The organism is Amycolatopsis sp. TRM77291 (assembly GCF_054166285.1).
In genome coordinates, this window is record NZ_JBSZHF010000001.1 from 3068378 (window position 1) to 3125817 (window position 57440).

General features: G+C 70.7%; 49 protein-coding genes (2 of these 49 running past the window's edge). 20 read left to right on the forward strand and 29 right to left on the reverse strand.

The genetic code is table 11. The features are described 5' to 3' along the window. From ACXIZN_RS14510 to ACXIZN_RS14575, 14 genes are all read right to left on the reverse strand, one after another. Window positions 1–5073, reverse strand: the 5' portion of a protein-coding gene (locus ACXIZN_RS14510) for an amino acid adenylation domain-containing protein (protein WP_457954981.1). It extends 4881 nt beyond the left edge of the window; only the first 5073 of its 9954 coding nucleotides appear in the window; it begins with the start codon at window positions 5071–5073; its stop codon lies off the left edge, out of view. Beyond that, complete coding sequence (locus ACXIZN_RS14515; RefSeq protein ID WP_457954982.1) at window positions 5067–5843, reverse strand: ABC transporter ATP-binding protein; 777 nt, start codon at window positions 5841–5843, stop codon at window positions 5067–5069. The genes ACXIZN_RS14510 and ACXIZN_RS14515 overlap by 7 nt, the downstream gene beginning before the upstream one ends. Continuing rightward, window positions 5840–6871: a FecCD family ABC transporter permease gene (locus tag ACXIZN_RS14520; protein ID WP_457954983.1), complete on the reverse strand. Its 1032-nt coding sequence runs from the start codon at window positions 6869–6871 to the stop codon at window positions 5840–5842. Before ACXIZN_RS14520 ends, ACXIZN_RS14515 begins: the two co-directional genes overlap by 4 nt. Further along, complete coding sequence (locus tag ACXIZN_RS14525; protein ID WP_457954984.1) at window positions 6868–7851, reverse strand: FecCD family ABC transporter permease; 984 nt, start codon at window positions 7849–7851, stop codon at window positions 6868–6870. Before ACXIZN_RS14525 ends, ACXIZN_RS14520 begins: the two co-directional genes overlap by 4 nt. After that, window positions 7848–8849, reverse strand: a complete 1002-nt coding sequence (locus tag ACXIZN_RS14530; protein ID WP_457954985.1) for an ABC transporter substrate-binding protein — start codon at window positions 8847–8849, stop codon at window positions 7848–7850. Before ACXIZN_RS14530 ends, ACXIZN_RS14525 begins: the two co-directional genes overlap by 4 nt. A 29-nt stretch (window positions 8850–8878) precedes the next feature. After that, window positions 8879–9733, reverse strand: coding sequence for a siderophore-interacting protein (locus ACXIZN_RS14535; RefSeq protein ID WP_457954987.1), 855 nt, complete (start codon window positions 9731–9733; stop codon window positions 8879–8881). Beyond that, entirely contained in the window at window positions 9730–9963 is a 234-nt protein-coding gene (locus ACXIZN_RS14540) for a phosphopantetheine-binding protein (protein ID WP_034306095.1), read from the reverse strand. The genes ACXIZN_RS14535 and ACXIZN_RS14540 overlap by 4 nt, the downstream gene beginning before the upstream one ends. Beyond that, on the reverse strand, window positions 9960–10631 hold the full coding sequence (locus ACXIZN_RS14545) for an isochorismatase family protein (protein WP_457954988.1): 672 nt from the start codon (window positions 10629–10631) through the stop codon (window positions 9960–9962). The genes ACXIZN_RS14540 and ACXIZN_RS14545 overlap by 4 nt, the downstream gene beginning before the upstream one ends. After that, window positions 10628–12250, reverse strand: coding sequence for a (2,3-dihydroxybenzoyl)adenylate synthase (locus tag ACXIZN_RS14550; protein WP_457954989.1), 1623 nt, complete (start codon window positions 12248–12250; stop codon window positions 10628–10630). The genes ACXIZN_RS14545 and ACXIZN_RS14550 overlap by 4 nt, the downstream gene beginning before the upstream one ends. Beyond that, on the reverse strand, window positions 12247–13443 hold the full coding sequence (locus ACXIZN_RS14555; RefSeq protein WP_457954990.1) for an isochorismate synthase: 1197 nt from the start codon (window positions 13441–13443) through the stop codon (window positions 12247–12249). Before ACXIZN_RS14555 ends, ACXIZN_RS14550 begins: the two co-directional genes overlap by 4 nt. A 136-nt stretch (window positions 13444–13579) precedes the next feature. Beyond that, complete coding sequence (gene dhbA, locus ACXIZN_RS14560) at window positions 13580–14329, reverse strand: 2,3-dihydro-2,3-dihydroxybenzoate dehydrogenase (protein ID WP_457954991.1); 750 nt, start codon at window positions 14327–14329, stop codon at window positions 13580–13582. A 269-nt stretch (window positions 14330–14598) separates the two neighbouring features. Further along, entirely contained in the window at window positions 14599–15060 is a 462-nt protein-coding gene (locus tag ACXIZN_RS14565) for a GerMN domain-containing protein (RefSeq protein WP_457954992.1), read from the reverse strand. Beyond that, window positions 15057–16463, reverse strand: coding sequence for an ATP-binding protein (locus ACXIZN_RS14570; protein ID WP_457954993.1), 1407 nt, complete (start codon window positions 16461–16463; stop codon window positions 15057–15059). Before ACXIZN_RS14570 ends, ACXIZN_RS14565 begins: the two co-directional genes overlap by 4 nt. After that, window positions 16460–17194 carry a response regulator transcription factor gene (locus tag ACXIZN_RS14575; protein WP_126732224.1) on the reverse strand — a complete coding sequence of 245 codons (735 nt, stop codon included), beginning with the start codon at window positions 17192–17194 and terminating at the stop codon, window positions 16460–16462. Before ACXIZN_RS14575 ends, ACXIZN_RS14570 begins: the two co-directional genes overlap by 4 nt. Before the next feature lie 154 nt (window positions 17195–17348). Here ACXIZN_RS14575 and ACXIZN_RS14580 point away from each other — a divergent pair, with 154 nt between their 5' ends. Further along, complete coding sequence (locus ACXIZN_RS14580; RefSeq protein WP_457954994.1) at window positions 17349–17849, forward strand: D-alanyl-D-alanine carboxypeptidase; 501 nt, start codon at window positions 17349–17351, stop codon at window positions 17847–17849. Here ACXIZN_RS14580 and ACXIZN_RS14585 read toward each other — a convergent pair. Then, window positions 17839–18840 carry a saccharopine dehydrogenase family protein gene (locus ACXIZN_RS14585; protein ID WP_457954995.1) on the reverse strand — a complete coding sequence of 334 codons (1002 nt, stop codon included), beginning with the start codon at window positions 18838–18840 and terminating at the stop codon, window positions 17839–17841. The two genes, ACXIZN_RS14580 and ACXIZN_RS14585, sit on opposite strands and share 11 nt — an antisense overlap. A gap of 99 nt (window positions 18841–18939) precedes the next feature. On the opposite strand from ACXIZN_RS14585, the gene ACXIZN_RS14590 reads away from it, so the two are divergent. Next, the gene (locus tag ACXIZN_RS14590) at window positions 18940–19866 is read left to right on the forward strand and encodes a helix-turn-helix domain-containing protein (RefSeq protein WP_457954996.1); all 927 of its coding nucleotides are present in this window, start codon (window positions 18940–18942) and stop codon (window positions 19864–19866) included. A 255-nt stretch (window positions 19867–20121) separates the two neighbouring features. Here the strand turns inward: ACXIZN_RS14590 and ACXIZN_RS14595 are convergent, their stop codons facing one another. From ACXIZN_RS14595 to ACXIZN_RS14610, 4 genes are read right to left on the reverse strand one after another with little or no spacing between them, the layout of a single operon-like run. Further along, entirely contained in the window at window positions 20122–20946 is an 825-nt protein-coding gene (locus ACXIZN_RS14595; protein WP_457954997.1) for an SGNH/GDSL hydrolase family protein, read from the reverse strand. Between the two features lie 10 nt (window positions 20947–20956). Beyond that, window positions 20957–22213, reverse strand: a complete 1257-nt coding sequence (locus ACXIZN_RS14600) for a carboxyl transferase domain-containing protein (protein WP_457954999.1) — start codon at window positions 22211–22213, stop codon at window positions 20957–20959. Further along, on the reverse strand, window positions 22206–23621 hold the full coding sequence (locus ACXIZN_RS14605) for an acyl-CoA synthetase (protein WP_457955000.1): 1416 nt from the start codon (window positions 23619–23621) through the stop codon (window positions 22206–22208). The genes ACXIZN_RS14600 and ACXIZN_RS14605 overlap by 8 nt, the downstream gene beginning before the upstream one ends. Before the next feature lie 11 nt (window positions 23622–23632). Beyond that, the gene (locus ACXIZN_RS14610; RefSeq protein WP_457955001.1) at window positions 23633–24910 is read right to left on the reverse strand and encodes an SLC13 family permease; all 1278 of its coding nucleotides are present in this window, start codon (window positions 24908–24910) and stop codon (window positions 23633–23635) included. Window positions 24911–25055: 145 nt separating this feature from the next. Here ACXIZN_RS14610 and ACXIZN_RS14615 point away from each other — a divergent pair, with 145 nt between their 5' ends. Then, the gene (locus ACXIZN_RS14615; protein WP_457955002.1) at window positions 25056–25760 is read left to right on the forward strand and encodes a FadR/GntR family transcriptional regulator; all 705 of its coding nucleotides are present in this window, start codon (window positions 25056–25058) and stop codon (window positions 25758–25760) included. On the opposite strand, the gene ACXIZN_RS14620 is transcribed toward ACXIZN_RS14615, so the two are convergent. Continuing rightward, window positions 25757–26365, reverse strand: coding sequence for a TetR/AcrR family transcriptional regulator (locus tag ACXIZN_RS14620; RefSeq protein ID WP_457955004.1), 609 nt, complete (start codon window positions 26363–26365; stop codon window positions 25757–25759). The genes ACXIZN_RS14615 and ACXIZN_RS14620 overlap by 4 nt on opposite strands. 93 nt (window positions 26366–26458) lie before the next feature. On the opposite strand from ACXIZN_RS14620, the gene ACXIZN_RS14625 reads away from it, so the two are divergent. Beyond that, on the forward strand, window positions 26459–27349 hold the full coding sequence (locus tag ACXIZN_RS14625; RefSeq protein WP_457955006.1) for an alpha/beta fold hydrolase: 891 nt from the start codon (window positions 26459–26461) through the stop codon (window positions 27347–27349). A 187-nt stretch (window positions 27350–27536) separates the two neighbouring features. Here the strand turns inward: ACXIZN_RS14625 and ACXIZN_RS14630 are convergent, their stop codons facing one another. Next, window positions 27537–28706 (reverse strand): aminotransferase-like domain-containing protein, encoded by a 1170-nt coding sequence (locus ACXIZN_RS14630; protein WP_457955008.1) that lies wholly within the window; start codon window positions 28704–28706, stop codon window positions 27537–27539. 111 nt (window positions 28707–28817) lie between these two features. Here ACXIZN_RS14630 and ACXIZN_RS14635 point away from each other — a divergent pair, with 111 nt between their 5' ends. Beyond that, window positions 28818–29168, forward strand: coding sequence for a hypothetical protein (locus tag ACXIZN_RS14635; RefSeq protein WP_457955010.1), 351 nt, complete (start codon window positions 28818–28820; stop codon window positions 29166–29168). Here ACXIZN_RS14635 and ACXIZN_RS14640 read toward each other — a convergent pair. Next, complete coding sequence (locus tag ACXIZN_RS14640) at window positions 29165–30388, reverse strand: FAD-binding protein (protein WP_457955011.1); 1224 nt, start codon at window positions 30386–30388, stop codon at window positions 29165–29167. The genes ACXIZN_RS14635 and ACXIZN_RS14640 overlap by 4 nt on opposite strands. 71 nt (window positions 30389–30459) lie before the next feature. Between ACXIZN_RS14640 and ACXIZN_RS14645 the strand changes: the two genes are divergently transcribed. The 3 genes from ACXIZN_RS14645 to ACXIZN_RS14655 are packed head-to-tail and all read left to right on the forward strand — an operon-like array spanning window position 30460 to window position 33689. Beyond that, window positions 30460–31698, forward strand: coding sequence for an ArsB/NhaD family transporter (locus ACXIZN_RS14645; RefSeq protein ID WP_457955012.1), 1239 nt, complete (start codon window positions 30460–30462; stop codon window positions 31696–31698). Between the two features lie 12 nt (window positions 31699–31710). Further along, window positions 31711–32481 carry an IclR family transcriptional regulator gene (locus tag ACXIZN_RS14650; RefSeq protein ID WP_457955014.1) on the forward strand — a complete coding sequence of 257 codons (771 nt, stop codon included), beginning with the start codon at window positions 31711–31713 and terminating at the stop codon, window positions 32479–32481. A gap of 32 nt (window positions 32482–32513) precedes the next feature. Continuing rightward, entirely contained in the window at window positions 32514–33689 is a 1176-nt protein-coding gene (locus tag ACXIZN_RS14655; protein ID WP_457955015.1) for a 4-hydroxybenzoate 3-monooxygenase, read from the forward strand. Window positions 33690–33715: 26 nt separating this feature from the next. Here the strand turns inward: ACXIZN_RS14655 and ACXIZN_RS14660 are convergent, their stop codons facing one another. Further along, the gene (locus tag ACXIZN_RS14660; RefSeq protein ID WP_457955016.1) at window positions 33716–34285 is read right to left on the reverse strand and encodes a TetR/AcrR family transcriptional regulator; all 570 of its coding nucleotides are present in this window, start codon (window positions 34283–34285) and stop codon (window positions 33716–33718) included. A 103-nt stretch (window positions 34286–34388) separates the two neighbouring features. Here ACXIZN_RS14660 and ACXIZN_RS14665 point away from each other — a divergent pair, with 103 nt between their 5' ends. Next, complete coding sequence (locus ACXIZN_RS14665) at window positions 34389–34934, forward strand: hypothetical protein (protein WP_126732239.1); 546 nt, start codon at window positions 34389–34391, stop codon at window positions 34932–34934. On the opposite strand, the gene ACXIZN_RS14670 is transcribed toward ACXIZN_RS14665, so the two are convergent. Both ACXIZN_RS14670 and ACXIZN_RS14675 read right to left on the reverse strand, forming a co-directional pair. Next, window positions 34918–36681 (reverse strand): bifunctional sugar phosphate isomerase/epimerase/4-hydroxyphenylpyruvate dioxygenase family protein, encoded by a 1764-nt coding sequence (locus ACXIZN_RS14670; RefSeq protein WP_457955018.1) that lies wholly within the window; start codon window positions 36679–36681, stop codon window positions 34918–34920. The two genes, ACXIZN_RS14665 and ACXIZN_RS14670, sit on opposite strands and share 17 nt — an antisense overlap. Further along, entirely contained in the window at window positions 36671–37519 is an 849-nt protein-coding gene (locus ACXIZN_RS14675) for a shikimate dehydrogenase (RefSeq protein WP_457955019.1), read from the reverse strand. Before ACXIZN_RS14675 ends, ACXIZN_RS14670 begins: the two co-directional genes overlap by 11 nt. A 111-nt stretch (window positions 37520–37630) precedes the next feature. Here ACXIZN_RS14675 and ACXIZN_RS14680 point away from each other — a divergent pair, with 111 nt between their 5' ends. Both ACXIZN_RS14680 and ACXIZN_RS14685 read left to right on the forward strand, forming a co-directional pair. Beyond that, on the forward strand, window positions 37631–38272 hold the full coding sequence (locus tag ACXIZN_RS14680) for a TetR/AcrR family transcriptional regulator (RefSeq protein WP_126732242.1): 642 nt from the start codon (window positions 37631–37633) through the stop codon (window positions 38270–38272). 121 nt (window positions 38273–38393) lie between these two features. After that, on the forward strand, window positions 38394–39701 hold the full coding sequence (locus tag ACXIZN_RS14685) for an MFS transporter (protein WP_457960519.1): 1308 nt from the start codon (window positions 38394–38396) through the stop codon (window positions 39699–39701). Window positions 39702–39760: 59 nt separating this feature from the next. Here the strand turns inward: ACXIZN_RS14685 and ACXIZN_RS14690 are convergent, their stop codons facing one another. After that, window positions 39761–41146 (reverse strand): PepSY-associated TM helix domain-containing protein, encoded by a 1386-nt coding sequence (locus ACXIZN_RS14690; protein WP_457955021.1) that lies wholly within the window; start codon window positions 41144–41146, stop codon window positions 39761–39763. A 115-nt stretch (window positions 41147–41261) separates the two neighbouring features. Then, the gene (locus ACXIZN_RS14695; protein ID WP_457955022.1) at window positions 41262–41807 is read right to left on the reverse strand and encodes a hypothetical protein; all 546 of its coding nucleotides are present in this window, start codon (window positions 41805–41807) and stop codon (window positions 41262–41264) included. Window positions 41808–41864: 57 nt separating this feature from the next. Between ACXIZN_RS14695 and ACXIZN_RS14700 the strand changes: the two genes are divergently transcribed. From ACXIZN_RS14700 to ACXIZN_RS14725, 6 genes are all read left to right on the forward strand, one after another. Beyond that, on the forward strand, window positions 41865–43061 hold the full coding sequence (locus tag ACXIZN_RS14700; protein WP_457955024.1) for an MFS transporter: 1197 nt from the start codon (window positions 41865–41867) through the stop codon (window positions 43059–43061). 32 nt (window positions 43062–43093) lie between these two features. Next, window positions 43094–44098 carry a LacI family DNA-binding transcriptional regulator gene (locus ACXIZN_RS14705; protein WP_126732246.1) on the forward strand — a complete coding sequence of 335 codons (1005 nt, stop codon included), beginning with the start codon at window positions 43094–43096 and terminating at the stop codon, window positions 44096–44098. A 210-nt stretch (window positions 44099–44308) separates the two neighbouring features. Beyond that, a complete protein-coding gene (locus tag ACXIZN_RS14710; RefSeq protein WP_457955025.1) occupies window positions 44309–45682 on the forward strand; it encodes an ABC transporter substrate-binding protein in 1374 nt (457 codons plus the stop codon). After that, window positions 45660–46634: a carbohydrate ABC transporter permease gene (locus tag ACXIZN_RS14715; RefSeq protein WP_457955026.1), complete on the forward strand. Its 975-nt coding sequence runs from the start codon at window positions 45660–45662 to the stop codon at window positions 46632–46634. Before ACXIZN_RS14710 ends, ACXIZN_RS14715 begins: the two co-directional genes overlap by 23 nt. After that, window positions 46631–47500 carry a carbohydrate ABC transporter permease gene (locus tag ACXIZN_RS14720; protein WP_457955027.1) on the forward strand — a complete coding sequence of 290 codons (870 nt, stop codon included), beginning with the start codon at window positions 46631–46633 and terminating at the stop codon, window positions 47498–47500. The genes ACXIZN_RS14715 and ACXIZN_RS14720 overlap by 4 nt, the downstream gene beginning before the upstream one ends. Window positions 47501–47551: 51 nt before the next feature. Next, the gene (locus ACXIZN_RS14725) at window positions 47552–49150 is read left to right on the forward strand and encodes a glycoside hydrolase family 13 protein (RefSeq protein ID WP_457955029.1); all 1599 of its coding nucleotides are present in this window, start codon (window positions 47552–47554) and stop codon (window positions 49148–49150) included. Here ACXIZN_RS14725 and ACXIZN_RS14730 read toward each other — a convergent pair whose 3' ends face one another. Next, window positions 49151–50716 carry a BTAD domain-containing putative transcriptional regulator gene (locus tag ACXIZN_RS14730; RefSeq protein WP_457955030.1) on the reverse strand — a complete coding sequence of 522 codons (1566 nt, stop codon included), beginning with the start codon at window positions 50714–50716 and terminating at the stop codon, window positions 49151–49153. It lies immediately after the preceding gene. Between the two features lie 139 nt (window positions 50717–50855). Between ACXIZN_RS14730 and ACXIZN_RS14735 the strand changes: the two genes are divergently transcribed. Continuing rightward, window positions 50856–51287 (forward strand): organic hydroperoxide resistance protein, encoded by a 432-nt coding sequence (locus ACXIZN_RS14735; RefSeq protein ID WP_034316469.1) that lies wholly within the window; start codon window positions 50856–50858, stop codon window positions 51285–51287. 365 nt (window positions 51288–51652) lie between these two features. Here the strand turns inward: ACXIZN_RS14735 and ACXIZN_RS14740 are convergent, their stop codons facing one another. Continuing rightward, entirely contained in the window at window positions 51653–54364 is a 2712-nt protein-coding gene (locus tag ACXIZN_RS14740; RefSeq protein ID WP_457955031.1) for a helix-turn-helix transcriptional regulator, read from the reverse strand. A gap of 135 nt (window positions 54365–54499) precedes the next feature. On the opposite strand from ACXIZN_RS14740, the gene ACXIZN_RS14745 reads away from it, so the two are divergent. Both ACXIZN_RS14745 and ACXIZN_RS14750 read left to right on the forward strand, forming a co-directional pair. Next, window positions 54500–56077 (forward strand): tannase/feruloyl esterase family alpha/beta hydrolase, encoded by a 1578-nt coding sequence (locus ACXIZN_RS14745; protein WP_457955032.1) that lies wholly within the window; start codon window positions 54500–54502, stop codon window positions 56075–56077. A gap of 342 nt (window positions 56078–56419) precedes the next feature. Further along, on the forward strand, window positions 56420–57440 hold the 5' portion of the coding sequence (locus ACXIZN_RS14750; RefSeq protein WP_457955034.1) for an alpha-lytic protease prodomain-containing protein. Its footprint extends 326 nt past the window's final position; only the first 1021 of its 1347 coding nucleotides appear in the window; the start codon lies at window positions 56420–56422; its stop codon lies off the right edge, out of view.

Below are 57440 nucleotides of genomic sequence, written 5' to 3' on the forward strand. Positions count from 1 at the left end.
CACAGTGGACTCGACACTCGCCGGGGCGAGCCGTGTGCCCTCGTCGAGCCCGGCCAGCGCCTCACGCCACGCCTCCAGCGCGGCGTCCGGGTCGCGTTCGCCGAGCACGCGGTGGTACTCCGAAAGCGGGGGCGCGACCGGGGCCGCCGGACCACCGCCGAGTTCGGCGTAGGTGGCCAGCAGGGTGCGGCCGACCAGCGGCATCGACCAGCCGTCGAGCAACGCGTGGTGGTTCGTGAGCACCAGGCGGTGCTCGTCCGGGCCGAGGGTCAGCAGCAGGAACCGGATCAGCGGCGGGGTCGCCGGATCGAAGGGCCGGGCCAGTTCGGCGCGGCACTCGGCCTCGACCTGCTCCGGTGGGACCTGCGCGAACCGCCAGTTCAGCGTGACCCCGGCGGGGACCACCTGGACGACCTCACCCGCGTCGGTGGTGTGCAGGTGGACACGCAGCGCGGGATGCCGCCGCAGGACCTCCTCCGCTGCTTCGCGCATGCGGTCCGCGTCGAGCGCGCCGCTGAGCAGCGTGACGGCCTGCACCACGTAGACGTCGGTGTCCTCGGTACCGCGTGCCAGGGTGTGGAACGAAAGCCCGGTCTGCAACGGGGTCGCGGGCAGGACGTCCTCGACACGGCCGAGGCGTTCGAGCGTGTCGATATCGGCCTGGTCGAGGCCGACCAGCGGCAGGTCCGACGGCGTGAGCCCGCCGCCGTCCGGTCCGATCCTGGTGGCGTGGGCGGCCATCGCTTCGAGGGCGAGTGACCACGCTTCCTGGAGCGCCTCGACGCTTTCCGGCGGCAGGACCTCGCCCGCCGCGGTCCACTCGACGGCGAGCCGGGGATGGCCGTCCTCGCGGACGAAGCAGTTCAGCGCCAGCACCTGTTCCAGTGACTTGGCATCCGGTTCGGTGACCGCGAACGGGTCTTCCTCCGGCAGTCGCCAGCCGGTGCCCGGCAGTGCCGCGAAGCGACCGAGGTAGTTCAGGACGACGTCCGGCGGTGGGACGGCGGCGAGTTCGTCCCTGGTCAGCGGATCGAGGTACCGCAGGACGCCGAAGCCGACGCCGTTGTCCGGGACCGCGCGTTTCGCTTCTTTCGCAGCCCGCAGGAGCTTTCCGGCCGCGTCACCGCCGGTGAGCGCGCTGTCGAAGTCCGTCGTCGCCGCCACCGCGCCGGCGGGCACCCGCAGCGGGTGCTCGGCGGTGAACCAGCCGACGGTGCGCGAGAGATCCAGGCCGTCTCGATCCCGGCCGTGTCCTTCGAGGGACACGGTTTCGGCCTCGGCCGGGGCACCACGCCACGACCGCAGGGCGAGCACGAGCGCGGCGAGCAGCACGTCGTCCGGCCCGGCGCGGTAGGCCGCGGGCAACGCGGTGAGCACCGCGTCGGTCTGCTCCGGGGTGGCGAGGGTGACCGAACGCCGCGCGGTCGCGACCGTGTCGGCGGTCCGGTCGAGCGGACGGTGGCCGAGGCGCGGGCCGTCGAGCGCGGCGCGCCAGTGGTCGAGTTCAACGCGCCTAGCGCCCGAAGTGCCTTGCTCCGCCAGGAGAAGCGCGTGCCGCCGCCAGGAGGTGCCGACCGGTTCGAGCGGCTCACCGGCGCACGCGGCGCGCAGATCCGGCAGGAGCACCCGCCACGAAACCCCGTCGATCGCCAAATGGTGAATGACGATGACGAGGTGGTCCGGCAGCAACGCGACCTTGAGCACCCCGGTCCGGAGATCCAGGGACTCCGCGAGTTCCGCCGCGACCTCGGCCGGTTCCCCGGTCGTCTCGACCACGACGTCGGACGCCTTCACCGTGCCGCGTTCCCGTACCCGCATTTCGTCCTCTGAATGCAGACGGAGGACGTCGTGGTGGTCCAGGAGCGTTTGGACGCCCTCGATCAGCAGGGTGGGCGGAAGATCCTCGTCGAGCCGGAGCGCGGTCCACTGCGTGTACCCGGCGATCGTCGCGACGTCCGGGTGCGGGTCGAGCAGGGCGCGGACGATCGGCGGCGCGGGCACCACGCCGACCGGCTCGTCCGGCGGAGCGGCCGGGGCGCCGATCTCCGCGCTCGCCGCGGCCAGCGCCTCGAAGCTTCGGCGGGCGAGCAGGTCACGCGGGCGCAGGTCGAGGCCGTGCGCGCGCAGCCTGCTGCTGACGCTGATCGCGGTGATGCTGTCGCCGCCCAGCGCGAAGAAGTCGTCGTCGACCGCGACTTCTTCGACGCCGATCACCTCGGCGATGGTCGCGCACAGCAGCCGTTCGCGTTCGGTGGCGGCGGTCCTTCCGGCCGCCGCGCGCGGGGCGGGCAGCGCGGGACGATCGATCTTTCCGTTGGAGGTCAACGGAAGTGCGTCGAGAACGACGACCGCGGCTGGCACGAGATGCTCCGGCACGCGCGCGGCGAGCTCCGCACGGACCTCGTCCGGCACGACCTCGCCGACGACATAGCCGATGAGCCGGGGCCCACGCACCGCGGCGGCGGCCGCCCGCACGCCGGGAACGGCTGCCAGCGCGGCCTCGACCTCGCCGAGTTCGACACGATGGCCGCGCACCTTCACCTGGCCGTCGCGGCGGCCCAGATACTCCAGACCACGACCGGGCACCCAGCGGGCCAGGTCGCCGGTGCAGTACATCCGGTCGCCGGGCGCGCCGAACGGGTCGGCGACAAACCGTTCTGCGGTCGCGCCAGGGCGCCCGAGGTAGCCGCGCGCGAGATGCGGCCCCGCGAGGTAAAGCTCACCCGGTGTTCCCACCGGCGCGGGACGCAGCGCGGCGTCGAGCACCCGGACCGCCGTCCCCGGCACCGCGGTGCCGATCGTCGGCTCGCCGTCGTCCAGCCAGGATCCGGCACCGTCCACAGTGGCCTCGGTCGGGCCGTACATGTTGCGGGCGCGGACACCCGACTCCGCGACCTTGCGCCACAGCGCCGGCGGAGTGGCCTCGCCGCCGAGGACGAGCAGCGCGGGCGGGTTCGGGCCGTCGAGCAGTCCGGCGTCGACGAGCGGCGCGGCCATCGACGGCGTGGTGTCGACGACGTCGATCCGGTCGCGGGCGAACGCGGCCAGCAGTTCGTCGGCGTCCCGGGCGACGTCGGTGCCGTAGACGTGGAGTTCGTGCCCGAACAGCAGCCACATCAGCTGGTCGAGCGCGGAGTCGAAGGCGAACGAGTAGGTGTGCGCGACGCGCAGCCGCCTGCCCGCGGCGCGTTCGGTCTCGGCGACCGTGGTCGCGCGGTGGTGGCGCAGCAGCGTCGCGAGTCCGCCGACCCGGCCCAGCACGCCCTTGGGGCGGCCGGTGGAGCCGGAGGTGAAGATGACGTACGCGAGATCTTCCGGATGGCGGGGAATGTCCAGCGACGAAGAGTCCAGTGTGGACAGATTGGTCTCGCCGAGCACCAGCTGAGGCCCCGGCACGATCTCCGGCTCGTGGGTCACGGTGAGCACCGCGCCGGCCTCGGCGGCGAGTTCCCGCAGCCGTTCGACGGGATGGGCGAGATCCAGCGGCAGGAAGGCGGCCCCGGCGTCGAGCACCGCCAGCAGGGTGACGACGAGATCCGCGGACCGTGGCAGGGCCAGCGCGACGACGTCGTCGGTTCCGACACCGCGTGCGCGCAAGGCCCGGGCGAGACGGTGGACCCGCGTGACGAGTTCGCCCGCGGTCAGCCGTTCTTCACCGAAGACCAGGGCGGTCTGCTCGGGATCGAGGCGGTCGAGAAGTTCAGGTACGCCAAGGAGTTCGGTGTCAGGCGCGGGCGTCGTCCACGCTTCGAGGAGCGTGTCCCGCTCCCCCGGCGGCACCAGGTCGGCGGCCGCGATGGCCGGGCCGTCGGGTTCGGTCAGCGCGGTGATCAGGCAGCGCAACGCGGTCAGCTTGGCGGCGACGGCGGCCTGGTCGTGGGTCCGCGCGTCGACCTCGAAACCGAGCAGCAGCCCGCCGTCCGACGTCGGGAGCACGGACAGGCCCATGTCCTCCGGCGGCCCACCCGCGACGTTGCGCATCGTGCCGTGCGAGCCCGCGAAGTCGAGCTTCAGGTCGAACGCCTTGAGGTTGATACCCCGGCCGTGCAGCAGCGCCCCGGCGCCGGGCACCGCGAGATCCTGGGGCAGGTCCTCACCGCGATACCGCTGGTGCGTGCGCATCTCCTTCAGCGCGCCCGCGACCCGTGCGGTCAGCTCGGTTCCCGTGTCCTGCGGCAGCACGCCGACCCGCAGCGGCAGCACGTTGACCGCCATCGCCGGAGTCCGCAACGCGGCTCCTTCGCGGCACATCAACGGCATCGCGAACACGACGTCGGTCCAGCCGAGCACGCGGTGCAGGAAAGCGGCGTAGCAGGCGATCAGCGCGTCGCCCCAGGTCGTCCCGGCACGTTTTCCCAGCTCGCGCAGCCGGGCCACGTCCGTAGCGGGCAGGACCGCGCGTGCGGTCACGGTGTGGTCGGGCGGACCCGACGCGCTTCCGGCGTCGTCGAGCTCCGGCAACGGCGTGAGCCGCTCCCGCCAGTACTCGCGGTCCTGGGCGAACCGTTCGCTCTCGCGGTAGGCGCGATCGGCCTCGACGAGATCGGCGAACCGGCCGAACGTCGAAGCCGGGACGTCCTTTCCCTGGACCGAAGCGGTGTAACGCGCGGCGGTCCGGCGCGCGAGCATCGCCGCGGTGTAGCCGTCGAATACGAGGTGGTGCCCGAGCTGGGTGAACCACACTTGCGAGTCGGACAGCCGCAGCACGAGGTGGGCGAACAACGGCCGCTCGACCATGCCGCGGCAAGCCTCGGCGACGCGGCGGCGTTCGGCGTCCACCCGCGTGTGCGCGGCGGCCACCGGATCGGCCTCACCGCGCAGATCCACGATCTCCGGCAGCGGCATCTCGTCGTCCGACACCACCTGACGTGGCCCGTCCGGCGTCTCGAAGACGCGCAACCGCAGGCTGTCCGCCTCTTCGGCGGTCGCACGGATCGCCTCGGTCAGGACGGCGACGTCGACCGGCTTTTCGCCGGCGATCTCGATCACGTCACCGACGACGTAGTAGGGCGAGTCGGGTTCGAGGCGTTGCGCGGTCCAGATGCCCAGCTGGGCACCGGTGAGATTCAGCATGTGGGTACCACCATCGGGGTTCCGGTCACCGGGTCGGGCACGACGACGCTGGGGAGATCGAAGACCTCCTTCATCAGCTCGGCGTCGACGATGTCGGCGGGCGCTCCTTCGGCGACGATCCGGCCGTCCCGCAGCGCGACGAGGTGGTCGGCGTAGCGGCAGGCCTGGTTGATGTCGTGCAGGACGGCGATCACCGTGCGGCTTTCGTCGCGCAGGCGCGCCAGCAGGCTCAGCAGCTGGTACTGGTGCGCGATGTCGAGGAACGACGTCGGCTCGTCGAGCAGCAGGTACGGCGTCTTCTGCGCCAGCACCAGCGCCACCCACACGCGCTGGCGCTGCCCGCCCGAAAGCTCCTGCACCGGCCGGTCGGCCAGCCCCGCCACCCCGGCCGCGGTCATCGCCTCGATCACCGCGCGTTCGTCCTCTTCGGACCACGACGCGAACAGCGACTGGTGCGGGAACCGGCCGCGCGCGACCAGCTGCCGGACGCGGACGTCCTCCGGTGCCACCGGATCCTGCGGCAGGAACCCGAGTTCCCGCGCCAACCCCTTGCCGGGGAAGGAACCGACGTCCTTGCCGTCGAGCAGGACGTCGCCGTCCGACGGGCGCAGCAGCCGGACGAACGCGCGCAGCAGGGTGGACTTGCCACACGCGTTCGGTCCGACGACGGCGGTGAACGCGCCGTCGGGCACGTCGAGGCTCAGCCGGGTCGACACGACCCGGTCGCCGTAGCGCAGGGTCAGGTCCCGGGCGGTCAAGCGGGCACTCATGTGCGCCGCACCTCCTTGGTGAGCAGCCAGATCAGGTAGCCGCCGCCGATCACGGTGCTGATCACGCCGACCGGCAGCGCTTCCGGTGCGAGCAGCATCTGGGCGGCCAGGTCGGCGCTGGTCAGCAGCACGGCGCCGGTGAGGGCGGCGGGCAGCAGGGAAATACCGGGCGTGCGGGCCAGCCGCCGCCCGATCTGCGGGGCCGCCAGCGCGATGAACGCGATCGGACCGGCGACGGCGGTGACCGTGGCCGTGCAGCCGACCCCGATCAGCACCAGCGCCAGCCGCAGCCGGTCCCAGCGGACTCCGGTGGTGACCGCCAGCGCGCCGCCGAGCGCGGCCTGGTGCAACGCCGGCGCCCTGGTGAACAGCACGACGAACAGCACCGCGAGCACGCCGAACGGGATCGCCACGTCGTCCCAGCCGATCCCGTTGAGGGAACCGGCGTTCCAGCCGACGGCCGCGATCGCGATCTCGAGTTCGGCGCGCAGCACGATCCACGAGTTGAGCGCGGTCAGCATCGCGTTGATCGCGATACCGATGACGATCAGCCGCAGCCCGGACAGCCCGCCGCCGAGCGACAGCGCGTACACGATGGCCGCCGTGATCACGCCACCGAGCACCGAACCGACGGTCAGCTGCGTGGACGTCCCCGAAAGCACGGTGATCGCGAACAGCGCGCCGGTGTACGCGCCGGCGTCGAGGCCGATCACGTCGGGGCTGCCGAGCGGGTTTCGGGTGATGTTCTGGAAGATCGCCCCGGCCAGGCCGAGCGCGGCGCCGAACACCAGCCCCGCCATCACCCGTGGGAGCCGCCATTCGCGGATGACCACGCCGGGGCCGCCGCCGGAACCGGTGAGCGCGGCGAACACGCGGGCGGGACTGGCCCACGCCGCGCCGTAACAGAGCCCGAGCAGCGTCAGACCGGCGATGACCACGAGCATCGCCACGAGGAAGACGAGGGTGCGGCGTTCGATCCGGGCGGAGAACCGCCCGCGCCGCAGGACGAGTGCGTTCACAGTGTTCACAGCGGCGCCGCCCCGTATTTGCGGACGGCCCAGATCAGCACCGGGCCACCGAGGAACGCGGTCACGATCGCGACCGGGACCTCGCCGGTCGGCAGCAGGACCCGGGAGCCGACGTCCGCGGCCAGCATCAGGACGGGGCCGAGCAGCGCGGCGAACGCGATCAGCCACGGGATCGACGCGCCGGCCACCCGCCGGGCCAGATGCGGCACGATCAGCCCGACGAACAGGATCGGCCCGGCCAGCGCGGTCGCCGCGCCCGCCATGAGCGTGATCAGCAGCAGGGTGATCGTCCGGACCCTGGCGACGTTCGCGCCGAGCGTGTGCGCGACCGTCTCGCCGAGCGCGATCGCGTTCAGCTGGCGGCTCACCGCGAACGCGCCCAGCAGGGACAGGCCGATGATGATCAGCGGGACCGTCGTCGGCGCCTGTTCACGGCCCGCCAGGGAACCCACCGACCAGAACCGGTAGACGTCGAAGGTGTCGGGGAACAGCAGCCGCAGGCCGAGGGTGAGCCCCAGCAGCACGGCGCTCAACGCGGTCCCGGCGAGCACCAGCCGCAGCGGCGACTTGTTGCCGACCGCGTACACCAGCGCCGAAGCGCCGAGCGCGCCCACCACCGCCAAGCCCAGCTCCAGGGGCGCCGACGCGGCGAGCCCGAACGAGGACCCCACCGCGATGGCGAACCCGGCCCCGGCGGTCACGCCGAGCACGCCGGGTTCGGCCAAGGCGTTGCGGGACAAGGCCTGCACGAGCACACCGCCGACGGCGAGCGCAGCGCCGACGCCGATCGCCAGCACCGCCCTCGGCATCCTGATGTCCAGGACCACGGCCCGGTCACTCGGATTCCCGTCGCCCAGCAGGGCGCGCACGACCTCGCCGGGGGCGATGGCGTGCGCGCCGACGCCGACGCTCAGCACGGCGACCACGACGAGCCCGAGCAGTGCGGCGCCGAGCAGCGCGGACCGCCCGGTGGTGGTCACTGCTTGAGCAGCGGCGCGAACGCCTGGTCGACGGCGTCCAAAGTGGACGTCGCGGCCCGGTAGGTGGCGGCCTCGGTGTAGCGGAACGGGTAGACCTTGCCCGCCTTCACCGCGGGGAGTTCCTTCCACAGCGGCGAGTCGAGGACGTACTTGACCGGCGCGGGCACGGAACCGTCGGCGGCGACCGAGTAGGTGATGGCGTCGGCCTGCGCGAACGCGGTCGACAGCTCTTCGATCGACGGGTACTCGCTGACGTCCTTGGAGCCGCCGCCCTTGACCTTGACCTGGCCGTAGTAGGTGGCGCCGACGTCCTGCGCGATGTTGGTGCCCCAGGAACCGTTGAACTCACGCTGGAAGTTGCCCTTGGCGACCTCGCCGTAGGCACCGACGTGGCCCAGTTTCAGCTGCGGCAGCACGGCCTTGTACTTCTCGGCCAGCCCCTTGGCCTTGGTGTCGTACGCGGTCTTGAGCGCGTCGAACCCGGCGGTGGCGCCGGCGGCGTCGGCCTGCTTGCGGGACAGCTCACGCCACATCGACGGCACCGACGGGCCGATGGCCACGACCGGCGCGATCGCTTCGAGCCGCTTGATGTCGATGTCGGCGAGCACCGGCTTCGGCACGCCGATGACGATCAGGTCCGGATCCGCTTGCGCGATCGCCTCGTAGTTCGTCTCCGCCGCCGACTCGCCCGCGACCTTCGCCAGCTCGTCGTACTTCTTGCGCTCCTGCTCGTTGAACAGCGGGATGCCGCGCTTCCAGCTGGACACCCCGACCAGCGGCGCGCCCGCTTCGAGCAGGGCGGGCACGGCGTAACCGGTGGCGATGACCCGCTTCGGCGAGACCGGGATGGTGATCTGGCCGTTGTCGGCGGCGAACACCCGGGTCGGACCGCCGTCCGCCTGCCCGGCGTCGCCGGACCCACAGGCGGTGGCCGCGGTCACGACCGTCAAAGCGAGCGCGAGCGCTCCGGCGAGACGGCGGGTTCTGGTGGTGCGCATGGATTTCCTCGTTCTTCGATGAGTGGGGATCAGTGGTCGTGCTCGTCGTCGAAATCCGCGACGCCGCGTTTCCAGTAGCCGGTCACGTCGTGGTCGTCCTTGCCGAGCCCGAGGTCGTTCTTGAGCCAGCGGCGCAACGGCTTGATCTGCCCGGCTTCACCGGCGACCCAGGCGTAGAGCCGTTCACCGGCGGGGACCTCGATCGTCATGACCGCGCGCGCGAGCATGTCCGAGGCGCCCGGCGCGACGTCGCCACGGTGCAGCCAATGCACCTCGACGTCTTCGGGCGCGGACAGCTCGATCTCCTCGCTCGCGTCGGCGACCTCGATGAACGCCCAGCCCGCGGCGGTGCGCGGCAGCTCTTCGAGCCAGCGCGCGATCGCGGGCAGCGCGGTGAGATCACCGGCGAGCAGGTAGCGGTCGTAGGTATGCGGCACGATCAGCCCACCGGGCGGACCGGCGACGTGCACCGGAGTGCCGGGAGTGACCTTCTCCGCCCAGCCGGAACCGAGCCCGCCCTCGTGCAGCGCGACGTCGAGGTCGAGTTCCCCGGAAGCCGGGTCGTACCGGCGGACCGTGTACTCGCGCGACGTCGGCGAGGGCTTCGGCCAGCGCAGCATGTCGCCGTCCTGGACCGGCAGCTTCGGCTCGGGATCCAGCTCAGGGAACAGGACCTTCACGTGCTCGTCGGGCGAATGCGCCTCGAAGCCCGCGGTTCCCGGGCCGCCGAGGGTGACGCGGAGCAGTCCGGAACCGATCATCGTGGTACGGACGACTTCGGCCTGCCGGACGCGGATAGGGTACGGGACCTTCTCCGCGTGCGCTCCCTCGCGCACCTCGGCGATGCGTTCGAGGTGCCGGTGGCGATGGTCGGCGCGGCTCACGCGGTACTCCCGGTGAGGACCTGCGTCCAGTGACCGAGGGTCGGCTGCTCGGCGAGGTCGGCGAACTCCAGGGTGTCGGCGCCCTCGGTGCGCCACTGCTCGACGAGACCCATGATCCGCATCGAGTCGAGACCGAGATCGGTGAGGTCGGTCTCCGGCTTCAGCTCGGCCGGATCGCAGCCGAGCAGCTCGGCGACGTCGGCGTGGATCTTCTCGACACTGAGGCTCATCCCTGTGCTCCGGCGTGGATCGGGGCCAGCGCGGCGAGCGCGGCGGCCGTGGTGGTCAATGCGCCGCAGCGCTGGGCGACGTACTCGCAGGCCTGGTCGTGGCGCTCGCGGGAGAAGTCCGCGACCGCGTCGCCGACGAGGAACGGCTGGATGTCGCGCATGAACGCCTCGACGGCGGTGGCCTGGCAGCCGATATGCGCGTAGACGCCGGTGATCAGCAGCTGGTCCCGGCCCGCTTCGGCGAGCTGCTCGGTGAAGGTGCTGCGTTGGAACGCGCTGTAGCGCCACTTCGTCAGCACCGTGTCACCCGGCTTCGGGGCGAGTTCGGGCACCACATCGGCGGCGGCGGGGTCTTCGTCGATGACGGCGCCAATCCCGTCACCCCAGAACTCGGTGAGCAGTCCGCGGTCCTCGGCGGCCTGGTGACCGGGCTGCGCGGTGTAGAACACCGGGACCCCTGCGGCGCGGGCGGCGTCGGTCAGCGCGGCGATGTTCGCGACCATCTCCGGGATCGGGGCTCCCTCGTACGGCGCGAGGAAGTACCGCTGCGCGTCGTGCACCAGCAGCGCGGCACGGCCGGGGTCGGGTTTCCAGCCGACCCGCCCGGCGGGCAGCTCGGCCTCAGTCGGCAGGCCGTACGGCTCGATCTTGGGCAGTGACACTCTCACTTCTCCTTCGCCAAGGCGGCCAGCGCCGCCCGCAGCTCGCGTTTGCTGGTCTTGCCGACCCCGGTCACCGGGAACTCCGGCACCACCTGGACCAGATCGGGCACCTTGAACGCCGCCACGCCGCGTTCGCGCACGAACCGGCGCAGTTCCGCCGCGGCGGGCTCGGCACCGGCAGCGGGGACGACGTAGGCGCAGGTGCGCTCGCCCAGATACGGGTCCGGGACCGCGACGACGGCGGCGTCGAGCACACCGGGGTGGGCCATCAGGTGGTTCTCGACCTCTTCAGCGGCCACCTTCTCGCCGCCGCGGTTGATCTGTTCCTTGGCCCTGCCGACGACTTCGAGGTGTCCCGACGGGTGCTGCCGCACGAGATCGCCGGTGCGGTAGAAGCCGTCCTCGGTGAACGCGGTCTTGTTGTGCTCGGCCGCGCGGTAGTAACCGCGGATCGTGTACGGGCCACGGGTCAGCAGCGCGCCGACCTCGCCCGGTGCGACCACATCGTCCGAAGTGGACAGAGGATCGTCCGGGTTCACGACGCGGACCTCGTCGTCCGGCGAGATCGGCCGCCCCTGTGTCGCGAGGACGTACTCGTCCGGATCGTCGAGCCGGGTGTAGCAGACCAGTCCCTCGGCCATGCCGAACACCTGCTGCAGACGGCAGCCCAGCGCGGGCCCGATCTTCTCGGCCAGCTCGCGCGCGCATTTGGCGCCGCCGACCAGCAGGACGTCCAAAGAGGACAGATCGCGGGTGGTCCGCGCGGCCGCCTGCGCCCACGCGGCGGCCAGCGGCGGCACGAGCCCGGTGATCGTCACGCCTTCGGCCTCGATCAGCCGGAACGCGGTGTCGGCGTCGGGACGCGGCGCGAACACCGTGGCCGCACCCGCGTGCAGCGCCCCGAGCAGGCCGGGCGAGCTGAGCGGGAAGTTGTGCGCCACCGGCAACGCGGCCAGGTACACGCTTTCCGGACGCAGGCCGCAGATCCGGGCGCTCTCCCGGACGCTGTAGAGGTAGTCGTCGTGCGTGCGCGGGATCAGCTTGGGCAGCCCGGTGCTTCCGCCGGACAACTGGAGGAACGCGACCCCGGCGGGATCAGGATCCGGCAGGGCGCGCGGAGTCGCCGCTTCGAGCACGGCGAATTCCTCCGTGCCGACGACGAAGACGTTGCGCACCGAAGGGCTTTCGGCGGCGACCGCGTGCGCCATGGCCGCGTGGCCGAACCGCTCGTGCTCGCCGACGGTCAGGATCGCCGCGGCCTCGCTCTGCTCGGCGAAGTGCCGCAGCTCGCTCGCCCGGTGTGCGGGCAGCGCGAAGACCGGCAACGCGCCCGCCCGCCACAGTGCGAACACGACGGACGCGAACTCGGGCACGTTCGGCAGCTGCACGACGACCCGGTCGCCCGGCTGGATCCCGGCACCGGCGAACCCGGCGGCGAGCCGGTGCGCCCGCTCGTCGAGTTCGGTGAAGGTCCAGCGGGCGTTCTCGCCGATCACGGCGGGGCGCTCGGCGTACGCCTCGGCGAGGCTGGTCAGCAGCTTGCCGAAGGTCTGGCCGCGCCAGTATCCGGAAGCCCGGTAGCGCGCGGCGGTTTCGGGAGGCCAAGGCACGTGATCGGGGTTCATACCGCCCCCTCCAGGCCGAGCGCCCGCAGCATGGTGCCGAACTTCGCGCCGGTCTCGGCGAGTTCGGCCACCGGGTCGGAACCCGCCACCACGCCCGCTCCGGCGAACAGCCGCACGGTGCGGTCGCGGACCTCGGCGCAGCGGATGGTGACCACCCATTCGCCGTCCCCGTCCCGGTCGGTCCAGCCGACGAGACCCGCGTAATAGCCGCGATCCTCGGGTTCGAGCGCGGCGATCGTGTCGCGGGCGAGCGCGGTCGGGACGCCGCAGACGGCGGGTGTCGGATGCAGCGCTTCCGCCAGCCCGAGCGCGGACGAACCGGCGTCGCCCGGGTCGGCGAGCCGTCCGCTGATCCTGGTCGACAGGTGCCACATCGTGGGCGTGCCGATCACCTCGGGCTGGGCGGGGACGTCGAGGTCGTCGCAGAACCGGCCCAGCACCTCGGCCACCTGGGCGGCGACGTGGGCGTGTTCGGCACGGTCCTTTTCGGACGCCAGCAGATCGTCGATCCGGCGGGCGTTTTCGGCGTCGTCGGCCACCCGCGGCCGTGACCCGGCCAGCGGGTTCGCCGTCACCACCCGGCCGCGGCGGGAGACCAGCAGTTCCGGGCTCGCACCGACCAGGGTGCGTGGCGCGGGATCCCCCGGCGCGCTGACGTCGACCGCGAACGCGTGGGCCGCCGGGTCCGCGTGGACGAGACGGGCCAGCAGCCGCGGCACGGCGATGGGGTCGCCACCGGTGACGTCGAGGCAGCGGGCCAGCACGATCTTGCGCAGGTCACCGTCGCGGATCTCGTCCAGCGCCTTGGCGACCGCGGTGGTGTAGACCTCCGGCGCGGGTCGCGGCGACACCGACCAGGTCGCACCGCCGAGCGGGGCGACCGGACCACTCGCCTTCGGTGGTCCTGCCCGGCGCACCACGGCGGGTACCACCAGGCTGCTCGGCGCGTCGGGCCGGAAGCCGATGGCCCCGGCCACCACGGGTTCGGTCACTCCCGCCACGAGCGCGGCGTCGAGGACTTCGGCGGCGGCACGGGCACGTTTGCCCGGCACTGCGTGGACCGGGGAATACACCCCGTCGGCGAGAAGCGATCCTCGAGCGGACGAGTAGTAGAACGATCCGGGCAGGTACGCCGCCAGCAGATCGGCCGCCTGGTGGACCGGCCTTGGTCGGGCCGGTGCAGGTGAGGACACGACTGGATTCCCTTTCGCGAATACTACTGACCGAACAGGCGCTGGTGACACCCCAGTACCCAAGCGCCGACTGCGACTTTTCGGTTAGCCTAACCTAATCGTACGGACCCGAAAAGTCTTCGTTGCGTCATCGAGATCACGCGCGAAGCGTGGCCCCGCCGTCGACGTACAGGTTCTGCATCGTGATATGCCGCGCGCGATCGGAGGCCAAAAACAGGACGGCGTCGGCGATATCGACGGGCTCGGCTATCCGGCCCAGTGGTATGCCGACACGGTATTGCTCCGGATTCCCCGCGATGACACGGTCCGCGCCGTTCTCGTCCGTCCACAGTAGACGTTGCATATCGGTGTCGGTCGAGCCGGGAGAGACGATGTTGCAGCGGATGCCGGACCCGGCGAGTTCGAGCCCGAGGCAGCGGGTCAGCATCGTCGCGGCCGCCTTCGACGCGGCATACGCGGCCATCCCGCTGCGCGGGACTCCGGCCGCGTTCGACCCGACGGTCACCAGAACCCCGCTCTGGCGGGGCACCATGCGGCGGGAGATCTCGCGGAGCACGGTGAAGACACCGGTGGAGTTGACCGCGAAGGTCGCCGCCCAATCTTCGTCGCTCGTGTCGCAGACGGACCCCGGCTTCAGTACACCCGCGACGGACGCGCCGATCCCGATCGGCCCGAGTTCGCGTTCGACCTCGGCGACGACCCGCGCGACGGCGGCTGGGTCGCCGACGTCCGCGACGAACGGAGTCACCCCGTCCCGGGGAGTGCCTTCCGACAGGTCCACCGACGCCACGATCGCACCCGCCCTGGCGAGCCCGTCCACGACGGCCGCCCCGATCCCGCGCGCGCCTCCGGTGACGAGTGCGACCTTGCCCTCGATCCCTTCCACGCCACAACCACCCCCCGTTCCATTTGCTTAGCCTTGCCTAAGCTAGCGGGCGGATCCGGACAAAGCGAGGGACCGACACCGGTGATTCGGGACACTCCGACTGGACGGGAGCGGGTAAAAATGCCGTGGTGCGTCCCGTCCGCGTGTGACTGGGCCCCAGGCGAAGACGTAACTCGCGTGATTGGAGGCGTAACTCGAGTGTGCGGAGCCTGATCACGCGAGTTACGCCTCCAAGCACGCGAGTTACGTGTCCGAACACGCGTGATCGCCTAGCCGGGCAAGGGACACGACAGCGGACCACGCGCGGTTCCCTCACCCCGCAACGTGATCTGCGCGCTCCCGCCGAGCGAATCCCGCGCGGTGCACACGATCTGGTCCACCGCCCGCGCCGACAACCCGGCGACGCCGACCGAGAGGGTCACCGTGACCCCGTTCGGCGCCGGCGTCTGGTCCAGTACCGCGGTGCCGGGCGGGACTTCCGTGGTGTACTGCCGTTCCCGCTCGCTTTCGTCCGGTCCGGCGGCGAGCAGATCGACGGGGCTCGCCGGCGGCAGTTCCTGCGCCAGCGGGCGCAACACGCGGACCGGTTGCCCGCCGGACAGGAAGTAGAGCACCGCGCCGTTGGCGGGCCCCGACGGCGCGGGCGCCCCGGAGATCACGGCGCTGGGCCGGACGCCGCAGCCCGCGACCACGAAAACGACAAGCAGAGCAGAAAGCCGGTTCTTCCTCATGCCGTCACTCCCAGCCGGGGCAGGCGCAGCGTGAACACCGCACCGCCGTCGACGCCGTTGGCCGCGCTCAAGGTTCCGCCGTGCAGCCGGGCGTTCTCCCAGGCGATCGCCAGCCCGAGTCCGCTGCCGCCGGACCTCGCCCTGGCCGAATCCGCCTTGTAGAACCGGTCGAACACGTGCGGGAGCACCTCGGGCGCCAGCCCGGGCCCGCGATCCGAGACCTCCAGCGTGATCTCCTCCCCTGCTTCGGTAAGCCGGAGCGAGACCGGCTTTTCCCCGTGCCGCAACGCGTTCCCGACCAGATTCGCCACGATGACGTCCACCCGCCTCGGATCCCACTCGGCGAAGATCCCGGCGGGCAGGTCTTTCTCCACCTCGCCCGTCCAGCCCCGGATGCGCAGGCTCGCCGTGACCACCTCGGCGACATCGACTTCCTCCCGCGCCAGGGCGGCTGCCCCAGCGTCGAATCGGGAGACCTCGATGAGGTCGTTCACCAGCCGCGTCAGGTTGTGTGTCTCCTCGATACTCATCTTCGCCGCGCGACCGGCGTCCCCCGGCAGCTTCGACGCCTCCAGCTCCAGCACGTCCGCGACCGCGGTCATCGCGGCGAGGGGGGTGCGCAGTTCGTGGGAGACGTCGGCGACGAACCGCCGCGCGTCGGATTCCATCCGCTCCAGCTCGCCGACGTGCCGCTCCAGCGATTCGGCCGTCTCGTTGAAGGTGCGCGCCACCCCGGCCAGCTCGTCCGAACCGCGGACGCTGATCCGCGCCCGCAGATCCCCCTCACCCAGCCGCCGCGCCGCGTCGCCCAGTTCCCGCACCGGCCGCAGCACACCGCGGGCGGCCAGCAACGCCAGCCCGATCGCGAAGACGAGCGCCACGCCACCGATCAGCCAGGCCCGGGTGGCGAGTTCGTCGATGCTCTTCGCCTCCGGCGCCATGCTGCGCGCGACGTAGGCCTCGATGCCCGAATCCCGTTGCTGCCCACCGGGAAGCACGACGGTGAACCTGGTGCCCACCACCAGCATCGGCGCGCCCCGGGAGTCGACTCTTTGCCAGGCGAGGTTTCCCGACCGGACTCGTTCCCGAAGCTCGGGCGAGATCAGCGACCGCATCTGCTCGCTCCCGCTCGCCTTGTCCTCGTACAGGACCAGGGAGCTCAGGTCACGGTCGGACAGCTCGCCGCTGATCCGGCTCAGCGTCCCCTCGCCCGGCGGCAGCGGGCCGAGCGGGAACAGCGCGGTGGCCTTGTCGACCAGGACGCGGGCCGTGGCGTCCTGCGCCTGCTTGAGGATCACGGTGCGGGACTGGACGTAGGCGCCGCCGGCGACCGTCGCCGCGGTGATCACGACCAGCAGGCTGAACGCCAGGAGCAGCCGGGTGCGCAGACCGCCGAGCTTCACAGTGGCCCGAAGCGGTAGCCGAACCCGCGGACCGTCTGCACGTACACCGGCGCGGACGAGTCGTCCTCGATCTTCGCGCGCAGCCGCTGCACGCAGGCGTCCACGACGCGCGAGTCGCCGAAGTATCCGTGCTCCCACACGCTTTCCAGCAAATACTGACGGCTGAGCACCCGGCCGGGTACCTGCGTGAGTTCGAGCAGGAGCCGCAGTTCGGTCGGGGCGAGGGCGACGGGCTTGTCCGCTTTGGTCACGGTCAGCCCGGCCCGGTCGATGCCGAGGTCGCCGTGCCGCTCGATCTCGGCAGGCGTGGGCACCGACGGCGCGGGCTGCCCGCTGCGGCGCAGCACCGCGCGGATCCGTGCCTCCAGCACCTGGGCCCTGGCGGGTTTGACCACGTAGTCGTCCGCGCCGGCGGCGAGGCCGGCCACCACGTCGATGTCCTCGTTGCGCGCGGTGAGCATGATGATCGGCAGATCCCCCGCCGCCCGGATCCGGCGGCAGACCTCGAACCCGTCCAGTCCGGGCAGCATCAGGTCCAGTACGACGATGTCCGGCGGCCGGGACGCGAGCCGGGCGAGGCCTTCCTCGCCGGTGGCCACCGCGTCGACCGCGTGGCCACGGCCGCCCAGCGCCATGCTGAGCCCGTCACGCACGGCTTGATCGTCCTCGATGAGCAGCACCCTGGGCATGCCGACGACTATCGCAGCGCCGGACGGAATCCGCTCGTCCATGACACGCCATGGTGCCCGTTCCGTTTCCGCGGAACGTCCACGGAATGTCATCGTTGCGTCACGACGTCCTCCGTGCGGAACGGTGACATTTTCGTCGGCGTCCGCGCACGTCGCCGCGATCGGGTTCGCACAGGCGTCAGCGAATGTCGACACCATGAAAGAACTCGTGCTCGCGGCGATCACCCGCGTCCTCGCGGTGCTGCTGCTGATCCCGGCGTGGCTGCGGTCCCCCGGCCAGGCCCGGCGGATCGCCTGCGGCTGGGCACTGTCATTGCGGTTCCCCGCCGAAAACCTCACCGGGCTCACCGCGGGAACGCTCGCCGCGTTCACCGCAGCCAGGACCGAGGCGTTCTGGCGGCACCGCACGCTCCTCGGCGTCACCTCGGGACATCGGGACGCCGCCGAGCAGCATCGGCTCTATCTCGCGGAGGCCGGGCGGAAGCGCGTCCTGCCACCCCAGGATTCCGCGCACGTCAGCGGTACCGCGCTGGATGTCCGGCCGCGCGAAGGCGCGCAGTGGCTGGAGGACCACGGCGCCCGCTTCGCGCTCTACCGGATCTACGACAACGAGTGGTGGCATTTCGAGTACCGGCCCGGGGAGGTTCCGCCGGCCCGGTTGCCGCATCCGGGCTGGCGGGAAGGTGTCACCCGGTGACGGTGATCCGGGGCGCCAGTGCCGCCAGGAAGTCGGCCGCGTCGAAGATCTCGCCCGCCGAAACGACCCCGGTCGCCTTGGTCCGGCCGTCGAGCACGCGCTGGGCGGCCTCCACCACCAGCGGTGCGGTGATCGCGTAGATGTCCCGCCCCCGCGCGACGATCCGTCGTTCTTCGCCGCCGGATCGCACCACGACGTCGACCATGAACTCCTGCGAGGAAGGGCCGTCGGCGGGAGGCGCGGGCGTCTCGGGTGTCACGACCTCGCGGGCCGCGTCCACGGTCATGTACGTGGTCACTTCGGGAATGTCGAGGTGACTGGGGACGGTGACGACGTCGGCCATCGTGAACTCGCCGAGCACGGCGCGGGTCCCGAGCGGCGCGGGGAAGTCCCAGTCCAGCTCCGGCAGCGCGTCGTCACGGTGTTCGATCCGGCCGCGCGCGAAGCGGATCCGCTTTCCGTCGCGCCGCTCCCGCGAGACCTTGCCCGCCGCGCGGGTCCCTTCCGTCGGATGCCAGCTGCTCAGCCCGTAGGCGACGTGTGCTTCGTCGGCGGACGTCCAGTCCCCCATCGCGGCGGTGACCATCAGGTCGCCGAGGCCTCCGAAAAACGCCATCGCCGGGATCACCGTCGCTCCCGCGGCGCGCTCGCCGAACTGAGCGAAGGTGTCGATGTTCGCTTCGAGTTCCGCGGCCACGTCGAGGTACGGGACACCCGCCCGCAGCGCCGCTTCGATCACCGGAGCGGCGGTGTCGGCGAACGGCCCGGCGGCGTTGATCACCGCGTCCGCACCCGCGAACGCGCGGTCGAGCGAAGCCGGGTCGTCGACCGATGCCTGCCGGACATCGAGATCGGCCCAAGGCAGGCCGCGCAGTTTCGCCTCGTCGCGTCCCACGGCCAGCACGCCGAATCCGCGTTCGCGCAACTCCGCCACCACGAACCGCCCGGTGTGCCCGTAGGCCCCGAACACCGCGACGTCGTACGTACCCATGGTTTCTCCTGCCCTCGGTCGATCCACTGTGGACCATCCTGTCGGCCGATCCGGCCGATCGACAGTGTCCGGAACGCCATCATGCGTACACTTTCGGACATGAGTACGGTCGCCCTCGCCGCCACGAACGGGATGCTGCAGTTCGAGCTGTCCATCGCCCACGAGGTCTTCGACACCGGCCTGTACGAATTCGGTGTCTACGGCTCGAAAGCGGTCAAGGTCGGACGGTTCCTGCTCGAACCGGACCACGGGCTCGACGAGTTGAAGCGCGCCGGCACCGTCATCGTCCCCGGCTGGGCGGACATCGACGTCGATCCGCCGCCGGAGCTGGTCGAGGCCGTGCGCGCCGCCCACGAAGGGGGCGCGCGGGTGGCGTCCCTGTGCACGGGCGCGTTCGTGCTGGCGGCCGCCGGGCTGCTCGACGGCCGCCGGGCGACGACGCATTGGGCGCACACCGACGTCCTCGCCGCCCGGTTTCCCTCGGTGGAGGTCGATCCGGACGTCCTCTACGTCGACAACGGCAGCGTGCTCACCTCCGCGGGCAAGGCCGCCGCGATGGACCTGTGCCTGCATCTGGTCCGGTCCGACCACGGTTCGGCGGTCGCGAACACCATCGCCCGCCGTCTCGTCGTCCCGCCGCACCGCGCGGGCGGGCAGGCGCAGTTCGTCACCGCACCGGTGCCAGATCAGGACGACCACCCGCTCGGCGGCCTGCTCCCCTGGGTCACCGAACGGCTCGACCGGCCGCTGACCGTCGAGGACCTCGCCCGGCACGCGAACATGAGTTCACGCAATCTGGCGCGGCACTTCCGGTCGGCGACCGGGACGACCCCGCTGCGCTGGCTGCTGACCCAGCGCATCCGCCGCGCACAGGAACTACTGGAGCGGACCGACGACAGCGTCGACCTGATCGCGGAGGCCACCGGGATGGGCACCGCCGCGACGCTGCGGCGGCACTTCAACCGCACGGTCGGGGTGCCGCCGGACAGCTACCGCCGTACTTTCCGCGCGGCTGTCGGTCGGTAAGGCCAAGCGGCGGGCCGGGGGGGGGGGGGGGGGGGGGGGGGGGGGGGGGGGGGGGGGGGGGGGGGGGGGGGGGGGNCGTTCCTTGCGAAGCTTTGCCAGGAACGGCCCGTTCATGGCGTTCAGCGGAGAAACTTCACAGCGCCATGGTCCGCCGGGCCGCGTGCTCATCATCGAGGCGTGTCGCGAAAGCCACTTTCGCGACGTGTGATGTCCCGAAAGTGGCTTTCGCGACACGGTCGGACCGCCCCGCGCCTCTCAGGAGTGCAGCCGCGCCGTGACCAGGTCCGCGACGGCCGCCATCCCGGCCTCGTTCGGGTGGTACGGCACGCGTCCCGGCGCGGCCACGTACCGCTCCATCCACGGGACGGTGGCACAGGCGTCGTGGTCCGCGCTGATCGCGGCCGCCGGGACCAGGGTGGCCCGTTCGGCGCGGGCCGCCCGCCGGGTCGCCGCCGCGAGCCGGTCCGCGACCTCGCGTTCGAAGACCAGCTGCTCCGGGGTGAGGGGAACGCCGTCGCAGGCGGGCGCCGTGCGCGGCACGATCGTCAGGTAGTCGACGACCAGCACCCGCGCCCGCGGCGCGCGCCGGTGGACCTCCGCGATGACGGCGCCGATCTTCTCGTGCACCGTGCTCAGCGCCGCGCGGACGGCGTTCTGGTCGACCTGGCCGCAGTTCGCGCCGCCGGTGTTCTGACAGCCGTAGGTGAACAAGCTCCCGACGTAGCCGACGTCGTTGCCGCCGATGGTGACCGTGACGAGCCGGGTGTCCCGGGTGACGGCCTCGATCTGCGGCGGCTGGCCTGCCTGCCCCGAGGTGAGGATGTTCGCCGTGGTCGCGCCACTGCAGGTGACGTCGGTGAGGGCGAATCCGCGTTCCGCGGCCACGAGAGTCGAGTAGTTCTTCGTCGAACGTCCGCAGGCCGCGGGGGTTCCGGGCTGCTGCGGCGGGATTCCCGGCCCCGCGGCGAAGGAACTGCCCATGGCGACGTAGCGGGCGGCCCCGGCGGCTTGGCCGGGCGGCGTGACCAGGAGACCGAGCGTGACCGCGGCGAGCACCGCGACGGACATCCGCTTGAACATGTCGAACCCCTTATCTCAGGAAGGTGACCGGTTCCGGTCCCGCGATGCCGTCGATGACACCGAGGGCGAGCAGATCTTCGGGACGTGGCCTCAGCGCGTCGGCGAGGGCGGGGATCTCTTCAGGATCCCGTTTGAGGATCCCGGCCGCCAGTTCCGGGGCGATGACGGAGAAACAGGCGTCCGGGGTGAGCCAGATCCGGTCCGCCGAGCAGAGGGCGAGCGCGCCGCCCGAGCCTCCTTCCCCGATGACGAGAGTCGTGACCGGCACCTCCGCCGCCGCGATCGCGCCGAACAGTTCGGCGATGGCGTTCCCCGCCCCGGCCGTTTCCGCGGCTGGATCGGCGGCCGCGCCCGGGGTGTCGACGAGGGTCAGCACCGGCAGCCCCAGCCTGCCGGCGAGGCGGATCAGCCGGGTCGCCGTCCGGAAACCGCCGGGCGTGGTGGCGGTCCCGTTCTGCGCCGCGAAAGCGATCGGCCGCCCGCCCCTGACTCCGAACCCGCAAAGAATTCCGTCGTCGGCACCGCCCCGGAGGGTGACGCGGGTGTCGAAGTAGTCGTCGAGGTAGGCGTCCGCGCGGGGCCGGTCCGCCGACCGCGCGCGCTGGACGGCTTGCCAGCCGTCGGCCGCGGAGTCGAGGGCGCCGAGCGCGCGGGGCAGATCCGCCGGGCGGTTCCGGGAAGCACCGGTCAGCAGCCCGAGCCAGACCTCCAGCCGGTCGGCGATCGCGTCCTCGGCCACGAGTTCGTCGACATATCCGGCCGCGTACTGGCTTTCCGCCGTGTACGCGGGATCGTCGGCGTACCGCTCCGGCCGCACCCGGCGTCCGGCGAACCCCACTTGAGCACCGGGGACGGCGAGCACGACGTCGGCGTCGGCGCCGAGAGACGCCCACACCCCGCCGGTGGTGGGGTGTCGCGCGACGGTGATGTGCGGCAGCCGCTCTTCGCGTAGCAGTGCCAGACCACGCGCGATCCGCTGCAGCTGCCGCAGCGCGGGAACGCCCTCCTGCATCCGGGTCCCGCCCGTGGACAGCAGCGAGACGACGGGCAGCCGGTGTGAGCGCGCCTCGTCGAGCGCCCGCTCGATGAGCGCGCCGGTGCCGGTCCCGACCGAACCGCCGAGGAAGCCGAACTCGAAGCGGATCACCACGACCTCTTGGCCGCCGATCTTCGCGCGCTCCCAGACCACCGACTCGTCCGTGCCCGTGCGTTCCCTGGCGTGTGCCAGGGAAGCGGCGTAACCGTCCCAGCCCAGCGGGTCAGTCATGGAGAGCCCGCTTGAGGACCTTGCCCATCTCGTTGCGCGGCAACGCTTCCAGGTAGTGCACGACCCGCGGCCGCTTGTGCGGGGACAGCAGACCGGCGACGTGGTCGGCGAGTGCGCCCGGCGATGGCCTGTCCCCGGCGGGGACGATCCAGGCCACGATGCGCTCGCCGAGGTCTTCGTCCGGCTCCCCGGTGACGGCAGCCTCCGCGACCCCCGGATGTTCCAGGAGCGCGTTTTCGATCTCGCCCGCGCCGACCTTGTAGCCGCCGCTCTTGATCAGGTCGGTGGCCCGGCGGCCGACGATGCGCACGTAGCCGTCCGGATCGCGGATCGCCATGTCGCCGGTCTTGAACCATCCGTCGTGCAGCGCGGCTTCCGTGGCGTCCGGCCGGTTCAGGTAGCCGAGGAACAGGTTCGGGCCGCGGACCTCGATCTCCCCGACGGACTCGCCGGAGAGCGGTTGTCCCTCGTCGTCGACGATCCGCAGTTCGACGCCGGGCACCGGCGGGCCGACCGCACCGGGCCGCCGGTCCCCCGTGGCACGGACTCCGCAGTTCATCAGCGTTTCGGTCATGCCATAGCGCTCGACGACCCGCTGCCCGGTCGCGGCGGTGATCCGCTCGTGGTCGGTCGCGGGCAGGGCCGCCGAACCCGAGACCAGCAGCCGCGCCGCGCCCACTCCGGCGGCCAGCGCGGGGTCGGCCTCGCAGTCGGCGGCGAGCCGGTGGTACATCGTCGGGACACCGAAGAGCATCGTGCCCGCGCCGGCGAGCTCCTTCGCGGCCGCTTCGGTCGAGAACCGGCCGAGGTGGTGCAGCGAACCGCCCCGGCGCAGCGGGCCGACCACGCCCAGGATCAGGCCGTGCACGTGGAAGAGCGGAAGGGCGTGCACGAGGACGTCGGCGCCGGTCCAGTCCCAGATCTCGGCGAGCGCGTCGAGATTCGACGCCACCGCCCGGCGCGGGAGGAGGACGCCCTTCGGCGGACCGGTGGTGCCCGAGGTGTAGATGACGAACGCCGGGCTCTCCGGATCCGGTTCCCCGCCTCGCCACGGCGTGCCCGAGGTGTCCAGCTCGACCGGGACCCGTGGCAGCACATCGATTTCCGGCGGCAGCTCCGCGTCCGGTGCGGCCAGCACCAGGTCCGGCACGCTGTCGGCGACGATATGCGCCAGTTCGCGTGATCCGGCCTTCGGGTTGATCGGCACCACGGGGACGCCGGCGGTCAGCGCGGCGACGATCGCGACACAGGTCCGCAGCGTCGGTGTCGCCCACACCGCGACGCGCGGGCGCCCGGCCAGCCTGGCGGCGAGCGGTCCCGCGACGCGCGCGAGTTCGCCGTAGGTCAGGGATTCGTCGCCGAACCGCAGGGCGACGCGCTCGTTCCCGGCAGTCAGTCCGGACAGCATGGATCTCCTCCTCAGCCCCAGTTGGGCACGACGAACACGAGCCAGGCGACCAGCGGCACGACGGCCACCACGAGCGCCCCGTAGACCAGAAGCTGTTTGAAGAACTTGTCGCGGTCGACGTCCTTCGCGTTGGCGAGGACGAGCGCGCCGTTGGTGGAGAAGGGGCTGACGTCCACCATCGTCGCCGAGACCGCGAGGGCGGCGATCATGCCGACCGGCCCGATCGTGCCCTGCGCCAGGAACGGCACGGCGAGCGGGATGAGCGCGCCCATCAGCCCGACCGACGACGCGAAGGCGGACACGACACCGCCGATGTAGCAGAGCAGAAGCGCCGCGAGCAGCGGGATCCCGACGGTGGTGACCGCGTTGCCGACGTAGTCGATGGTGCCGATCTCCTTCAGCACCGCCACGTAGGTCAGTACACCGCAGATCAGCAGCACGGTCGGCCAGGTGATCTCGGAGACGGCGGAGCGGCTGGTCTTGGGCCACGCGACGCTCAGCAGGACGGCGACGGTGATCGCGGTCAGGCCCGGGTCGAGGTCGAACACGAGGGTGCCGACCACGAGCGCGACCAGGCCGGTCAGCGTCACGATCTTGGGTCCGTCCAAGGGAATCCGCTGTTCGTGCGGCAGCGGTTCCTCCTCGGTCTCCGCGCCGACGGCGCCCGCCGTCACGAGCTGGCGGCGACGTAGCTTGGTCCCGCCGAGGACGACGAACAGGACGCCCGCGATGGCGAGGTTCATGCCGAGGCTCGCGAGGAACAGCACCACGGGGCTGCCCGCGATGTGGTTGCGCTCGACGATGCCGTTGACGATCGAGCCGTAGACGCTGATCGGCGAGAACCCGCCGCCCTGCGCGCCGTGCACCACCATCGCGCCCATGAGCAGCGGGCTGATCTTGTAGCGGGCGGCGAAACCGAGCGCGATCGGCGCGACGATCGCGCAGGCCGCCGGGCTCACCGCACCGATCGCGGTCAGCGCGCCGGTGACCACGAACATCACCCACGGGATCAGCGCGATCCGGCCGCCGACCAGGCGCACGGCCGCGGCGACCAGCCAGTCGGTGGTGCCGTTGGCCCTGGCGATGGCGAACAGATAGGTGACGCCCACCAGCACCACGAAGATGTCACCGGGGAATCCGGCGAAGATGCCGTCGGTGTCCAGGCCACCGGCGAGGGTGCCGACGAGGAACGCACCGGCGAAGGCGAGCGCCCCCATGTTGATCGAGCGGGTCGTGGCGAGCGCGAAGATCACCACGAGAACGAGGATCGAGATCAGCTGGGCGGACATGACCGTCCTCCTTGACGGCGGGAGCCCCTTGGCGAGTGGCCGAGTGGACTAGTGGCTGAGCCACCTTCCCTGTGATGTCGACCCCCTGTCAAGCCATGAGTGGTAAATTGGCTAAGCCACTTGTCCAGTCGTGGGAGGGGACCGAGTGCCGGAGGCGTTGAGCCGGTTGAACCGGGCGAAGCTCTACGAGCAGGTCGTCGAGCGGATCAAGGCGCACGTCGAGGAGTCCGGCCTGCACGCGGGCGACAAACTCCCCAGCGAACGCGAGCTCGCCGAGCGGCTCGGGGTCAGCCGCGCGTCGGTCAAGCAGGCGATCGTCGTGCTCGAGGTGCAGGGCCTGCTCGAGTCCCGGCACGGCGGGGGCACCTACCTGCGCAACGATCACCTCGACGTCGAACCGGTCGACGAACTGGTCGCCCGCCGCAAGCGGCTTCCGGAAGTACTCGAAGCCCGCGAGGCGATGGAGACCAAGCTCGCGGAGCTGGCCGCGTCGCGACGATCCGACGCGGATCTCGCCGCCATCGACGCGGCACTGGAGTACATGAAGACCGAGATCGAGGAGGGTGGGCACGGCGCCGAAGGTGATCGCCGCTTCCACGAAGCGATCACCGCCGCCGCGAACAACGCCATCCTCGCCGAATTCATGCGGTCGATCGACACGCAGATCGCGGAAAGCCGCAACGAGTCCTTGCGGCAGCCTGGCAGGCCGTGGCGTTCACTGAGCCAGCATCACAACATCGCCGAGGCCATCCGGAACGGCGACCCGAAGGCGGCCGCGAACGCGATGCGGCGGCACGTCCAGACCGTCAGCAAAGTCCGGCTGCTGACCTGGGACCCGCAGGCCGACTAGCGCTTCAGCAAGCCGTTCGCGGCGATCCCGGTCGCCGCGGCGAGCAGGGCGCGCAGCTGTTCTTCGTCGCGGCGCAAGGCGTCCGGTCGCCAGCCGAGGCTGATGATCCCGTTCCACGCCGCCCACAGCACGGTCGCGGTCTCTTCCGGGTCGACGTCCCGCAGATCGCCGGCCTCCACCCCTTCACGCACGGCGCGCACGAGCCGCGCGTTCTGCTCGGCGACCGACCGGGCGAGCCGTTCCGCGAGTTCGTGCCCCGCCGCGTAACCGCCGGGCTCGCGGGGAAACGCCAGCATCCGGAAGTAGTCGGGGTTGGCCAGATAGAACGCCAGGTACTCGTCGGCCGCGGCGTAGATCTGCTCGATCGGCTTGCGACCGGGGACGTAGGCGCGGTCCATGTACTCGCGATCCGCCTGGAGCGCGCGCTCCACCACCGCCGCGTGCAGGCCCGCCTTCGAGCCGAAGTGGTTGTAGAGGGAGCCCACCGAGACCTTCGCCCGCTCGGCGATCTCCTCGACCGTGACGTCGTCGGCCGGACGTTCCCGAAAGACCTCATCGGCGGCACGCAGCAGCGCGGCGATCGTCCGTTCCTTGCGCGGGTCCACCCTGGGAGCTTAGCAGTTCTTGTAACCGTTGCAAAAACCACGCTACAGTTCTTGCAACGGTTGCAAGAACTCTCCCGGCGAAAGGCGGCGGGCATGACGAACTGGGCGGGCACCGGCTGGCGGGATCCCCGCCTCGGTGCCGCGAAGGAGGCCGAACTCCCCTCGGGAACCTTGCGCTACCACGAGAGCGGGACCGGGCCGCCGCTCGTCTTCGTTCACGGCTACCTGGTGAACGCGAACCTCTGGCGCGCGCTCGTCCCGCTGCTCTCCCCCGTTTTCCGTTGTGTCACGCCGGATTGGCCGCTCGGTGCTCATCTGAACCCAATGCGCCGCGACACCGACCTGACGCCGCCCGGGATGGCCGCCGTGATCGCGCAGTTCCTCGACGCGCTCGACCTGACCGACGTCACCCTGATCGGCAACGACTCCGGCGGCGCCTACAGCCAGATCGCCGCCGCGACGTATCCCGACCGCATCGCGCGCCTGGTCCTCAACAGTTGCGAAACCCCGGAATGCTCGTGGCCGCCCGACCCCGGCGGTTTCGGGCTCCTCAAAGCGACCGCCGCCCATCCCGCGACCTACCGGGCGCTCTATCAGGCGTTGCGGATCCGCCGCACCTGGCGCTGGCGCAACACCTACGGGTGGCTGGCCAAGTACCCCGTCGACGCACGGGCCATGGAGAGCTACATCGGCCCGGTGCTGACCGATCCGGCGATCCGCCACGACGGCCGCAAGGCCATCGGCAGCGTGTCGGCGCGGTACAGCCGCGAGGCGGCCGCCCACCTCGCGGCCGGGTTCGGCAAACCGATCCTGCTGGCCTGGGCCGCCGAGGATCGCGTGTTCCCGCTCGCCAACGCCCAGCGGTTCGCCGAACGACTGGACGCGCCCTTGAAGACCATTCCCGACAGTTACGCGTACACGGCAGAGGACCAGCCGGCGAAGACGGCCGCCGTGATCACCGAATGGGCGCGGCAGTTTCTTTGAGAGGCAGGCGGGGCCGCCTCTCGTGATCCGCCGGACGACACACGTGACCAGACGGACGACACACGCCCGCGGCCGGCCCGCCGCGTGTCGTCCGTCTGATCACGCGTGTCGTCCCTTGAGACACGGTTGGTTCCAACCCGAATCGCCCTCGCGCCCGGGCCGGTACGAGACCCGGACGACGCTTACCTCACTGCGAAAGGGCTTTGCCCAGCCGCCGCAAACCCTCGGCGATCGTCTCCGGCGCGTGCGTCGCGAACGACAGCCGCAACGCCGACCGGTCCGGCTCCCCCACCTGGAACGCCGAGCCGGGCACGAAGGCGACGTCCTGCCGCAGCGCCTCGGGAAGCAACCGGTCCGTGTCCGCGCCGCCGGGAAGCGTGACCCAGACGAACATCCCGCCGTCCGGGTCGGTCCACGTCGTCCCGGACGGGGTGATCGCAGGCAGCTCGGCCAGCATCGCGTCGCGGCGCACGCGGTACGTGGCGCACAGCTTCCGCACGTGTGCGTCGAGATCCGCGACGGCCAGATACTCGGCCGCGGCCGCCTGGTCGACGGTCGAACTGTGCAGATCGGTCGCCTGCTTGAGGATCGTGACGCGGCGCAGGAGGTCCGCCGGCGCGCGGAACCAGCCCAGCCGCATCCCCGGGGCGATCACCTTCGAGAAGCTGCCGAGATAGATCGTGCGCCCGGCGAGTTCCGGACGGGCCGACAACGGTTCCTCGCGTTCGCCGCGATATCGCAGCTCGTGGTACGGATCGTCCTCTACTAGCCAGAACCCGTGACGGGCGATCACTTCCGCGAGCGCACGCCGTCGCGCCGGGCCGATCGTGCGCCCGGACGGATTCGAGAACGTCGGGACGAGGTACAGCAGCGCAGGCCGTTCCCTGGCCGCGATCTCGTCCAGCGCGGCCGGGTCGATCCCCTCCGCGTCGCCGGGGACGGGGACGACGCGCGCCCCGGCGAGCTGGAAGCATTGCAGCGCCGACAGGTACACCGGTTCCTCGACCAGCACGGTGACTCCGGGATCGAGCAACGCGGTGCTCAGCAGTTGCAGGCCCTGCTGTGAACCCGTGGTGATCAGCAGATCGTCCACAGTGGTCGCGAGCCCGCGCCCGCACAGGCGCCGCGCGAGAAGCTCGCGCAGCCGCGGATTCCCTTCGGTGGGCGAATACTGCAACGCGGACCTGTCGGCGAGTGCTCGGTCGAAGGCGGCGCGAAGGCCGTCCACATCGAACAGTTCCGGCGCGGGCATGCCACCGGCGAACGAGATCACGCCCGGACGGGCGGTGAGCGCGAGCAGGTCGCGCACGGGAGAACTGGTGACGCCGTCCATACGACGGGCGAGGGGAAGAGACATGAAGGCTCCTCGGGAGAAACGTGCGGCTCCAGTGCAGCAGCCGGGGATCTTCCCGCGCGAGCAAGCAACTGCCGCCACGATAGCAGTTTCGCCCACCCCTAGGCTTGTGCCGTGCCTCTCGTGGAAATCACCTACGCGCCCCATCTTCCCGAAGCCAAGCTGCGTGAGCTCGGCTCGGTTCTGCCGCATCTCGTGTCCGTCGCCGTGGAATGCCCTGAGGAGCCCTACGACGGCGACCTCCAGCCAGGGGACGTGGAACTGCGTTTCCGCGCACCGGGACCGTTCGACCGCTTCGGCCTCGACCTCCTGGTCGAGGTCCGGTCGAAGTGGTTCCCGAGCCGGGCGGACAACCGCCAGGAGCGGGTGGACCTGCTGCGCACGAGTATCGAGGCCGCGACCGGGATCGACGACGTCGGTGTGTACCTCTCCCTTCCCGTCGCGGCGTGGTCGCAATCGGACTAGCTCTCCCCGAACACGTGCCGCCGGGCGAACGGGTTCCGGAACTTGCCGTCCGGGTCCAGTTCGTCGGCGAGCGCCCGGAAATCGGCCAGCTTCGGGTACTCCGCCGCGCGGTGGAAGAGCTTCCCCCAGTGCGGCCGGACGTCGAACGGGGCGAGCCGTTCCTCCATCACGGGCAGCAGCTCGCGGACCGCCTGTTCGTCCGGCAGCCAGGTGAAGTGCAGCGCCAGCCGGTCGCCACCGTGGAACGGGCTGAGCCACAGGTCGTCGCCCGCGACCGTGCGGATCTCCGAAGTGAGCAGGACGGGTGCCAGCCGGTGCCCGAGTCCGCGCATCGCCTCCATCGCCTCGACGGCGTGCCGGATGGGCACGAAGTACTCGGTCTGGAGTTCGTTCCCGATGCTGGGCGTGAAGTCCAGGCGGAAATGCGGGATCCGTTCGTGCCACGGTCCGGTGACGCCGAGCTGCCGCGTGCAGTTGTCCGCCGGGATGCCCGCCGCGTGGGCCGGATGCCGTGGCCCGTCCGCCGCCGTCGCGCCGAAGAAATCCTCGCCCGGCTGTCCCGGTCCTTTGACCCAGATCTGGTCGACCTCGTCGCGGGCCCAGTTCGTGAACAGGCTGACGCTGTACCCGGCGTCCTGGATCTCGTCGAAGTGCTCGTACACCGCTTCCCACGCCAGGCCGTCGAAGACGTCCTGCCGGAGGTCGAACGACGGCACCAGGTCGAGGGTCAGCCGGGTCACCACCCCCAGCGCGCCGAGGCCGACGACCACGCCGTCGTGCCGGGAGAACGTCTTCAGCTCGCCGTCGGCGGTCACCAGCTCCAAACCGGACACCGCCGAGGCCAGGCTTTGGTTGCGCCGCCCGGAGCCGTGGGTCGCCGTCGCGACGGTGCCCGCCACCGTGCAGTGCGGCAGTGAGGCGAGGTTGGCCAGCGCGAACCCGGCCGCGTGCACCTGGACGGCGATGTCGCCGTAGCGGGCCGCCGCGGGCACCGTGACCGTCGCCGACTCCGTGTCGAGGCCGGCTTCCACGTCGAGCGCGGACAGATCGAGCAGGACGCCACCCGGACTGTCCGCGATGTCGTTGAAACAGTGCCTTGTGCCCAGCGCCTTGACCGCGCTCGACCCGGCGACGGCCTCCTGCGCCTCCCCGATCGTGCGTGGCCGGAGGATCCGCTCCGCGGAGAAGGTCTGATTTCCCGCCCAGTTCGTCTCTCGCACCAGGCCCAGCCTAGATTGCCGACGTCGGCTTCATCCGGAGGAGGTCCGCCCTGACAGGCATTCCCGGCGAGATGGTGTCCATCGCGCTCTTGCTGCTCGTCCTGGCCTTCGCGGTGATCCGGCCACGCGGTCTCCCGGAGGCGGTCGCCGCCGTCCCCGCGGCGGCGATCGTCCTGGTGACGGGAGCGATCTCGTTCCCCGACGCCCTCGACGAGGTGACCAGGCTCGCCCCGGTCGCCGGCTTCCTCGCCGCGGTGCTCGTCCTGGCCAAACTGTGCGACGACGAGGGACTGTTCCAGGCGGCCGGGACGCTCATGGCGCGGTTCAGCCGGGGACGGCCGCGACGGCTGCTGCCCGCGGTGTTCGTCGTCGCCGCGGCGGTCACCGTGGTGCTCAGCCTGGACGCCACCGTTGTCCTGCTGACCCCGGTCGTGTTCGCCACCGCCGCGCGGATGGGCGCGCGGGCCAAACCGCACGCCTACGCGTGTACGCATCTGGCGAACTCGGCCTCGCTGCTGCTGCCGGTGTCCAATCTGACCAATCTGCTCGCCGTCGCCGCGACCGGCATCTCGTTCCTGCGGTTCACCGCGCTGATGACGTTGCCCTGGCTCGCGGCGGTGCTCACCGAATACCTGGTGTTCCGGCGGTTCTTCGCCGCCGACCTGGCGGCCCGGCCGCGGGGCGGGAAAGCGGTCCCGGCCGGGAAAGTGCCGTCGTTCGTCCTCGTCGTGCTCGGCCTGACGCTGGCCGGATTCGTGGTCACGTCGCTGCTCGACGTCAGCCCCGCGTGGGCCGCGTTCGCGGGTGCCGCGGTCCTGGCCTGCCGTGCCCTCGTGCGGCGGCGGACCTCTCCCGCCGCGATCGTGCGGTCGGCGAGCATCCCTTTCGTCGCTTTCGTGCTCGCGCTGGCGATCGTGGTCCGCGCCGTCGTCGACAACGGGCTGGACGAGGCGCTGAGCCACCTGGTGCCGACTTCCACCTCGTTCCCCGCCCTGCTCGGCGCCGCCGCGGTGGCGGCCGTCCTCGCCAACCTGATCAACAACCTGCCCGCCGTGCTGGTACTGCTGCCGCTCGCCGCCGCCGGCGGGACACCGGTGGTGCTGGCCGTGCTGATCGGGGTCAACCTCGGGCCGAACCTCACCTACGTCGGCTCGCTGGCCACGCTGTTGTGGCGGCGCATCCTGCACCGGCACGACACCCGGCCGGAGCTGGGCGAGTTCACCCGGCTCGGGCTGCTCACCGTCCCGGCGTCCATCGTGCTCGCAGTCGGAGGGCTGTGGCTCGGGCTCGCCCTGACTTCCACTCAGTGAGAAGATGGGCGGATGCCCGGGAACCTGTCGACACCCGGCGCCAGCGTCACGTCGCGGGCGTTCGCGCTGCTCGGCGCCTTCGACGTCGACCATCGTGAGCTTTCGCTGACCGAACTCTCGCAGCGGGCCGGCCTGCCACTGCCCACCGCGCACCGGCTCGCCCGCGAACTCGTGGGCCTGGGCGCGCTGGAGCGGCGCGAGGACCGGTACGCCGTCGGCAGACGGCTCTGGGACCTCGGGCTGCTCGCGCCCGTCCAGTTCGAACTGCGGCAGGTCGCCGCACCCTTCCTCCAGGATCTCTACGGCGCGACCGGCGCCACGGTGCATCTCGGCGAGCGTGACGGCGACCAGGTGCTCTACCTCGACCGGCTCTCCGGGAACGCGTCCGTGCCGGTGGTCAGCCGGATCGGCGGACGCCTGCCGCTGCACGCCACCGGGATCGGGAAGGTCCTGCTGGCCTGGGCACCGGAAGACGTTCAGCGGCGAGTGCTCGCCTCGCTGACCCGCGTGACGCCGTACACCATCACGCAGCCCGGCCGCCTGCGCGAACAGTTGCGCCGCGTCCGGCGGGAGGGCTACGCGCAGACCGTCGAAGAAATGAGCCGGGGCGCCTGCTCGGTCGCCGTCCCGATCCGGCCGTCGGGCGGCGACGTCGTCGCTGCGCTCGGCCTGGTCGTTCCCGATCTGAGCCGGGGCCGGGCCCGGCTGATCTCCGCGCTCCAGGTCGCGGCCGCCGGTATCGGCCGGAGCCTGCGGATTTCACTGAGTGGAAGCGACCGCTAGCGGTCCGGCCGACGGGCGACCAGACTCCGGTCATGCGCACCCCAGTCGCCATCGTCGGCGCCGGACCCGCCGGACTGCTCCTGTCGCATCTGCTCGATCTCGCGGGGGTCGAATCGGTGATCGTCGAGACCCGCTCGCGCGAGTACGTCGAAGCGCGGATCCGGGCGGGCATCCTCGAACAGTCCACAGTGGACCTCCTACGCGAGACGGGACTGGGTGAGCGGCTCGACCGCGAAGGCGACGAGCACCGCGGTATCTACCTGCAATGGCCCGAGGAACGCCACCACCTCGACTTCGTGGACCTGGTGGGCCGAAGCGTCACCGTGTACGGCCAGACCGAGGTGACGAAGGACCTCGGCAAGGCGCGCGCGGCGGCCGGGCAGCAGATCCACTACGAAGTCACCGACACCGCCGTACACGACATCGAGACCGAGCGGCCCTACGTCACTTTCACCGACGCGGACGGCGTACAACAGCGGCTGGACGCCGACGTCGTCGCCGGCTGCGACGGCTCCTTCGGTCCTTGCCGCACCGCGATCCCCGACGCCGCCAAGCAGACTTGGGAACGCACCTACCCGTACTCGTGGCTCGGGGTGCTCGCCGACGTCGCCCCGTCGACCGACGAGCTCATCTACGCGTGGCATCCCGACGGTTTCGCCATGCATTCGATGCGCTCTGCGACCGTCAGCAGGCTCTATCTCCAGGTGCCCAATGGCACCGACATCGGCGACTGGTCCGACGACCGGATCTGGGAAGCGCTCGCGGCGCGGCTCGGCCACGGCCAGCATGGCTGGACCCTCACGCCGGGGCCGATCACCGACAAGAGCGTGCTGCCCATGCGCAGTTTCGTGCAGCAGCCCATGCGGCACGGCCGGCTGTTCCTCGCCGGCGACGCCGCCCATATCGTGCCGCCCACCGGCGCGAAGGGGCTCAACCTCGCCGTCGCCGACGTCGCCCTCCTCGCCCCCGCCCTGGCCGCTTCGGTGGGGGACAAGGACTTCGCGCTCGCCGACGCCTACTCCGACACCGCGCTGCGCCGGGTCTGGCGGTGTACGCACTTCTCGTGGTGGATGACGACGATGCTGCACCAATCCGGCGACCCGTTCGACCGGCAGTTGCAGCTTTCGCAGCTGCGATGGCTGGCGCGGAGTGAGGCGGGACGGGCGGGTCTGGCGGAGAACTACGCGGGTTTGCCCATCGGCTTCTGAGTTGCTTAGGACGGCTCTAACGGTCCTTACCACTCACGAGACAGCAGGTCTTCGACTCCCTCGAGGAAGGTTTCACAGATCGGCGCGGGGTCGGACAGGCAGCCGGTGGCCATCGCACCGTCCCGGAGCAGGACGAAGCGCCGGGCCGCGAGTTCGGCCGGACCGCTCCCCACGGGGGCCAGCACCTCGGTGACCACCCGCGCGAACCACTCACGATGGGCGAGGACGGCTTGGTGCACGGGATGAGCCGGATCCGGGTACTCCGACGCGGCGTTGAGGAAGGCGCAGCCGCGGAAACCGGGTGACCGGATGCCCTCCGCGATGTTCCCGGCGATCGCGCGCAGAGTGTCGGGCGCCGCCGCCCCCTTGGCGACGATGGCGTCGATCTGGGCGCGGATCGCCTGGTCGGCTTCCTGCAGGTAGTAGACGATCAGGTCGTCCTTGCCCGGGAAATGCCGGTACAGGGTCGCCCGGGTCACCTTCGCCTCGGCCACGATCCGGTCGATGCCCACGGAGTGGATGCCCTCCGCGTAGAAGAGCCTGGTCGCCGTGGTGAGCAGCCTGGTGCGCGCTTCGGACGCTTGACGTTGAGACATTACGGCCAGCTTACGGGATAGAACGTTCGGTCTTGACCGAACCGCACCCGGCTGCCAGGGTTCAAGTAGACCGAACGTTCTCCTCACCTCACTAGGAGCTTCCGTGAGCAGCCGAACCGCCACCATCGCGCCCACCCTGCGGCGCCTGTACTTCGTTCGTTTCGGCTTCGCGCTCGTGTGGGCCGGCCTACTGTTCACGAGTGCGTCGAAACTCGGACCGGTCAGCATCGCCCTGCTCGTGCTTTACCCGCTTTTCGACGTCGTCGCCGCCGTCATCGACGTTCGCTCCACACAGGACGCGAAGCCCGCACCGGGCCTGTATGTGAACATCGCGATCAGCGCGATCGCCGGCATCGGCCTCGTGTTCGCCGCCGCTTCCGGCATCCCGGCGGTGCTGCGCGTCTGGGGCGCCTGGGCGATCGTGTCGGGTCTCGTCCAGCTCGCCGTCGGCATCGGCCGCCGCGAACTGGGCGGCCAGTGGGCGATGATCGCCAGCGGGGCCATCTCGGCCCTCGCCGGGACTTCCTTCGTCCTGCAGGCCGCCCAACCGGACGCCACACTGCTCAACCTGGCCGGATACGCCTTCCTCGGCGGGGTGTTCTTCCTCGTTTCGGCGATCCGCCTCGGCCGGCTCAGCGGGCGAGGCTGAGCCGCCGTTCCCGATGCGCGGTCATGTACACCGGCGTGTTCACGACCCCGTACCCGTGATACCCGCCGATCCGTTGCACGACCTCGAAGAACACCCGCGAGCCGACCAGTTCGGTGCAGAAGTGCAGGAACTCGCCGGACGAGTCCCGGTCGTACAGCACCGAATTCTCCCGCAGGGCGGCCGAAAACGGCAGATCGAACCGCGCGTCGAGGTCGTCGTAGTAGTTACCGGGGATCGAAAGCAGTGGCGCACCCGCCTCCCGCATGGCCCTCGCGACGGCGATCGCGTCGTCGCACGCGAGGGCGATGTGCTGGGGCGAGGGCACTCCCGGTGCCCACCCCCCTCGCCGCACCAGGGCACTGTCCAAGGTCAGGCGGACGTCCCGGTTCCCGACCGCCCGGCTGCGCACGAGCCCGAACGGCGCCGCGAATTCGGACACCGGTTCGGGCTCCAGGCCGAGTACCGAACGGTAGAACAGCGTCGCCTCGTCGAAGTGGTCGAAGGGCTGGGTCAGGGCGACGTGGTCGATGCCGGTGATCCCCGTCCCCGACGGCGCCGCTCCGGTGGGAACGAAGTCGCGAAGCCATTCTCCGTTGCCACAGAAGAAGACCTCGGTCCCGTCCGGGGCGGCGACGGCGGACAGGTCCGCCTCGTCCGGGCCGTGTTCGCGTGGCAGCACCGGCGCGAGCAGGTCTTCCGCGCGCCGTGCCGATCCGGCCGGGTTGGCGCTGGTCAGGCCGAGCGCGCTGATCGTGCCCTCCGCGGCGGCTTCGTTCACCAGCAACCGCGCCGATCCCTGTCGCCACAAGTTGACCGGTTTCGAGCGATGCGTTCCGACGTGCGTGAAACCGAGTTCCGCGAGCACGGCGCCCGGAACCGCGAGCTCCGCGAAGGCGTGCCCATCCAGCCGGGGCGCCTCGGGAACCGCAAGGGCGCCAACGGATTCGCGCAGAGCCACCAGCGATCGCATGGCGTCGACGGCCGCGGGCCGCGGATCCGCCTGCCGGAAGACGTCGTTGAACACCTCCAGCGAAAGCGGGCCTCGATATCCCGCCGCCAGGACGTGCCCGGTGAACGTGGCCAGGTCGAACGCGCCTTGTCCCGGGAAGAGCCGGTGATGCCTGCTCCAGTGCAGCACGTCCATGTCCAGCAGAGGCGCGTCGGCCAGTTGCAGGAAGAAGATCTTCTCCCCCGGGATCGTCCGGATCGCGCGAGGATCGCTGCGCCGCGACAGGATGTGGAAGCTGTCGAGGCAGACTCCCAACGCCGGATGGTCGGCCCGCCGCACGATGCGCCACGCGTGCTCGTAGGTGTTCACGAACCGGCCCCACGCGAGCGCTTCGTAAGCGACGCGGATTCCGCGCGACGCGGCCATCGAAGCCAGCTCGTGCAGCTGTTCGGCGGCGAGATCGTCGTCGTCGACGGCGTCGGGCGAGACCGACGAACAGACCAGGACGGTGTCGGCCCCGAGCTCGGCCATGAGATCGAACTTCCGCCGCGCCCGGCGGAGGTTCGCGCGGAGCACGTCCGGCGGCACCGCCTCGAAATCGCGGAACGGCTGGTAGAGATCGATCGTGAGGCCGAGGTCGGCGCACAGCCGCCGGATCTCCGACGGCGTCCGCCGGGACGCGATCAGGTCGTTCTCGAAGATCTCGACGCCGTCGAAGCCGGCCGCGGCGGCCGCTGCGAGCTTGTCCTCGAGCGTGCCGGAAAGGCAGACGGTCGCGATGGCGGCGTCACCGGACATGGGCGGGTTTCCCTTCCAGCGCTTCGAAATGCCGGAGCATCCGGTCGGCGTCCGGCTCCGCGCCGGTGAACAGGCGGAACGAGTCCGCCGCCTGGAAGACGACCATTCCGCCACCGTGCAGCGTCCGGCAGCCCCGCTCCCGCGCCTGCTTGAGCAGCGCGGTCTCCAACGGGCGGTAGACGATGTCGGCCACCCACATCCCTGGGCGCAGCGACTCGGCGGGAACGGGCGATCCCGGATACGCGGCCATCCCGGTCGGTGTGGCGTGGACGAGGCCGTCGGCGACACGGATGTCCTCGAGGGAACCGGTGCGGGCCCGGTCGTCGCCGAACCGCCGCAGCAGCGCGGAGACCAGTGTCCCGGCACGCGCCGAGTCGACGTCGTGGACGATCAGCCGCCCGGCCCCCAGCGAGAGCAGGGCATGGGCCACGGCCGCGCCCGCCCCACCCGCGCCGAGGAGGACGACCGTGTCCATCTCGGCGTCCGGCAGGCCCTGGATGAGGTTGCGGGCGAAACCGGTCGCGTCCGTGTTGTACCCGGTGGCGAGCCCCTCGCGGAACACCACCGTGTTGACCGCGCCGAGTGCCGCGGCGTCCGGCGCGACCTCGTCGAGATACGGCAGCACCTGTTGTTTCACGGGATGCGTGATGTTGAGACCGTCGAAGCCCGCGATCCGCGCGGCGGCCAGCACTTCGCCGATCGGCAGCCTCAGCACGTCGAGGTCGAGCCGCCGGTAGAGATAGCGCAGCCCGAGCTCGTCGGCTTCCCGTTCGTGCAGCGCCGGGCTCAGCGACGGGCCGATACCGGTACCGACCAGGCCGATGAGGTAGCTGGTCACCAAGATCCTCCGTTAATGTACGAACTAGTGAGTTCACTGTAGCGCGGACCGGTCGGCACGAGAAGGGCTGCGCTAGAGTGGGGCCTCCACCAGCGGTTCGGAGGGAGTCAGGTGGCCGCACCGTCGTCCGAGGTCGAGCGCCAGCGCGACAAGGAACGCACCCGCGCCGAAATCCTCGCGGTGGCCACCAGGGAATTCGCCGACAAGGGCTACGCCGGCGCCAGGGTGGATGAGATCGCCGCCCGCACGAGCACCACCAAGCGGATGATCTACTACTACTTCGGCGGCAAGGAACAGCTCTACGTCGCCGCGCTCGAACGGGCGTACGCGACCATCCGCGCCCTCGAACAGGACCTCGACGTCGACCATCTCGAACCCGAGGACGCGATCCGCCAGCTCGCCGAGCTCACCTTCGACCACCACGAGGCCAACCCGGACTTCATCCGCCTCGTGAGCATCGAGAACATCCACCACGGCGAGCACATCGCCCGCTCGGAAGCCCTGTCCGGCATGGCGAATCCGGCACTGGACGTGCTCACCCGCATCCTCGACCGCGGCCGTGAAGCCGGCCGGTTCCGCGACGACGTCGACGCGCTCGACGTGCACATGGTGATCAGCTCGTTCTGCGTGTTCCGCCTCGCGAACCGGCACACCTTCTCCGCAATCTTCGGCCGCGACATGCTCGATCCCGCGCGCCGCGATCACTATCGCCTGATGCTGGGCGATCTGGTGATCGACTATCTGACGGCCTGAAATCCCGGCTCTTGACAACCCGGGCACCGTCTCGCAGGCTGTATTAACTAACTAGATCGTACATTGCTGAATCGCACCTTGGAGTGTCGACGTGGCCTCTCCCTCCCCTGTCACGCAAGGCATGCCCCGTAAGGCGGCATCGGCCGCCTGGATCGGCAGTGCCCTGGAGTACTACGACTTCTTCATCTACGGAACCGCCGCCGCACTGGTGTTCAACAAGGTCTTCTTCCCCGCGTCCTCCCCCGCCACCGGAACACTGCTGGCGCTGGCGACCTTCGGCGTCGGCTACCTCGCCCGCCCGGTCGGCGCGTTCGTGCTCGGGCACGTCGGCGACCGGCTGGGCCGCAAGAAGGTCCTGGTGTTCACGCTGGTGCTGATGGGCGTCACGACGTTCCTGGTCGGCTGCCTGCCGACATACGCCTCAGTGGGGGTGCTCGCGCCGGTCCTGCTGGTGATACTTCGCCTCCTGCAAGGGCTTTCGGCCGCCGGGGAGCAGGCGGGCGCCAACTCGATGTCGCTGGAGCACGCGCCTTCCCACCGGCGCGGCTACTACACGAGCTTCACCCTCAGCGGTACCCAGGCCGGCCAGATCCTCGCCACCGCGGTGTTCCTGCCGATCGCCGCGCTCCCCCAGGAGCAGTTGCTCACCTGGGGCTGGCGGATCCCGTTCTGGTGCAGCGCCGTCGTGGTGGTGGTCGGCTTCGTGATCCGCCGCAAGATCGACGAGACGCCGGTGTTCCAACAGAACCGGTCCGACATCGCCAAACTGCCCGTCGCCGTGCTGTTCCGGACGCACTGGAGGGACGTGCTCCGCGTCGTCGTCGCGGCCACCATCGCCTCGGTCAGCACGATCTTCACCGTCTACGCGCTGAGCTACGCGGTCAACACGGTCGGGCTGGAACGCGGGCCGATACTGTGGGTCGGCGTGCTGGCCAACGTCGCCGCGCTACTCGCGATCCCTTTGCTGGCCGGGCTTTCCGACCGAATCGGCCGCAAGCCGGTGTTCATCGCGGGCTGTCTCGCCTGCGCGGTGCTGATCTTCCCGTACCTCTGGTCCATTTCGGACGGTTCGTATCCGCTGATCTTCACCGTCGGCATCCTGCTGTTCGGTGTCGCCTACAGCGCCGTCAACGGGGTGTGGCCGTCGTTCTACGGCGAGATGTTCAGCGCCAGGGTCCGCCTTTCGGGAATGGCGATCGGCACGCAGATCGGGTTCGCCATCGCCGGGTTCGCCCCGAGTGTGGTCGCCGCGATCGGTTCGGCGAAGGATGACTGGCTCGGCGTCGCCGTCTTCACCGCCGCCGTCTGCCTGCTCAGCGCCGCGGCCGCGCTCACCGCACGCGAAACGCACCGCGTCCCCACCGAGGAGCTCGGCGAGACGCACGTTCGCTGGACGAAAGAACCGGCTTCAGCGACGCGTTGCGGGTGAATCGCCCCGGCTCGCCGGCACCGCGCTCGCCGCCCGATCATGGGCGGCGAGCGCGGACCTCATACGGTGACGTCGGTCGAATCCGGTGTGGGCCGGCCACGGGACCGCAGGCCCAGCAGTAGGTCGATCACCAGGAACGCGAGCAGGCTGATCCCGAGCAGCGGCACGAACCAGCCGATCGCGGCGGCGGCGACGAGCAGCCCGGCCACCAGGGCGAGCGGGGCCTTGCGCCACTGACCGCGCGGGATGGGCCGCCCGAAGGTCAGCCCGGTGGCCCGGGTCGGCCTGCGCCGCCACCACATGCGGTAGCCGAGCACGACCAGCGTGACCAGACCGGCGCCGAGCAGGAGCAGCACGATCTGGTTGGGCCAGCCGAACAGCACGCCCATATGCGCGTCGATCCCCCAGCGCGCGAGCTTGGCCATCAGCGGGTAGTCGTCGAACCGCACCTCGTCCAGGATCTGCCCGGTGGTCCCGTCGACCGCGACGGCGTCGACCTGGGTCGGCCAGCCTCGCTCGATCTCCGCGACCTGCCAGGGAGCACCGGGTTTCGCGGGCAGCCCGATCTCCACCGAGGGCGCGTCGATCCCGGCGGCGCGGGCCGAAGCGAGCATCGCGTCCACGCTCTCGGGCTTCGCGGCGGGAATTTCACCGTGACCCGAGTGCCCGGTGTGCCCGGCGTGCTCGTCGGCACCGGTCACCTTCAACGCCGGAGTGGCCCAGCCGAGGGATTCTCGCAGCGCCGAGACGTTCTCACCCGCGTACGCCGACCACGTCAGCCCTGTCGCGGAAAGGAACAGCGCGCCGAGCAGCACCCACAGCCCGACGGTGCCGTGACGGCGCACGGACTTCCCTCGCTCGGACTCGGCCTTCTCGTTCCGGCGGGCGCGGCGGCGGCTCACCCACAGCACGAGACCGCCCAGCGCGACCACCCACAACCAGGACGCGGCCAGTTCGCTGTAGAGCCGTCCCGGTTCGCCGAGCATCAGATTCCGGTGCAGGTGGTCGAGCGTGGTCCGGAACGGCAAGGCACCGCTCGAGCCATACGCGACGAGATCCCCGCGCACCTGCGCGGTGGCGGGATCGACGAAGATCGCGCGTCGTTCGGACTCGCCGAGCCCCTCCTCGGCGAAGAGCACGCGCGTCGTGTCGCCCGGTTCGGGTGCGGGCCGGACGGCGACCAGCTCACCGCCGGGGTTGGCCGCTTGGGCCGCCTTGACCTGGTCGGCGAGGGAGACCTGGTTCAGCCCGACGGGAGCCCGGAGCTGATCGGCGTAGATCCAGGATTCCATCTGCGGCGTCGCCGCGTACAGCACGCCGGTGAGCGCGGCGATGAGGACGAACGGTCCGACGAGAACGCCGGCGTAGAAGTGGAGACGAAGGAAGAGTCCGCGCCAGCCGGACGCGCGCGGTGGGCTGGTGGTCGGTTCGATTCGTGTTGCCATTGGGGAACTCCTGAGGCGTCGGTGGGGAGGCGTGCGCCTGCTCCGCGCGCCGGGGTGGTCACGGCACGCGTGCTGAGCCCTGCCGTGACATGGGGTCTCGGCAGGGTTTCGGGGTTCAGGCGAACGTCACCGGCGGGCCGCGCCGCGAAAGCACGTTTCGCAGGAGCGCCTCGGTCGCGGGGAACTCCAGCGCGAGCGGGACGCGGATCCGCAGCGGCGCCGTCGCCGGCCGCGGGGTCAGGCGGCGCGGAAGGACCGAAGCGATCAGAGCCGTGAGCGCGAAGACGACGTGTTCGGCGCCCGCGAGCACCATCGCCACCACGAGGGTCGCGGCGGCGTGCCCGGCGGCCATGGCCAGGCCGTTGCCGGGGGTCTCGGCGTGATGGGCGTGCGACTGCCAGGTCAGGAAGGTCAAGCAGGCGTGCATCGCCAGCTGCCCGCCCGCCACCAGTCCGAGGATGGCGAGCGGACCGCGACGGCGTCCGGCGAACGCGTACGCCACCCAGCTCAGCAGGGCGACGAGCAGCACGACCACGCCGAGGTCGGGGACGCGTCCGCTGGTCCCGGCGTGGGCACCGGTCGCCAAAGTACCGGTCAGGACCCCCACGGCCCCGCCGCGGAGGCGCCTGACCGGGCCCCGGGACGAGGTCGGCGTGCGCACGGGAGGCAGAGTAGAGCGCGACGGGGCCCGTTGTCTCTCCTTGCTATCGTCACCCCGGTGCTCCGCAGCCTGTCGTTCCTCCGGCTCTGGACCGGGAACACCGCCTCCGGGCTGGCGACCTGGGCCCTGCCGTTCATCCTCGGGCTCGCGGTGTTGGAACGGTCGCTTTCGGCCGTGGACCTGGGCATCGTGCTCGCCGCGCGGACCGCGGGGTTCCTCGTGGCCGTCCCGGTGGCGGGTGTGCTGGCCGACCGGTACTCACGGCGCGGGGTCGTGCTCTGGGCCGGTCTCGTCGCGGGTGCCGCCACTCCCCTGATCGCGGCCGGGATGGGCCGATCGGTCCTGGTGACGGCCGCGGCGGCCGCCGTCGTCGGCGTCGGGCAGGGTGCGTGCCGCCCGGCGTTCCAGGCACTGACCGCGGAAGTGATCGCCGAGGACCGGCGTCAGCAGGCCAACGCCGCGATGACGCTCGCCGTCCGGGTCACGACCCTGGTCGCGCCCGGGCTCACCGCCTTGCTCTCCCAGTTCGCTTCGACGTCGGCCCTGGTCATCGCGACCGGGGTGCTGTGGCTGGGCGCGGCGCTGATCCCACCGCGGGGAACGTTCGCGCCCGCCCCGGCCACGACCAAGACCCGCTTCTTCGGCGAGTTCGCCGACGGCCTCCGCGAAGCCCGCCGTCACCCGTGGTTCCTGGCCGGGCTCGGCGCGCTGACCGCCGTGATCGCGACCGGGTATTCCGCCACCGGCGTCGTGCTGCCCTTGGTCAGCCGCGACCGCTACGACACCGAAGCCGTCCTGGCCGCCGGACTCACCGCGTACACGCTCGGCGCGCTCGCGGGCGCGGTCGTCATCGCACGCTGGCGGCCGGAGCGGCAGGGTTGGGCGGCGCTGATCGGGCTCGGCTGCTACGGCTTCGCGCCGCTGAGCCTGCTGTTCCCGGTGCACCCGGCCTTCGTCGTCGCCGCCTACGCGGTCGCTGGGCTGGGCATCGAACTGTTCAACGTCCCGTGGTTCACCGCGACCCAACGGGAGGTCGAGCCGGGGAAGCTCGCGCGGGTGTCCTCTTTGGACTTCCTGTTCTCCTACGGCCTGGCGCCCGCCGGGCTCGCGCTCATCGCACCCGCGATCGACCGGTTCGGGGCGACGCCGGTGCTGACGGCGTGCGCGGTCGTCTGCTTCGCCGCCCCGGCCGTGGCCGCCCTCGTTCCTTCTTCGCGGGATTTCCGGACCGCCGCACCGATCAAGAGTGTCTAGTTCTTGCGCTCACTTGCGGTAATGTTTCACCCATGACGCGTCGTCTTGCCGAAGTCGCCCGCAAGGTCGGGGTCAGTGAAGCCACGGTCAGCCGGGTGCTCAACGGCCGGTCCGGGGTCTCCGCCGGCACCCGGGCCGCCGTCCTCACCGCGCTGGACGTGATGGGCTACGAACGGCCGACCCAGCTGCGCGGGGATCGCGCCCGCCTGGTCGGACTGGTCCTCCCCGAACTCCAGAACCCCATCTTCCCCGCACTGGCCGAGATCATGGGCAACGCACTGGCCCAGCAGGGCTTCACCCCGGTGCTGTGCACCCGCACCGCGGGCGGCGTCTCCGAGGCGGAGTACGTCGAACTGCTGCTGCAACAGCAGGTTTCCGGTGTCGTGTTCGCCGGCGGGCTCTACGCGCAGGCCGACGCGGTGCACTCCCACTACCACCATCTCGCCGAGCGCCGCCTGCCGACGGTGCTGATCAACGCCGCCGTCGACCACCTCGGGCTGCCGCAGATCTCGTGCGACGACGCGGTCGCCGTCGAGCAGGTCGTCGGGCATCTGAGCTCGCTCGGCCATGAGAAGATCGGTCTCGTCCTCGGCCCGAACGACCACGTGCCGTCGCAGCGCAAACTCGAGGCGTTCCGCGCCTACGCGGCGAAACTCGGGCTCCCGGTCCTGGACGAACTCGTCGAGCACGGCATGTTCTCCATCGAAGGCGGACACGCGGCCGCGGCCAGGCTGTATCCGCGCGGCGCGACGGCCGTCCTGTGCGCGAGCGACCTCCTGGCCCTGGGCGCGATCCGCGCGGCCCGGCGGCAGGGATTGTCGGTGCCCGAAGACATCTCGGTGGTGGGCTACGACGATTCGGCCCTGATGAACTGCACCGACCCGCCGCTCACCACGACCCGTCAGCCGATCGAGGCGATGGGCCGCGCCGTGGTCGAACTGCTGGTCAAGCGCATAAACGGTGGTGAGGTCGCGGCCGAGGAGCTGTTGTTCGCCCCCGAACTCGTCGTCCGGGGCTCCACCGCCCGCCGCACTTAGCCAGCCGACTGCGGGATCCCCCAGCGCGCGAAGGCCCCCTTCCCTCGGCTCAGTCGAGGGAAGGGGGCCTTCACGCGCTTGAGGCACCTCCGGACAGTGTCTGTCGCAAAGTTGCAAGTTCTCATCCAGTTATTGCGTAAATCACGGGCTTCACTTTAGAGTGACCGCAATCACGTGACAGCCGTCGCGATCCCGAGATGAGGCTTGAAGATGAGCAGCACTTGGTCCCCCACCGTGCGCCGCCGGATGTTCTGCCTGCTCCTCGCGGGTGGACTCACCCTGGGGGTGGCCGCCTGCGGTTCCGGTTCCGGTGAAAGCACCGGGGGCAAGGTCAAGATCACCGTGACCGGCCAGCCCCCGACCAGCCAGCCGTTCGAGCGCGGCGTGTTCGACGCCGACGTCAAGGAGTTCGAGGAGTCCCACCCGGACATCGACATCGAGCCCCACGAGGGGTTCATGGATCCGAAGACGTTCTCCGCCAAGCTCGCCGGCGGGCAGCTCGAAGACGTCTACTACGTCTACTTCACCGACCCGGCGCAGATCATCGCGCGCCGCCAGGCCGCCGACATCACCGAAGCGGCCAAGGGCCTGAAGAACTTCGGCGACATCAAACCGGAATTACTGGACAACTTCCGGGACGCCGACGGCAAGCTCTACGGCCTGCCGACGATGAACTACAGCATGGGCCTGGTCTACAGCCGCCCGCTGTTCCAGAAGGCCGGGCTCGACCCGAACAAACCGCCGCGGACCTGGGACGAGGTCCGTGCGGCCGCGAAGAAGATCGCCGCGCTGGGCAACGGCACCGTCGGATACGCCGACTACAGCAAGAACAACCAGGGCGGCTGGCACCTGACCGCGTGGCTCTACTCGATGGGCAGCGAGGTCGCCCGCAAGGACGGCGACAAATGGGTCGCCGCGTTCGACAACGACAAGGCCAAGGCCGCCCTGAACCAGCTGCGCGCCATGCGGTGGGAAGACGACACCATGGGCAGCAAGCAGCTGCTCGAAGCCCAAGACGTCCAGCGCATGATGGGCGCGGGCCAGCTCGGCATGTACATGGCCGCCCCGGACAACGTGCCGGTGCTGGTCAAGCAGTTCAACGGCAAGTACGAGGACTACGGCGTCGCCGGGATGCCGGGCGGGCAGGGCACGCTGCTCGGCGGCGAGGGCTACATGATCAACCCCAAGGCCTCGCCGGAGAAGATCAAGGCCGGCCTGGAATGGGTCCGCTGGAAGTACCTCAACCCGGAGCGCTTCGAGAAGCACGTCCAGCAGTACGTCGACGGCAAGCAGCCGGTGGGCCTGCCCGCCGAGCCGACCCCGGACGTCTGGCAGGGGGCCGTCCGTGACCAGCAGCTCGCGATCAAGGCCAAGCACGCCAACGTTCCCGCCGAGAACTATCAGTCCTATGTAGACGCAAGTTCGCGGATCAAGGGCAGTATCGAACCGCCGAACGCGCAGCAGGTCTACGCCATCCTGGACAGTGTGATGCAGGCGGTGCTCACCGATCGGAACGCGAATATCGATCAGCAGCTGTCGTCGGCCGTGTCGAAGGTCAACAGTGTCCTCGCCCAGGTCAAGTAGCGTCCTCGACTGGCCCGCGGCAGCGTCGTCGCGGGCCGGTCGCCCGGTCGCTTCGGCCGCCGAACGCCGCCGGAACCGGTTGCGCCGCAAGCTCAAGGAGAACCTCACCGCGTACGGCCTGTTGTGCGCCGCGCTCGTGGTGTTCGCGCTGTTCTCCTGGTACCCGATCGTGCGCGGGGTGCTGCTGAGCTTCCAGCAGGTCGACTTCGTCAACCCGCCCACCTGGGTCGGGTTCGACAACTTCACCCGCCTGTTCGAAGACCCGCTGTTCGGCGTCGCCTGGCGCAACACGCTGTTGTTCACCGTGCTCGCGCTGGTCTTCGGGTTCGTGGTGCCGTTCGTGACCGCCGTGCTGCTCAACGAACTGCGGCACGCCAAGGCGTTCTTCCGGCTCGCCGTCTACCTGCCGGTGATGCTGCCGCCGGTGGTCACCGCCCTGATGTGGAAGTGGTTCTACGACCCGGGCGCCGGTCTGTTCAACTCCGCGCTCGGCGCCGTGGGCCTGCCCGGCGGCCAGTGGCTCGACTCGAGCGACACGTCGATGCTGTCGCTGGTGTTCGTGTCGACGTGGGCGAACATGGGCAGCACCACGCTGATCTACCTCGCCGCGCTCGGCACCATCCCCGGTGAGCTCTACGAAGCCGCGGAACTGGACGGCGCCGGACTGTGGAAACGCCTCATCCACGTCACGCTGCCGCAGACCCGGTTCGTGTTGCTGGTGCTGCTGTTGCTGCAGGTCGTCGCGACCATGCAGGTGTTCACCGAGCCGTATGTGATGACCGGCGGTGGCCCGGACGACTCGACCGTCACCGTGCTCCTGCTGCTGTACCGCTACGCCTTCGTCTACAACGACTTCGGCTCGGCCAGCGCGTTGAGCCTGCTGCTGTTCGTCGCGCTCGGGGTGTTCTCCGCGTTGTACGTGCGCCTGACCCGGAAGGCGGATCAGTCATGAGGACGCTCGTCTCCCCCAGCACGCTCCGCAGCCCCGGCGGCAGGATCGGGTACGCCGTGATCTTCGGCTGCACCCTGCTCCTGTTCGTCATCGCATTCCTGTTCCCGTTGTACTGGGCGGTGACCGGCGCGATGAAGTCACCGCAGGAACTGGCGCAGACACCGGCGACGTTCATCCCGACCGAATGGCATCCGGGGACCTTCGCCGACGCCTGGGACCAGCTGAGCCTCGGCAAGTACTTCCTCAACACCGTCGTCGTCGCGGGCGGCGCCTGGCTGGCCCAGCTGGCCATCGACGTCCCCGCGGCGTTCGCGTTGTCGAAGCTGCGGCCGAAGTTCGGCAACGTCGTGCTCGGGCTGATGCTCGTGACGTTGATGCTCCCGGCGGCGGCGCTGCTGGTGCCCACCTACGTGACGATCACCGACCTGCCGCTGCTGAACGTCAATCTGATCAACTCGCCGGCGGCGGTCTGGCTGCCCGCCGCGGCGAACGCGTTCAACATCTACCTGCTGAAACGGTTCTTCGACCAGATCCCGGACGAGCTGATCGAGGCCGCGCGGCTCGACGGCGCGGGACCGGTGCGCACGCTGTGGCGCATCATCCTGCCGATCTCCCGGCCGATCCTCGCCGTGGTGTCGATCCTCGCGGTGGTGGCCGCGTGGAAGGACTTCATCTGGCCGCTGCTGGTGTTCCCGGACACCGAGAAGCAGACGCTGTCGGTGATGCTGCAGCGGGTGGCCATCGACATGCCGCTGAACGTGCTCGTCGCCGGCATGGTGCTGGCCAGCCTGCCGATGGTGGCGCTGTTCCTGGCGTTCCAGCGGCACATCCTCGCCGGTCTCACCGCCGGCAGCCTCAAAGGCTGAATTCTTCGCCGCATTTCGGGGTATCCACGAACAACTGAGGAGGGCACTTCCGTGACCGCATTGGGGCAGTCCGCCGGATGGTGGCGGAGCGCGGCGATCTACCAGGTCTACATCCGCAGTTTCGCGGACGGGAACGGCGACGGTGTCGGCGATCTCGCCGGCGTCCGCGCACGGCTGGACTACCTGGCCGAACTGGGGATCGACGCGATCTGGTTCACCCCGTGGTATCCGTCGCCGATGGACGACGGCGGTTACGACGTCGCCGACTTCCGGGAGATCGACCCGCTCTTCGGCACGCTCGCCGAAGCGGAGGACCTGATCGCCGCGGCCCACGCCAAGGGGATCCGCGTGATCATCGACATCGTGCCGAACCACTGCTCCGACGAGCACCGCTGGTTCAAGGACGCACTCGCCGCCGAGCCGGGATCACCGGAGCGGCAACGGTTCTGGTTCCGGCCGGGCCGGGGGCCGGACGGCTCCGAGCCGCCGAACAACTGGAAGTCGCGCTTCGGCGGCTCCGCGTGGACGCGGGTCCCGGACGGCGAGTGGTACCTGCACCTGTACAGCTCGCGCCAGCCGGACTTCAACTGGGACAACCAGGACATCCGCGCCGATTTCGAGGACGTGCTGCGGTTCTGGTTCGACCGCGGGGTCGACGGCTTCCGCATCGACGTCGCCGACGGGCTGGTGAAGGACCCGCGGCTGCCCGACGTCGATCCCGGCGACGAGACGCCGTTCTCCGACCAGGAAGGGCTGCACGAGATCTACCGGTCGTGGCGCAAGATCGCCGACAGCTACCCGGGCGACCGGGTGATGGTCGGTGAGATGTGGCTGCCGGACATGTCGCGGGCCGCCCGATACCTGCGCCGCGACGAACTGCACGCGGCGTTCAACTTCGACTTCCTGGTGTGCCCGTGGGATTCCGCGCGGTTCCGCGACGTCATCGAGCGGACGCTGGCGGCGCACGACGAGGTCGGCGCGCCCGCGGCCTGGGTGCTGTCGAACCACGACGTCACCCGGCACGTGACCAGGTACGGCCGCGAAGGCGACACCGGATTCGCGTTCGCCGACCGGCTGCACGGCACGCCGGTGGACCGTGAACTCGGGACCCGGCGGGCACGGGCGGCGGCGTTGCTGACCATGGCGCTACCCGGTGGTCTGTACGTCTACCAAGGGGAAGAGCTCGGGCTGTGGGAGATCGAGGAGATCCCGGACGAGCTGCGCCAGGATCCGGTGTGGACCCGGACGAACGGCGCCGATCCCGGCCGGGACGGCTGCCGGGTCCCGCTCCCCTGGTCCGGTGACGCGCCGCCGTTCGGTTTCGGCGCCGGCGGGACGTGGCTGCCCCAGCCCGCAGAATGGCGCTCCAGCACGGCGGAGGCGCAGGCGGCCGATCCGGCGTCGATGCTCCGGCTCTACCGCGCCGGTCTGCGCCTGCGGAGCGAACTTCCCGCGCTCGGCCCCGGCGAGCTGGAGTGGCTGGCACTGGGCGACGGCGTGCTGGCGTTCACCCGGCAGCCGGGTTTCACCTTCGTGCTGAACTTCTCGGACAATCCGGTGGCGTTGCCGCCGCACCGCGAAGTGCTCATGGCCAGCGGTCCCGTCGAGGGCGGACTCCCGACGGACACGGCGGTGTGGCTGCGCACCTGATCAACGACCGGCCGTGACCCGGCTGATCCGGCCGCGTATCCGCGCGCGGCCCGCCGGGTCACGCCACCGGAGGTGGTGGTCGAGCGCCTCGCGGAGCACACCGCCGAGGACGAGGCCGTGGGTGGCGGTCTCGACGCAGGGGTGGTCGCGGAGCCAGTCGAACAGCTCCGACGACCGTCCTCCCGGCAGCACGGACCGGAGGAGGTCTTCGGTGGTGTGCTCCGCTTGCGCGCACACGTACATCGCCCACCGATGTGCCTCCGTCGGCGGATCACCGGCTAGATGCGCGTAAACCGTGTCCACCACGTAGCGTGCCGCGTCGGACCGCGTCGATCTGCCGACTTCGGCGGCCAGCGAGAGCGCGAACGGATTGCCCGCCGCGAAGTCCACAATGGACTTACGTCGCGCGGGGTCGACACCGCGTGCTTCGAGCAGCGCCACGGACTCGTTCTCGCTCAAGGCTCCGAGCTTCCGGATCCGGATCCTCCCCGCCCACGCCGGATCGACCAGCAATGTGGCGGGCGGCCCGGTCCGGCCCGCGATCACGACCGTGGCGTCTTCGGGCAGTCGGCGCAGGACGCCCGCCGGATCGTCGAGCCCGTCGTACAGCCGCACGGGCTTGCCCATGGCCGCCGCGTCGTCGGCGAACTTCCGCAGCAGGGTCGACTTCCCGATGCCGGGCGGCCCGGTCAGGAACAGGACCTCGGCGCCCTTGGCCGGGTCTCGCGCGAGCAGCCGCCGGAATTCCGCGCGTTCGCGCTCGCGTCCGACGAACAGCGGCGCCGGGTCGCGAAGCCTGGGCGCCGGATCGTCCTCGGCGCGTAGCACCTTCTCGTGCAGCGCCCGAAGTTTCGGCCCGGGCCGGACTCCGAGTTCTTCGTCGAACAGGTCGTGGATCGAGCGGTACAGTTCGAGCGCCTCAGCCCGTCGCCCGCCTCGATGAAGGGCGAGAAGGTAGATCTCGTAAAGCGGTTCCTCGAGGCGGTTCCGCTCGATCAGCACGGGTACCTCGGCCATCACCTCGTCGTGTTCCCCGAGTTCGAGGCGCAGCCGGAGCAGCTCCTGGGTGGCGGTCAGTTTCAGTCGTTCCAGGCGCGCACGCTCCTGTTCGGCCGCTTCACCGGGGACGCCGGCCAGCGCCGTTCCGGTCCACAGACCGAGCGCGCGTTCCAGCAGCTTCGCCGCCGTGTCCACGTTGTGCGCCTGCCGCGCACTCTCGACCAGCCCGGCGAATTCGACGGCGTCCACCTCGAACCGATCCGGGTCCAGCCGGTAGCCGCCGGACCGCGAGACGATCGCCGAGCCAAGACCCTGCAAGGAGAGCAGCCGCCGGAGGCGGGAGATGTAGGTGCGGATGACGGCCTCTCCGGTGGCAGGTGCCCGCTCGCCCCAGAGTCCGTCGATCAGCTCACCGGTCCGGACGAAACTGCCCGCGTTGGCCAGCAGCAGCATCAAGACGGCCTGCTGCTGCGGCGAGCCGAGGTCGAGCCGGGTGCCGCCGCTGGTGAAACCGGGCGGGCCGAGCACGGTGAAGCGATACCGGACTTCCTGCGGCAGGCTGGACATGAACGCGAAGGTAGGCGGGTGCGCGCGACGGCGGCGAGCGTCGGACGACGTCATCGGCGTACGTCGTCCAGCCATGACGTACAGGAATGACGTCATCCGACGGTCGCCGCCGTCAGGCCTGGATTCCTACGGTTGCGGCATGTCTGAAACCACGTACACCGCCGTCGCCACTTCGACCGCGGAAGGCCGCAATGGCGGCCGGGCGACCTCCGACGACGGCGTGCTCGACGTCGGCCTCGCCGTCCCCAAGGCCTTCGGCGGCTCCGGCGACGGCACGAACCCCGAGCAGCTGTTCGCCGCCGGCTGGGCGTCGTGCTTCGTCGGCGCCGTCCGCCGCGTCGCGGGCGTCAAGAAGGTCAAGCTGGAGGACCTCGCCGTCGTCGCGGAGGTGACGCTGCACCACGACACCGAGGCGGGCGAGTTCCACCTGAGCGCCGCGCTGCACCTGGAGGCCACCGGTATCGACCAGGCCACCGCCGACGAGCTGGTCCAGGGCGCGCACCAGGTGTGCCCGTACTCCAAGGCGACGCGGGGGAACGTCGAGGTCACCCTGGACGCCACGGTCGCGTGACCCATCGCTCTCGTGAGTGGTAAGCCCTGAGGGTCTGGAGGCGGTGTCGCGAAAGCCACTTTCGAGACGTCTGATGTCCCGAAAGTGGCTTTCGCGACATGCTCACCAGGACGGTGTCGGGCCCGCCGAGTACATGAAGGCCCCGAATCAAACCTCAGCCGGAAGCCAGTAGGTACCTGAGACACCCACGGTTCTAACCGTNGGGTCTGGCGGCGGTGTCGCGAAAGCCACTTTCGAGACGTCTGATGTCCCGAAAGTGGCTTTCGCGACATGCTCACCAGGACGGTGTCGGGCCCGCCGAGTACATGAAGGCCCCGAATCAAACCTCAGCCGGAAGCCAGTAGGTACCTGAGACACCCACGGTTCTAACCGTCCTTACCACTCACGAGGCCCAAGGCTTTCTTGAGTTCCGCCCGCGAACTCACCCCGAGCTTGGGGAAGATCCGGTGCAGATGTGTGCCGACCGTCCGGTGCGACAGGTAGAGCCGCTGCCCGATCTCCCGGTTCGTCAGGCCCTCCGCGGCCAGCTGCACGATGCTCAGCTCGTGCGGCGTCAGCTTCTCCCGCGCGTCGGGGCCGCGGTTGGGGCTGGACTCCCCCGCGCTCCGCAATTCCCGGCGCGCGCGCTCGGCCCACGCGGTCATGCCGAGCGCGTCGAACGTCTCCCGCGCGGTTCGTAGATGCGCCCGCGAGTCGACGGCCCGCCGCTGCCGCCGTAGCCATTCGCCGTAGGCCAGGTGCAGTCGCCCGCGTTCGGCGGGCCAGCCGTCCAGCTCCGCCCCCAGCGCGGTCTCGAACAATTCGTCACTCGGTTCGAGCACGGCGCGGGCGAAGCGCAGACCGATGTGCAACGCGGGCGCCGGGGTCCTCAGTGCGAGCTGTTCCATCTCCGCGACGATCTCGCGCAGCGCGTCGACCTGGCCCGCCCGGACCGCGACCTCGGTGAGTTCCGCGACGAAGTACACGCGCAACGCCTGCTGGAAGGCGGGATCGGCAGGGTCGAACAGTCGCCGCAGATCGGCGAACGCGTCGTCGAAACGGCCCTCGCTCGACGCGGCGATCCCTCTGGCGAGCTGCACGGTCGCCAGCACCGGCCGGGCACCGGCGGCGAGCGCGGTCCGTTCGGCCTCGTCGGCCAGCGCCTTGGCCTGTTTGTGTTCACCCCGCAGTGCCGCGATCTCGGCCTGGACGGCGGTGGCGAGGCCGTACATGAACGGCTGCCCGGTCTCCTTGGCGAATTTGGCCGCTTCCGCCGCGACCGGCACGGCCGCGGCGAGGTCACCGAGCCGGACCCGGCTCCACGCCTGGACCGCCAGCGCTCGCGGCAGGAGGCCGAGCCTGCCTTGTGCCCGCAGCCCCGGCGCCGCGGCCGCCGAGAACCGGGCCGCCAGATCGACCGCGCCGACCTGCAGCGACGCGCTGCCGAGGAACCGGTCGACCTCGGGATCGGCGCCGCTGCCGGCGGCCAGTTCACGCAGCTCGCCGAGCACCGATCCGGCCCGGTCGAACGGCGCCACGTACGCGGCGACGGCGACCAGGCGCGGGTCCGAGTTCTCGACCGGGAGGCGGTCCGCGACGGACAGCAGCGTGCGCCGCGCGTCCTCGCCGGGTTCGGCCCAGAAGCAGCGCATGGCGGCACCCCACAGGACGCGCATCGCCGGATCCGGCTGTCCGTCCTCCGCGACCGATTCGGCCAGCCGCGCCAGTTCCGCGATGCGCGACAGGTCGTCGCGGACACCGTCCTCGAACCCGCTGAGCAACCAGCTCGCCGTCGCTCGTTGCCGCGGCGTCAGCTTTCCCGCACGTGCGTCCCGGACGAGCCGTTCCGCCGTCTCGCGGCCGCCGGATTCGACGGCCAGCTCCGCCGCGCGCAGCAACCGGTCCGCCCGCCGTTGCGGATCGGCGCTCATCAGCGCCGCTTGTTCCAGCGCGGCGACGGCGGCCGTCGCTCCGCCGCGCTGCCGGGCGCGATCGGCGGCGTGCTCCAGTTCGCGGGCCACGTCCTCGTCGGCGCCGGTCGCGGCGGCCGCCCGATGCCAGGCGCTGCGATCCGGCTGCCCGCGGAGGACCTCGGCGAGGGTCAGGTGCGCGCGGCGCAGTTCCTCGGACGGCACCGAAGCCGGGATCGCCGAGCGCATCAACGGATGCCGGAACGACACCGCCCGGGCTTCGAGGTCGATCAGCCGGGCTTCGTCCGCCGGTGCCAGCGCCGACGGCTCGACGTCTTCGCCCAGCAAAGCGCCCGCCGCCGCGAGTGTCTCGGCGAGCGAGCCCGTCTCGTTGAGGGCGGCGACCAGCACCGTCGTGCGGGCCGGTTCGGGCAGCGCGGTGAACCGGGCCCCGAACGTTCGCTCGAGCCGTTCGGTCAGCGGCAGCACGGGTTCGGGCATTTCGGTCACGGCCGACGGCAACTCGGTCAGGGCCAGCGGATTCCCGGCCGCCTCCGCGAGCACCCGGGACCGGACCGGCGAGGAAAGGCCGGGGGCGACGGAGTCGAGCAACTCGGCCGCCACGTCGCCGGGAAGGCGCTCCAAGTCCATTGAGGACAGTCCCGCGTCACGCAGCGGCGACGGCTCCCCGTCCCGGATGGTCGCGACCAGCACGATCGGCTCCGTCTCGATCCGCCTGGCGACGAACGCGAGCGCGTCGGCACTCTCGCGATCCATCCAGTGGACGTCCTCGGCGACGATCAGCAACGGCTTGGCCGCCGCTTCGTCCGACAGCAGCGTCAACGCGGCGAGCCCGACCAGGTACGCGTTGGGCTCGTCCGCTTCGGCGAGCCCCAGCGCCGCCCAGAGCGCGGAACGCTGCGGCGCGGGCAGCGTGTCGGCACCGGCCCGGACGGGATGGAGCAGCTGGTGCAGGGCGGCGTACGCGAAGTTCCGTTCGGCCTCGACGCCGGTCGTGCGCAACACCCGCAGGCCCCCGACCGTCGCCGCGGCCACCGCCTCCGCCACGACGGCGGACTTGCCGATGCCCGGTTCGCCCTGGATGAGGACACCACCGCAGCCCGCGGCCGGGCCGTCGACGAGCTCGGCCAGGTCCTTCAGTTCGGCTTCCCGTCCGATAAGCGGCATGGTGCGGCATTCCTCCCGTCGGCCGTGGGCGGCCGCCCGTCCGACGATACCCAAACGGTCCCGTTAGGACTCCCCGGCGGCGTCCACCGGATGTAGACGGCGTGTCAACACGATCGGCCTAGTTTCAGCGAAGTGATGAGACGTAAGAAGTTGTTCCTCGCGGCGGCACCGTTGGCCGCCCTGCTGCCGCTGGTGCTGACCTCGGTCACGCAGACGGCGCCGGCCCAGGCGGCGGCGACGTCGTGCGCGGCGGTCCCCGTCTCGGCGCCCGAAGGCGCGCGGATCGAATCCGTCCGGGCCGAGCAGAAACCCGGCGGGACCGTCACGTTCCCGCCCACCCCGTTCTCGGCCCCCGCCGCGATCACGGACGTGCCCGCGTACTGCGAAATCACCGTCACGCTGACCCACGGCAAGGCGGGCGACCACGTCAAGGTGGCCGTCGCGCTGCCCCGGACCGGGTGGACCGGCAGGCTCCAGGCGGTCGGCGGCAGCGCCTACACCGCCGGTGACTTCGGTGCCCCGCTGGTCCAGGCCGTCAAGGACGGCTACAGCGGCGTGACGACCGACGCCGGTGTCCCCCTGACCTTCCTCGACACCTCGTGGGCGCTCACTCCCCAGGGCCAGATCGACAAGACCCTGGTGACGAACTTCGCGACCCGATCCGTGCACGAAGCCGCCCTCGTCGGCAAGGACGTGACGCAGAAGTTCTACCAGCGGGAAGTCGGCTACTCGTACTGGAACGGCTGCTCGACCGGAGGCCGTCAGGGCTACTCGGAAGCGCAGCGATACCCGGGAGACTTCGACGGTGTCCTGGCGAACGCCCCCGCCGTGCACTGGGCGGAGTTCGCGGTCGCGACCCTGTGGCCGCGGGTCGTGATGAACCAGGAAAAGACCTTCCCGGCGACCTGCGTCTTCACCGCCTTCCAGCAGGCGGCGATCAAGGCGTGCGACGGCCGGGACGGGGTCACCAACGGCATCGTGGACCGGCCGGACGAATGCAGTTACGACCCTCGATCTCTGATCGGCACGAAGGTGCTCTGCGGCGACAAGGAGGTCACCGTCACCGCGGCGGACGCCGAAGTCGTCCGCAAGATCTGGGCCGGGCCGGCCGACGAGCACGGACGACGGCTCTGGGCGGGTCTCCCCAAGGGCGCGGACTTCGGCCCGGTGACGAACGCGCCCGGTTTCCCGGTGGCCGTGGGCTGGGTTCAGACGTTCTTGAAGAAGCAGCCCGGATTCGACACCGAGAAGATCACCTATCGCCAGTTCGCCGACCTGTTCCGCCAGTCTGTGCGGGAGTACGACGACGTCATCGGGACCTCGGACCCCGACCTGTCGGCGTTCCGCCGGGCGGGCGGCAAGCTGATCACCTTCGTCGGCTCCGACGACCAGCTGATCCCGCCGGGCGGCACGCTGCAGTACCGCCGCGAGGTCGAGCGCGAGATGGGCGGCCCGAAGCGGGTGAACGACTTCTACCGGCTGTTCCTCGCGCCGGGTGTCGCGCACTGCTCCGGCGGCGCGGGTGCCGCGCCGACGAACGCGCTGGGCGCGCTCGTCGACTGGGTCGAACGCGGCAAGGCGCCGTCGACCCTGCCCGCGGCGAACGGCGACAAGACCGTCACCCGTGATCTCTGCCCGTATCCGCAGGTCTCGCGATACCGCGGCCACGGTGATCCCGCGGTGGCCATGAGCTATCGCTGCACCGGCCACTGAGGCCACCCACACCAGTGCCCGTCGTGCCGTCGCCCCCTCCGGCACGACGGGCACTTCCCCACACTGTGAGAACTTCCGGCGTTCTCTTTGCCATACCCCTCAAAAGTACGGTATTGACGACAATGGACACCGGACCGCGAGCCGGCGCCACCTTTCTCCCGGCAGCGGTTGAACCGTTGCACCGCAACGAAAACGCCTGCCGGATCCGCACGGACCACCGTCATATCACCCCACGTTCCAGCCGGGCGATATGACCCAAATGGTATGTACCAGTTGCGTGATCCGCCTCGTACGGTCGGGGACGAATCCCCCTCCCCCGCCCGTTTCGAGGAAAGCGTCGAAATGAACAGAAAGATCTTAGCCGCCACAGCCGCGGCGATAACCGGGGCCGGCCTGGTCACCGCCATCGCCCTCACCCCCAACGCGAGCGCCGGTCAGCAGGCCACCGCCGGTGACCAGGCCCAGTCCGAAATGCTGGCCGCGATGGCCCGCGACCTGAAGCTCACCCCGGAGCAGGCCAAGCTCCGGCTCGCGAGCGAACAGCGCGCCGCGGTCGCCGACAACACGCTGAAGAAGCAACTCGGCACGTCGTACGCCGGGTCGTGGCTCGACGGCAGCGGGACCACGCTGACCGTGGCGGTCACCGACGCCGCCGTGGGCGACCTGGTGCGTGCCGCGGGCGCCACCCCGAAGACCGTCGCCCGCAGCGCCGCCGATCTCGACGCGGCGAAGCTGCGGCTCGACGCCAAGTCCGCCAAGGCGCCGAAGACCGTGCCGGGCTGGTTCACCGACGTCACCACCAACTCGATCGTCGTACTCGCCAACGCCGGTGGCGAAGGCGCCGCGAAGTCGTGGGCGGCCGAGTCGGGTGTGCCGTCCGACCTGGTCCGCGTCGAGGCCAGCACCGAGCAGCCGCGCGCGCTCATCGACATCATCGGCGGCAACGCCTACACCTTCGGCTCTGGCCGCTGCTCCATCGGTTTCGCCGTCGACGGCGGCTTCGTGACCGCCGGACACTGCGGCAGGACCGGCACCCGCACCTCGAACCCCAGCGGGTCCGTCGCCGGTTCCAGCTTCCCCGGCAACGACTACGCCTGGGTCCGCGCCGACGCCGGCAACACCCCGCGCCCGCTGGTGAACCGCTACCCCGGCACCGTGCCGGTCGCCGGTTCGACCGAGGCCCCGGTCAACTCGTCGGTCTGCCGCTCCGGCTCCACCACCGGCTGGCGCTGCGGCACGATCCTGCAGAAGAACACCTCGGTCACCTACCCCGAGGGCACCATCACCGGCCTGACCCGGACCAACGCCTGCGCCGAGCCCGGCGACTCCGGCGGTTCGTGGCTCACCGGCGACCAGGCGCAGG

Excerpts from the sequence above, each read along its gene's own strand:
- ACXIZN_RS14515 (WP_457954982.1), bottom strand. The coding sequence starts at position 5,843 with ATGAGTGCCCGCTTGACCGCCCGGGACCTGACCCTGCGCTACGGCGAC.
- ACXIZN_RS14530 (WP_457954985.1), bottom strand. The coding sequence starts at position 8,849 with ATGCGCACCACCAGAACCCGCCGTCTCGCCGGAGCGCTCGCGCTCGCT.
- ACXIZN_RS14540 (WP_034306095.1), bottom strand. The coding sequence starts at position 9,963 with ATGAGCCTCAGTGTCGAGAAGATCCACGCCGACGTCGCCGAGCTGCTC.
- ACXIZN_RS14550 (WP_457954989.1), bottom strand. The coding sequence starts at position 12,250 with ATGAACCCCGATCACGTGCCTTGGCCTCCCGAAACCGCCGCGCGCTAC.
- ACXIZN_RS14565 (WP_457954992.1), bottom strand. The coding sequence starts at position 15,060 with ATGAGGAAGAACCGGCTTTCTGCTCTGCTTGTCGTTTTCGTGGTCGCG.
- ACXIZN_RS14575 (WP_126732224.1), bottom strand. The coding sequence starts at position 17,194 with ATGGACGAGCGGATTCCGTCCGGCGCTGCGATAGTCGTCGGCATGCCC.
- ACXIZN_RS14580 (WP_457954994.1), top strand. The coding sequence starts at position 17,349 with ATGAAAGAACTCGTGCTCGCGGCGATCACCCGCGTCCTCGCGGTGCTG.
- ACXIZN_RS14585 (WP_457954995.1), bottom strand. The coding sequence starts at position 18,840 with ATGGGTACGTACGACGTCGCGGTGTTCGGGGCCTACGGGCACACCGGG.
- ACXIZN_RS14590 (WP_457954996.1), top strand. The coding sequence starts at position 18,940 with ATGAGTACGGTCGCCCTCGCCGCCACGAACGGGATGCTGCAGTTCGAG.
- ACXIZN_RS14595 (WP_457954997.1), bottom strand. The coding sequence starts at position 20,946 with ATGTTCAAGCGGATGTCCGTCGCGGTGCTCGCCGCGGTCACGCTCGGT.
- ACXIZN_RS14600 (WP_457954999.1), bottom strand. The coding sequence starts at position 22,213 with ATGACTGACCCGCTGGGCTGGGACGGTTACGCCGCTTCCCTGGCACAC.
- ACXIZN_RS14605 (WP_457955000.1), bottom strand. The coding sequence starts at position 23,621 with ATGCTGTCCGGACTGACTGCCGGGAACGAGCGCGTCGCCCTGCGGTTC.
- ACXIZN_RS14610 (WP_457955001.1), bottom strand. The coding sequence starts at position 24,910 with ATGTCCGCCCAGCTGATCTCGATCCTCGTTCTCGTGGTGATCTTCGCG.
- ACXIZN_RS14625 (WP_457955006.1), top strand. The coding sequence starts at position 26,459 with ATGACGAACTGGGCGGGCACCGGCTGGCGGGATCCCCGCCTCGGTGCC.
- ACXIZN_RS14630 (WP_457955008.1), bottom strand. The coding sequence starts at position 28,706 with ATGTCTCTTCCCCTCGCCCGTCGTATGGACGGCGTCACCAGTTCTCCC.
- ACXIZN_RS14645 (WP_457955012.1), top strand. The coding sequence starts at position 30,460 with ATGGTGTCCATCGCGCTCTTGCTGCTCGTCCTGGCCTTCGCGGTGATC.
- ACXIZN_RS14650 (WP_457955014.1), top strand. The coding sequence starts at position 31,711 with ATGCCCGGGAACCTGTCGACACCCGGCGCCAGCGTCACGTCGCGGGCG.
- ACXIZN_RS14655 (WP_457955015.1), top strand. The coding sequence starts at position 32,514 with ATGCGCACCCCAGTCGCCATCGTCGGCGCCGGACCCGCCGGACTGCTC.
- ACXIZN_RS14660 (WP_457955016.1), bottom strand. The coding sequence starts at position 34,285 with ATGTCTCAACGTCAAGCGTCCGAAGCGCGCACCAGGCTGCTCACCACG.
- ACXIZN_RS14670 (WP_457955018.1), bottom strand. The coding sequence starts at position 36,681 with ATGTCCGGTGACGCCGCCATCGCGACCGTCTGCCTTTCCGGCACGCTC.
- ACXIZN_RS14685 (WP_457960519.1), top strand. The coding sequence starts at position 38,394 with ATGCCCCGTAAGGCGGCATCGGCCGCCTGGATCGGCAGTGCCCTGGAG.
- ACXIZN_RS14690 (WP_457955021.1), bottom strand. The coding sequence starts at position 41,146 with ATGGCAACACGAATCGAACCGACCACCAGCCCACCGCGCGCGTCCGGC.
- ACXIZN_RS14705 (WP_126732246.1), top strand. The coding sequence starts at position 43,094 with ATGACGCGTCGTCTTGCCGAAGTCGCCCGCAAGGTCGGGGTCAGTGAA.
- ACXIZN_RS14710 (WP_457955025.1), top strand. The coding sequence starts at position 44,309 with ATGAGCAGCACTTGGTCCCCCACCGTGCGCCGCCGGATGTTCTGCCTG.
- ACXIZN_RS14720 (WP_457955027.1), top strand. The coding sequence starts at position 46,631 with ATGAGGACGCTCGTCTCCCCCAGCACGCTCCGCAGCCCCGGCGGCAGG.
- ACXIZN_RS14730 (WP_457955030.1), bottom strand. The coding sequence starts at position 50,716 with ATGTCCAGCCTGCCGCAGGAAGTCCGGTATCGCTTCACCGTGCTCGGC.
- ACXIZN_RS14735 (WP_034316469.1), top strand. The coding sequence starts at position 50,856 with ATGTCTGAAACCACGTACACCGCCGTCGCCACTTCGACCGCGGAAGGC.
- ACXIZN_RS14740 (WP_457955031.1), bottom strand. The coding sequence starts at position 54,364 with ATGCCGCTTATCGGACGGGAAGCCGAACTGAAGGACCTGGCCGAGCTC.
- ACXIZN_RS14745 (WP_457955032.1), top strand. The coding sequence starts at position 54,500 with ATGAGACGTAAGAAGTTGTTCCTCGCGGCGGCACCGTTGGCCGCCCTG.